This window comes from Paraburkholderia sp. RL17-368-BIF-A (assembly GCF_046054045.1).
Lineage (GTDB): Bacteria > Pseudomonadota > Gammaproteobacteria > Burkholderiales > Burkholderiaceae > Paraburkholderia > Paraburkholderia graminis.
In genome coordinates, this window is record NZ_JARESN010000005.1 from 1 (window position 1) to 57,671 (window position 57,671).

Annotated in this window: 50 protein-coding genes (1 of these 50 running past the window's edge); 32 read left to right on the top strand and 18 right to left on the bottom strand. The window is 64.2% G+C overall.

Features of this window, described 5'->3' with window-relative positions; all coding sequences use genetic code 11:
• Positions 1–129 precede the first annotated feature (129 nt).
• From P0D87_RS10515 to P0D87_RS10530, 4 genes are all read right to left on the bottom strand, one after another.
• The gene (locus tag P0D87_RS10515; RefSeq protein ID WP_053857501.1) at positions 130–501 is read right to left on the bottom strand and encodes a hypothetical protein; all 372 of its coding nucleotides are present in this window, start codon (positions 499–501) and stop codon (positions 130–132) included.
• Between the two features lie 44 nt (positions 502–545).
• Positions 546–722 (bottom strand): hypothetical protein, encoded by a 177-nt coding sequence (locus tag P0D87_RS10520; protein ID WP_006047980.1) that lies wholly within the window; start codon positions 720–722, stop codon positions 546–548.
• Between the two features lie 58 nt (positions 723–780).
• Complete coding sequence (locus P0D87_RS10525) at positions 781–984, bottom strand: hypothetical protein (protein ID WP_006047979.1); 204 nt, start codon at positions 982–984, stop codon at positions 781–783.
• Positions 985–1,087: 103 nt separating this feature from the next.
• Positions 1,088–1,630, bottom strand: coding sequence for a hypothetical protein (locus tag P0D87_RS10530; protein WP_053857502.1), 543 nt, complete (start codon positions 1,628–1,630; stop codon positions 1,088–1,090).
• Here P0D87_RS10530 and P0D87_RS10535 point away from each other — a divergent pair.
• The 21 genes from P0D87_RS10535 to P0D87_RS10635 all read left to right on the top strand — a co-directional run bounded on the left by P0D87_RS10535 (position 1,629) and on the right by P0D87_RS10635 (position 28,207).
• Positions 1,629–2,996, top strand: coding sequence for an SDR family oxidoreductase (locus tag P0D87_RS10535; RefSeq protein ID WP_053857503.1), 1,368 nt, complete (start codon positions 1,629–1,631; stop codon positions 2,994–2,996). The genes P0D87_RS10530 and P0D87_RS10535 overlap by 2 nt on opposite strands.
• Before the next feature lie 7 nt (positions 2,997–3,003).
• Complete coding sequence (locus P0D87_RS10540; RefSeq protein ID WP_006047976.1) at positions 3,004–3,468, top strand: DUF2269 family protein; 465 nt, start codon at positions 3,004–3,006, stop codon at positions 3,466–3,468.
• 380 nt (positions 3,469–3,848) lie between these two features.
• Positions 3,849–7,943: a DUF3683 domain-containing protein gene (locus P0D87_RS10545; protein WP_006047975.1), complete on the top strand. Its 4,095-nt coding sequence runs from the start codon at positions 3,849–3,851 to the stop codon at positions 7,941–7,943.
• A 34-nt stretch (positions 7,944–7,977) separates the two neighbouring features.
• Positions 7,978–8,406 (top strand): HIT family protein, encoded by a 429-nt coding sequence (locus tag P0D87_RS10550; RefSeq protein WP_006047974.1) that lies wholly within the window; start codon positions 7,978–7,980, stop codon positions 8,404–8,406.
• An 84-nt stretch (positions 8,407–8,490) separates the two neighbouring features.
• Entirely contained in the window at positions 8,491–8,904 is a 414-nt protein-coding gene (locus tag P0D87_RS10555; RefSeq protein WP_029970488.1) for a gamma-butyrobetaine hydroxylase family protein, read from the top strand.
• A gap of 67 nt (positions 8,905–8,971) precedes the next feature.
• Positions 8,972–9,703: a bifunctional demethylmenaquinone methyltransferase/2-methoxy-6-polyprenyl-1,4-benzoquinol methylase UbiE gene (gene ubiE / locus P0D87_RS10560; protein ID WP_006047972.1), complete on the top strand. Its 732-nt coding sequence runs from the start codon at positions 8,972–8,974 to the stop codon at positions 9,701–9,703.
• A gap of 38 nt (positions 9,704–9,741) precedes the next feature.
• Positions 9,742–10,740, top strand: a complete 999-nt coding sequence (locus tag P0D87_RS10565) for a Tim44 domain-containing protein (RefSeq protein WP_006047971.1) — start codon at positions 9,742–9,744, stop codon at positions 10,738–10,740.
• Between the two features lie 193 nt (positions 10,741–10,933).
• Positions 10,934–11,578 (top strand): ubiquinone biosynthesis accessory factor UbiJ, encoded by a 645-nt coding sequence (locus tag P0D87_RS10570; RefSeq protein WP_006047970.1) that lies wholly within the window; start codon positions 10,934–10,936, stop codon positions 11,576–11,578.
• Between the two features lie 15 nt (positions 11,579–11,593).
• Positions 11,594–13,171: a ubiquinone biosynthesis regulatory protein kinase UbiB gene (ubiB, locus tag P0D87_RS10575; RefSeq protein WP_006047969.1), complete on the top strand. Its 1,578-nt coding sequence runs from the start codon at positions 11,594–11,596 to the stop codon at positions 13,169–13,171.
• Between the two features lie 39 nt (positions 13,172–13,210).
• On the top strand, positions 13,211–13,846 hold the full coding sequence (locus P0D87_RS10580; RefSeq protein WP_053857504.1) for a methyltransferase domain-containing protein: 636 nt from the start codon (positions 13,211–13,213) through the stop codon (positions 13,844–13,846).
• A gap of 227 nt (positions 13,847–14,073) precedes the next feature.
• Complete coding sequence (locus tag P0D87_RS10585) at positions 14,074–14,472, top strand: FmdB family zinc ribbon protein (RefSeq protein WP_053857505.1); 399 nt, start codon at positions 14,074–14,076, stop codon at positions 14,470–14,472.
• Positions 14,473–14,545: 73 nt separating this feature from the next.
• Entirely contained in the window at positions 14,546–15,199 is a 654-nt protein-coding gene (locus P0D87_RS10590) for a DUF502 domain-containing protein (RefSeq protein WP_006047966.1), read from the top strand.
• A gap of 76 nt (positions 15,200–15,275) precedes the next feature.
• A complete protein-coding gene (aspS, locus tag P0D87_RS10595) occupies positions 15,276–17,075 on the top strand; it encodes an aspartate--tRNA ligase (RefSeq protein ID WP_006047965.1) in 1,800 nt (599 codons plus the stop codon).
• 175 nt (positions 17,076–17,250) lie between these two features.
• Entirely contained in the window at positions 17,251–17,736 is a 486-nt protein-coding gene (gene nudB / locus P0D87_RS10600) for a dihydroneopterin triphosphate diphosphatase (RefSeq protein WP_053857506.1), read from the top strand.
• Positions 17,733–18,992, top strand: a complete 1,260-nt coding sequence (gene clsB / locus P0D87_RS10605; RefSeq protein WP_029970479.1) for a cardiolipin synthase ClsB — start codon at positions 17,733–17,735, stop codon at positions 18,990–18,992. The genes nudB and clsB overlap by 4 nt, the downstream gene beginning before the upstream one ends.
• 252 nt (positions 18,993–19,244) lie before the next feature.
• Positions 19,245–20,810: a tetratricopeptide repeat protein gene (locus P0D87_RS10610; protein ID WP_053857507.1), complete on the top strand. Its 1,566-nt coding sequence runs from the start codon at positions 19,245–19,247 to the stop codon at positions 20,808–20,810.
• Between the two features lie 254 nt (positions 20,811–21,064).
• Complete coding sequence (locus P0D87_RS10615) at positions 21,065–21,664, top strand: TetR/AcrR family transcriptional regulator (protein WP_006047961.1); 600 nt, start codon at positions 21,065–21,067, stop codon at positions 21,662–21,664.
• Positions 21,665–21,732: 68 nt separating this feature from the next.
• A complete protein-coding gene (locus P0D87_RS10620; RefSeq protein ID WP_006047960.1) occupies positions 21,733–23,520 on the top strand; it encodes an acyl-CoA dehydrogenase C-terminal domain-containing protein in 1,788 nt (595 codons plus the stop codon).
• Between the two features lie 127 nt (positions 23,521–23,647).
• Entirely contained in the window at positions 23,648–26,083 is a 2,436-nt protein-coding gene (locus P0D87_RS10625) for a 3-hydroxyacyl-CoA dehydrogenase/enoyl-CoA hydratase family protein (protein ID WP_006047959.1), read from the top strand.
• 30 nt (positions 26,084–26,113) lie between these two features.
• The gene (locus P0D87_RS10630; RefSeq protein ID WP_029970476.1) at positions 26,114–27,313 is read left to right on the top strand and encodes an acetyl-CoA C-acyltransferase; all 1,200 of its coding nucleotides are present in this window, start codon (positions 26,114–26,116) and stop codon (positions 27,311–27,313) included.
• Positions 27,314–27,436: 123 nt separating this feature from the next.
• Positions 27,437–28,207 carry an enoyl-CoA hydratase gene (locus P0D87_RS10635; RefSeq protein WP_006047957.1) on the top strand — a complete coding sequence of 257 codons (771 nt, stop codon included), beginning with the start codon at positions 27,437–27,439 and terminating at the stop codon, positions 28,205–28,207.
• Positions 28,208–28,258: 51 nt separating this feature from the next.
• On the opposite strand, the gene fdhD is transcribed toward P0D87_RS10635, so the two are convergent.
• The gene (fdhD, locus tag P0D87_RS10640) at positions 28,259–29,086 is read right to left on the bottom strand and encodes a formate dehydrogenase accessory sulfurtransferase FdhD (RefSeq protein ID WP_053857508.1); all 828 of its coding nucleotides are present in this window, start codon (positions 29,084–29,086) and stop codon (positions 28,259–28,261) included.
• Between the two features lie 123 nt (positions 29,087–29,209).
• On the opposite strand from fdhD, the gene P0D87_RS10645 reads away from it, so the two are divergent.
• Complete coding sequence (locus P0D87_RS10645) at positions 29,210–29,686, top strand: nitrate reductase associated protein (protein ID WP_029970472.1); 477 nt, start codon at positions 29,210–29,212, stop codon at positions 29,684–29,686.
• Positions 29,687–29,858: 172 nt separating this feature from the next.
• Positions 29,859–32,969 carry a sensor domain-containing protein gene (locus tag P0D87_RS10650; protein ID WP_053858951.1) on the top strand — a complete coding sequence of 1,037 codons (3,111 nt, stop codon included), beginning with the start codon at positions 29,859–29,861 and terminating at the stop codon, positions 32,967–32,969.
• 25 nt (positions 32,970–32,994) lie between these two features.
• Here the strand turns inward: P0D87_RS10650 and P0D87_RS10655 are convergent, their stop codons facing one another.
• On the bottom strand, positions 32,995–33,609 hold the full coding sequence (locus P0D87_RS10655; RefSeq protein ID WP_053857509.1) for a glutathione S-transferase: 615 nt from the start codon (positions 33,607–33,609) through the stop codon (positions 32,995–32,997).
• A 168-nt stretch (positions 33,610–33,777) separates the two neighbouring features.
• Here P0D87_RS10655 and P0D87_RS10660 point away from each other — a divergent pair, with 168 nt between their 5' ends.
• A complete protein-coding gene (locus P0D87_RS10660) occupies positions 33,778–34,698 on the top strand; it encodes a LysR substrate-binding domain-containing protein (protein WP_006047952.1) in 921 nt (306 codons plus the stop codon).
• Positions 34,699–34,750: 52 nt separating this feature from the next.
• On the opposite strand, the gene P0D87_RS10665 is transcribed toward P0D87_RS10660, so the two are convergent.
• Positions 34,751–35,146 carry an acyl-CoA thioesterase gene (locus P0D87_RS10665; RefSeq protein WP_006047951.1) on the bottom strand — a complete coding sequence of 132 codons (396 nt, stop codon included), beginning with the start codon at positions 35,144–35,146 and terminating at the stop codon, positions 34,751–34,753.
• A 269-nt stretch (positions 35,147–35,415) separates the two neighbouring features.
• Between P0D87_RS10665 and P0D87_RS10670 the strand changes: the two genes are divergently transcribed.
• Complete coding sequence (locus P0D87_RS10670; RefSeq protein WP_029970467.1) at positions 35,416–37,326, top strand: ABCB family ABC transporter ATP-binding protein/permease; 1,911 nt, start codon at positions 35,416–35,418, stop codon at positions 37,324–37,326.
• A gap of 30 nt (positions 37,327–37,356) precedes the next feature.
• Here P0D87_RS10670 and murU read toward each other — a convergent pair whose 3' ends face one another.
• Positions 37,357–38,064 (bottom strand): N-acetylmuramate alpha-1-phosphate uridylyltransferase MurU, encoded by a 708-nt coding sequence (gene murU, locus P0D87_RS10675; RefSeq protein ID WP_149029163.1) that lies wholly within the window; start codon positions 38,062–38,064, stop codon positions 37,357–37,359.
• 9 nt (positions 38,065–38,073) lie between these two features.
• Complete coding sequence (locus tag P0D87_RS10680) at positions 38,074–39,186, bottom strand: aminoglycoside phosphotransferase family protein (RefSeq protein ID WP_053857510.1); 1,113 nt, start codon at positions 39,184–39,186, stop codon at positions 38,074–38,076.
• 220 nt (positions 39,187–39,406) lie between these two features.
• On the opposite strand from P0D87_RS10680, the gene P0D87_RS10685 reads away from it, so the two are divergent.
• The 4 genes from P0D87_RS10685 to rsmA all read left to right on the top strand — a co-directional run bounded on the left by P0D87_RS10685 (position 39,407) and on the right by rsmA (position 45,119).
• Positions 39,407–41,773, top strand: coding sequence for an LPS-assembly protein LptD (locus P0D87_RS10685; RefSeq protein WP_029970463.1), 2,367 nt, complete (start codon positions 39,407–39,409; stop codon positions 41,771–41,773).
• Positions 41,774–41,840: 67 nt separating this feature from the next.
• Complete coding sequence (locus tag P0D87_RS10690; protein ID WP_082366936.1) at positions 41,841–43,202, top strand: peptidylprolyl isomerase; 1,362 nt, start codon at positions 41,841–41,843, stop codon at positions 43,200–43,202.
• A gap of 5 nt (positions 43,203–43,207) precedes the next feature.
• Positions 43,208–44,218, top strand: a complete 1,011-nt coding sequence (gene pdxA / locus P0D87_RS10695; RefSeq protein WP_053857512.1) for a 4-hydroxythreonine-4-phosphate dehydrogenase PdxA — start codon at positions 43,208–43,210, stop codon at positions 44,216–44,218.
• A 70-nt stretch (positions 44,219–44,288) separates the two neighbouring features.
• A complete protein-coding gene (rsmA, locus tag P0D87_RS10700) occupies positions 44,289–45,119 on the top strand; it encodes a 16S rRNA (adenine(1518)-N(6)/adenine(1519)-N(6))-dimethyltransferase RsmA (RefSeq protein WP_053857513.1) in 831 nt (276 codons plus the stop codon).
• A gap of 76 nt (positions 45,120–45,195) precedes the next feature.
• Here the strand turns inward: rsmA and P0D87_RS10705 are convergent, their stop codons facing one another.
• The gene (locus tag P0D87_RS10705) at positions 45,196–46,131 is read right to left on the bottom strand and encodes a DMT family transporter (RefSeq protein WP_029970460.1); all 936 of its coding nucleotides are present in this window, start codon (positions 46,129–46,131) and stop codon (positions 45,196–45,198) included.
• 354 nt (positions 46,132–46,485) lie between these two features.
• Here P0D87_RS10705 and P0D87_RS10710 point away from each other — a divergent pair, with 354 nt between their 5' ends.
• Both P0D87_RS10710 and gloA read left to right on the top strand, forming a co-directional pair.
• On the top strand, positions 46,486–47,598 hold the full coding sequence (locus P0D87_RS10710; protein ID WP_053857514.1) for a porin: 1,113 nt from the start codon (positions 46,486–46,488) through the stop codon (positions 47,596–47,598).
• 111 nt (positions 47,599–47,709) lie between these two features.
• Complete coding sequence (gene gloA, locus P0D87_RS10715; RefSeq protein WP_006047941.1) at positions 47,710–48,096, top strand: lactoylglutathione lyase; 387 nt, start codon at positions 47,710–47,712, stop codon at positions 48,094–48,096.
• A gap of 15 nt (positions 48,097–48,111) precedes the next feature.
• On the opposite strand, the gene P0D87_RS10720 is transcribed toward gloA, so the two are convergent.
• From P0D87_RS10720 to P0D87_RS10755, 8 genes are all read right to left on the bottom strand, one after another.
• Positions 48,112–48,999 carry a M48 family metallopeptidase gene (locus tag P0D87_RS10720; RefSeq protein WP_006047940.1) on the bottom strand — a complete coding sequence of 296 codons (888 nt, stop codon included), beginning with the start codon at positions 48,997–48,999 and terminating at the stop codon, positions 48,112–48,114.
• A gap of 44 nt (positions 49,000–49,043) precedes the next feature.
• Complete coding sequence (locus tag P0D87_RS10725) at positions 49,044–49,802, bottom strand: lysophospholipid acyltransferase family protein (protein WP_053857515.1); 759 nt, start codon at positions 49,800–49,802, stop codon at positions 49,044–49,046.
• 40 nt (positions 49,803–49,842) lie between these two features.
• Complete coding sequence (gene gmhB / locus P0D87_RS10730; protein ID WP_006047938.1) at positions 49,843–50,397, bottom strand: D-glycero-beta-D-manno-heptose 1,7-bisphosphate 7-phosphatase; 555 nt, start codon at positions 50,395–50,397, stop codon at positions 49,843–49,845.
• A gap of 10 nt (positions 50,398–50,407) precedes the next feature.
• Positions 50,408–52,510 (bottom strand): glycine--tRNA ligase subunit beta, encoded by a 2,103-nt coding sequence (gene glyS / locus P0D87_RS10735; RefSeq protein ID WP_053857516.1) that lies wholly within the window; start codon positions 52,508–52,510, stop codon positions 50,408–50,410.
• A gap of 15 nt (positions 52,511–52,525) precedes the next feature.
• On the bottom strand, positions 52,526–53,533 hold the full coding sequence (gene glyQ, locus P0D87_RS10740; protein WP_082366938.1) for a glycine--tRNA ligase subunit alpha: 1,008 nt from the start codon (positions 53,531–53,533) through the stop codon (positions 52,526–52,528).
• A gap of 150 nt (positions 53,534–53,683) precedes the next feature.
• Positions 53,684–55,294 carry an FMN-binding glutamate synthase family protein gene (locus tag P0D87_RS10745; protein WP_053857517.1) on the bottom strand — a complete coding sequence of 537 codons (1,611 nt, stop codon included), beginning with the start codon at positions 55,292–55,294 and terminating at the stop codon, positions 53,684–53,686.
• 176 nt (positions 55,295–55,470) lie between these two features.
• A complete protein-coding gene (gene mnmA / locus P0D87_RS10750; RefSeq protein WP_053857518.1) occupies positions 55,471–56,616 on the bottom strand; it encodes a tRNA 2-thiouridine(34) synthase MnmA in 1,146 nt (381 codons plus the stop codon).
• Positions 56,617–56,686: 70 nt separating this feature from the next.
• Complete coding sequence (locus P0D87_RS10755; protein WP_006047933.1) at positions 56,687–57,166, bottom strand: NUDIX hydrolase; 480 nt, start codon at positions 57,164–57,166, stop codon at positions 56,687–56,689.
• Between the two features lie 307 nt (positions 57,167–57,473).
• Here P0D87_RS10755 and P0D87_RS10760 point away from each other — a divergent pair, with 307 nt between their 5' ends.
• Positions 57,474–57,671 carry the beginning of a Re/Si-specific NAD(P)(+) transhydrogenase subunit alpha gene (locus tag P0D87_RS10760; protein ID WP_053857519.1) on the top strand. It continues 945 nt past the right edge of the window, so the window shows 198 of its 1,143 coding nt (coding positions 1–198); it begins with the start codon at positions 57,474–57,476; its stop codon lies off the right edge, out of view.

Here is a 57,671-nt window from a genome sequence, read left to right on the forward strand (position 1 = left end):
GGAGGCCATGCGAGGGGCGCGATGCGCTCTGGAAGGCGGAAAAGCATCAATGATAGCGCCAACGGTGCGAGCACTGGCCGGCCGGGGTTGGCGCCGCGAAGGCCCAACCCCGCGCGTACTGCAAGCGGACTAGAAAATATGCGGCGGCTTGCCGTCGGTGAGTTCGCGCGGCAACGGTTCGTCGAGCTGCCATTCGACGTGCGGCAACGCAAACAGGTCGCCGTGAAAGTCGATCGGTCCTTCGCTCGTGAAAAGCCCGTCCAGGTAGTCGAAGTTCAATTGCGAAGAGACCGCGCGCAGCGCCGCTTCGACCGAATGCGACGGTTCGAGCGCGGGCGGGTCGACGTCGAGCCGCACGATGTAGCGATCGCCTTTCGTTTCCAGCGCGCCGATGTCGATGACTTTGCCGTCGACGTTCTGCGCAAGGACGCGATCGCCGTCCGCGAACAGCCTGAAAGTGGCCTTTAGCGCCGCGGACGCGGCGGGTTGCTTGCTTGCCATCGCGATTCTCCTTGTACCTTGTAGTCTGGCGTTGTCGATGCGGCCTAGCCGTCCTCGCCGACTTCGTTTGGATCGGGCAGGTCGGCGCCGCGGCCCGGTTCGGGCGGCGCGGGTTCGTTCCTCGCCGACTGCTTCTGTTCGTCGGACAGACGGCGGTCGCCGGCCGTCGGATCGTTCGGCGACTGGCGCGGCGGCGTCGGGCTGGCGGATTCGCTTGTCATGGGAAGTCCTTGTCGTGTGGATTGCGGTGTCGATTGGTGCGTCGGTTGCGGTATCGGCTCAGTCCGGCGAGCGCGTGCGGTCGGCGTCGCTTTGTGAGCCAGGCGGGTTGCCGGGTTTCGTGTCGGGGCTGGCCGTCGGTGCGGCGGTTTCCTGACGGTGGTCATCGCGTCGGTTGTCCGAGCCGTCGGTTGGAATGTTCTCGGTGTGGCCGGGCACCGGTTGCTGCTCGATGTGCCCGGTTTTCGATTCGGGATCTGCCATGCTGAGCCTCCGTGAGTTGGTGGTTCGTCGTTTGGGTCAGCATGCCGCGTGCCGGGCGGTTTGCGGTTCGTGAAGGCGCGGGCAGTGCCGCGCGATCGCGCCGTTATTGCCTGGTTATCGCCTCGTTAGCGGGCAAGGCCGCGACCCGCCTTCTCCGGCAAAAATCCTCGACGACAAACGGCGCAACCAGCCCCGCGCCGAATGCGACGTACACCGCCGCGATGTGCGGCACCCGCAAATGAAACTCGAAGCCCGGCGTGAAGCGCTTCGGCGCGATCACGTAGTCGCTGAAGGCGGCGACGACCGTCAACGCGCTCGCGAGCGCGACGCGTCGACCGTGTTCTGGGCGCGAGTCGCCGCATAACCCGGCGGACTCCTGAACGGCTGCAAGCGTGTACGCATTGACGGCCGCCCATCCCACCGACATCAGATGATGAATCGCCAGCCCCGTCACCAGGTGGCGCGGGCGCGGGCGGGCGGTCTGGTTCACTTCTTGCGGCCAGACCCAGTGGCTTACGGCGCTGACAGGCGCGGTCGCGCGCTTGCCGATGAGGCGCGCGCACGCGCCGAGCGCCAGCGTCGAAAGCGCGCCGGCAACGAGGCCGGGCAGCACGATGTCTTCTAACGGTCGAACGTCCAGAGTCATGGTGATTTTCCTTGCAGGTGCTACCGGCATGATTGGCGCGCGAGTCGCGAACGCGCTGGTGGCGGCGGGCCACTCGGTCGTGTGCGGCGTGCGCGATCCCGTCCGTGCCGCGCAGCGCTTGCGCGGCTGCCGGCTGGTCCATCTGGACTTCGCGGGCCTCGGCGATGCAGCAAAGTTGATGCCGCTGCTCGCGGGCGTCGACGTCGTGATCAACGCGGTCGGCATTTTTAGCGACGCGACCGGCAACGACTTCCGGCGCCTGCACACCGAGGCGCCGATCACGCTGTTCAAGGCCGCGGTCGCCGCGGGCGTGCGGCGCATCGTGCAGATTTCCGCGCTCGGCGCCGATGCGCTCGCGCAAAGCCCGTATCACCGCAGCAAGCTCGCCGCCGACGAAGCGCTGCTCGCGCTGCCGGTTTCGTCGTTGATCGTGCAGCCGTCGCTGGTGTTCGCACCCGAGGGCCGCAGCACGCGCTTTTTCGCCGCCTGGGCGACGCTGCCGGTCGTGCCGCTGCCCGGAGCGGGCGCGCAGCGCATTCAGCCGGTTCATATCGACGATGTCGTCGAGCTGGTCGTGGCAGGCGCGCTGGCCCCGCCGGCCGGCGACACGCCCAACGCAGCCGCACCGACGACGCCGACGACGCGACGCGTCGCGGCCGTCGGCCGGGAGCCGATGACGCTGAGGGAATACCTGGCCGTCTTGCGACGGGTAGCCGGCAGCCCGCGTGGCTGGTTCCTGCCGGTGCCGATGCCGCTCGTCAGGCTGGCAACGCGGCTGGGCGCGCTGCTGCCGGGCTCGCTGATGAGCGCCGACGCTCTCGCGATGCTCGAGCGCGGCAACGTCGCGCCGACCGACCGTTTCGAGCGGCTGCTCGGAAGGGCGCCGCGCGCGCTGTCGGAGATGCCCGTCGAGCGCGAAAGCTTTGGGACGCCCGCGCGTTTGATGTGGCTGTTGCCGTTGCTGCGCGTATCGATCGCGGCGGTGTGGATCTGGACGGCGATCGTGTCGGCGTGGCTGTACCCGCGTGCGTCGAGCCTGGAACTTCTGGCGCGGGTCGGGGCGCCGGCGGCGCTCGCGCCGTTGCTGCTCTACGGCGCGGCGTTACTCGACCTTGCGTTCGGCGTGCTCTCGCTGGTTTGGCCGCGGCGCCTGGGTCCGCGCGCTCGGCTTTGGACATTGCAGATCGTGCTGATCGTGCTTTATACGGCGCTGATCAGTTGGCGCTTGCCCGAATTCTGGCTGCATCCGTATGGGCCGCTCTCGAAGAATCTGCCGATGATCGCGCTGCTGATTCTGCTGATCCAGTTCGACGGCGGCGGCGGTGAGCGATCCGCCTGCGCCGGTAAAGCTGTCGCTAACCCCTGAATTACCCATGACCTACCTCGTCATCAAATGGCTGCACGTGCTTTCATCGACGATTCTGTTCGGCACCGGCATCGGCTCCGCCTTTTACATGCTGCTGACCAGCCTCGGCCGCGATGCGAGGACCGTCGCGCGCGTCACCCGGCTCGTGGTGATCGCCGACTGGCTGTTCACCACGCCCACCGCGATCCTGCAGCCGGCCACCGGGCTTTACCTCGCGCATCTGGCGAACATGCAGTTGGCAAGCGGCTGGCTCGCGTGGTCGATTGGGCTGTATGTGCTGGCCATCGGCTGCTGGCTGCCCGTGGTGTTCCTGCAGATGCGCCTCGCCGCGTCGGCCCGCGTGAGCGCTGAAACCGGGCGTCCGCTGAGCGCCGCCTACTGGCGAATGCTGTGGATCTGGGTCGCGCTCGGCGCAATCGCATTCTTTGCCTTTGTCGGCATCTTCTGGCTGATGGTGACGAAGGGCGCCTGAGTGCGGAATGGGGCGGCTCATAGCGCGGACTGCGGTGCACTGCCTGGCCCTCAGCCCCGCCGCCGCCTCCTTTTCCGCCCTCAACGCGGCGTTGGCCGATGCGGTAGAATTCCATTTTGGAATAAGGATCGGAAGATGCACTGGCAGCCTCGGATCGCCCATTTGATGCCCGTCCCGCGTGAGTCTCGCCCCGCGGCGGAGCGTCACGTCCGCCAGGCACGATCGTGTAGCAGTATCTGAGCGCCGCGAAGCGTCCGACGTGAGTAGACCGTCGGTGGCGCTTCGCTCCCAAGAAGATTTCCAAGCATTGCGCCCCACGCGCACAGTCAGCCGGCGCCTCGCCACGAGAGCGTCGGGCTGATCCACCGAGTCGTCCACACATGAACGCACCTCAAGTATTCGATCCGCACGGAGCCGCCACTGCGGTCGCCGCCGATCCCGAAGCGCGCCTGCGCGAAATTCCCTACAACTACACGTCGTTTTCCGACCGGGAAATCGTCATTCGTCTGCTAGGCGACGACGCCTGGGCCGCGTTGGCCGAACTGCGCGCGGAGCGCCGCACCGGCCGCTCGGCGCGCATGCTCTATGAAGTGCTCGGCGACATCTGGGTGGTGCGCCGTAACCCGTATCTGCAGGACGACTTGCTCGACAACCCCAAGCGCCGCGCGATGCTGATCGAGGCGCTGCATCACCGGCTGTCGGAGATCGAGAAGCGCCGCCGCGCCGATCTCACCGAGCATGGCGACGAAGCGGGCGTCGACCGCGCCGCGCGCGTGGAAACGCTGGTGCAGGCCGCGCGCCGCGCCGTCGACGAATTCGAAAGCGAATTTCAGAAGACCTACGATCTGCGCCGCCGCGCGACGAAGGTGCTCGGCCGCGTCACCGAAAAGGACAACATCAAGTTCGACGGTTTGTCGCGCGTCTCGCATGTGACCGACGCGACCGACTGGCGCGTCGAGTATCCGTTCGTCGTGCTGACGCCGGATACCGAAGCCGAGATCGCCGGCATGATCAAGGCTTGCTTCGAGCTCGGGCTGACGGTGATTCCGCGCGGCGGCGGCACCGGCTACACGGGCGGCGCGGTGCCGCTCACGCCGTTCTCGGCCGTCATCAATACCGAAAAGCTCGAACAGCTCGGCGCAGTGGAAATGACCGAACTGCCGGGCGTCGATCGCAAAGTGCCGACCATTTTCTCCGGCGCGGGCGTCGTCACGCGCCGCGTGACCGAGGCGGCCGAGCAGGCGGGCTTCGTGTTCGCCGTCGATCCGACTTCGCTCGACGCATCGTGCGTCGGCGGCAATGTCGCGATGAACGCGGGCGGCAAGAAAGCGGTGCTGTGGGGCACGGCGCTCGACAACCTCGCCTGGTGGCGCATGGTCGATCCTGAAGGCAACTGGCTCGAAGTCACGCGTCTGGATCACAACCTCGGCAAGATTCACGATATCGAAGTCGCGCGTTTCGAGCTGAAATGGTTCGACGGCAACTATGCGCCGGGCGAGAAGCTGCTGCGCACGGAAGCGCTCGACATCAAGGGCCGCGTGTTCCGCAAGGAAGGTCTGGGTAAAGACGTCACCGACAAATTCCTCGCCGGTTTGCCTGGCGTGCAGAAGGAAGGCTGCGACGGACTCATCACGTCCGCGCGCTGGGTGCTGCACAAGATGCCCGCGCATACGCGCACTGTGTGCCTCGAATTCTTCGGCCAGGCGCGCGAAGCGATTCCGAGCATCGTCGAAATCAAGGACTATCTGTTCGAAACGTCGAAGCAGGGCGGCGCGATTCTGGCTGGTCTCGAACATCTCGACGAGCGCTATCTCCGCGCGGTCGGCTACGCGACCAAGAGCAAGCGCAACGGCTTTCCGAAGATGGTGCTGATCGGCGACATCGTCGGTAACGATGCGGATGCGGTTGCACAGGCGACGTCGGAAGTCGTGCGCATGGCCAACGGCAAGAGCGGCGAAGGTTTCGTCGCGGTCAGCGCCGAGGCGCGCAAGCGCTTCTGGCTCGACCGCAGCCGCACCGCCGCGATCGCGAAGCACACCAACGCGTTCAAGATCAACGAAGACGTGGTGATTCCGCTCGACCGCATGGGCGAGTACACGGACGGCATCGAACGGATCAACATCGAGCTGTCGATCAAGAACAAGCTGCAACTTGTCGACGCGCTCGAAGCGTTCTTCAAGGCAGGCAAGCTGCCGCTCGGCAAGAGCGACGACGCCAACGAAATTCCGAGCGCCGAACTGCTCGAAGACCGCGTGCAGCAGGCGCTGGATCTGCTCAAGCGCGTGCGCACGCGTTGGGAGTTTTTGCGCGACAAGCTCGACCTGTCGTTGCGCGAGGCGCAGCATTATCTCGTCGGACTCGGCTACGAAGCGCTCGCCGAAAAATTCGCCGATCGCGTCGACGCACAAGCTGATGCGACCGTGTTCCATGTCACGCAGGACCGAACGATCCGCGTGTCGTGGAAGCAGGAAATCCGCGCTGAATTGCGGCAGATTTTCAACGGCGGCGAGTTCAAGCCGATCCTCGACGAGGCGCAGGCGATCCACAAGCAGGTGCTGCGCGGCCGCGTGTTCGTCGCGCTGCACATGCACGCGGGCGACGGCAATGTGCACACGAACTTGCCGGTGAACTCCGACAACTACGAGATGCTGCAAGACGCCCACACGGCGGTTGCCCGCATCATGAAGCTCGCGCGTTCGCTCGACGGCGTGATTTCCGGCGAGCACGGCATCGGCATCACGAAGCTCGAATTTCTCACCGACGACGAGATCGGCGAATTCCGCGCGTATAAGCAGCGCGTCGATCCGCATGGCCGCTTCAACGCGGGCAAGCTGCTCGAAGGCGCCGACTTGCGTAACGCCTACACGCCGAGCTTCGGCCTGATGGGCTATGAATCGCTGATCATGCAGCAGTCGGATATCGGCGCGATTTCGGAGTCGATCAAGGACTGTTTGCGCTGCGGCAAGTGCAAGCCGGTGTGCGCGACCCACGTGCCGCGCGCGAACCTGCTGTACAGCCCGCGCAACAAGATTCTCGCGACGTCGCTGCTGGTCGAGGCGTTCCTGTACGAAGAGCAGACGCGCCGCGGCGTGTCGATCAAGCATTGGGACGAGTTCGGCGATGTCGCCGATCACTGCACGGTGTGCCACAAATGCGTGACGCCGTGCCCGGTGAAGATCGACTTCGGCGACGTGACCATGAACATGCGCAACCTGCTGCGCAAAATGGGCAAGAAGAAGTTCAATCCGGGCAACGCAGCCGGCATGTTCTTCCTCAACGCGACGAATCCGCAGACCATCAACCTCGCGCGCACGGCGATGATGGGCATCGGCTACAAGGCGCAGCGCCTCGGCAACGAAGTGCTGAAGAAGTTCGCGAAGAAGCAGACGGCGCACCCGCCGGCAACGGTCGGCAAGCCGCCGGTCACGCAGCAGGTGATCCACTTCATGAACAAGAAGATGCCGGGCAATCTGCCGAAGAAAACCGCGCGCGCATTGCTCGATATCGAGGACAACAAGATCGTCCCGATCATCCGCAATCCGAAGACGACCACGGCCGATACGGAAGCGGTGTTCTACTTCCCCGGCTGCGGTTCCGAGCGGCTTTTCTCGCAGGTCGGCCTAGCGACTCAGGCGATGCTGTGGGAAGCGGGCGTGCAAACGGTGCTGCCGCCGGGCTATCTGTGCTGCGGCTATCCGCAGCGCGGCTCGGGTCAGTTCGACAAGGCCGAGCAGATCGTCACCGACAACCGCGTGCTGTTCCATCGCGTCGCGAATACGCTGAACTATCTCGACATCAAAACGGTGGTGGTGTCGTGCGGCACCTGCTACGACCAGCTCGCCGGTTATGAATTCGACAAGATTTTCCCGGGCTGCCGGATCATCGACATTCACGAGTTTCTGCTTGAAAAAGGCATGAAGCTCGACGGCGTCACAGGCACGCGCTACATGTACCACGACCCGTGCCACACGCCGATCAAGACGATGGACCCGGTCAAGCTGGTGAACGCGCTGATGGGTTCCGAGAAGGACGGCTACAAGATCGAAAAGAACGATCGTTGCTGCGGCGAATCGGGCACGCTCGCGGTCACGCGTCCCGACATTTCGACGCAGGTGCGCTTTCGCAAGGAAGAAGAAATCCGCAAGGGCGCGGCCAAGCTGCGCGGTATTCCGCTCGTCGCCGAAGCCGGCGCGAACGCGATCAATCCGGCCAATGCATCGGCCGGCACCGCGGGTGCGGCGAATGGCTCCGTGCTGAAGGCCGGCGACGGTCCGCAGCCGAAGGGCGCCACCGACGTCAAGATTCTCACGAGCTGCCCGTCTTGCCTGCAAGGCCTGTCGCGCTACAACGAAGACGCGGGCATCGAGGCGGATTACATCGTCGTCGAAATGGCGCGTCATGTGCTCGGTGAAGACTGGATGGTCGACTACGTGCAGCGTGCGAACAATGGCGGAATCGAGCGCGTGCTGGTTTAATGGCACGACTGACGATTTTTGCCTGAGGACGACGATGGATTGCGTTTTTTGCCGTGAAGATGGCGGCGATGTGCTGTGGCAGGACGACACGTTGCGCGTCGTCCTCGCCGACGAACACGATTACCCGGGCTTTTGCCGCGTGATCTGGAACGAGCACGTAGCGGAGTTTTCGGATCTCGACGCGGCGGGCCGCGATCGCGTGATGAAGGCGGTGTATGCGGTCGAGCGCGCGATGCGGCGCATTCTTCAGCCGGCGAAGGTGAACCTCGCGAGCCTCGGCAACCAGGTGCCGCATGTGCATTGGCACGTCATTCCGCGTTTCTCGAACGACGCTCATTTCCCGCTGCCCATCTGGGCGCCGCGCCAGCGCACGGTGTCCGAAGCGATGCTGTCGTCGCGCCGCGCGCAGGCCACGCTGCTGCGCGAAGCGGTGCGGCAGGAAATCGAACACGCTCTCGCCTGAGCGCCATTCACCCGCCGCTTCGCGCCGCGCTCATGGGGCGCATCGGGCGCGGCGGCGCTTTCATATCGACCTATCGAGGCCATCATGAGCGGACTGACTCCCGATACTCCGGTGCCGACCGGCGTCGTCGTGCATTCGAAGTCGCGCGTGCTCGAATTGCAGTACGCGAGCGGCGAATCGTATCGGCTGCCGTTCGAGCTGCTGCGCGTGTATTCGCCGTCGGCGGAAGTGCAGGGCCACGGTCCCGGCCAGGAAACGCTGCAAACCGGCAAGCGCGACGTCACGATCACGATGATCGAAGGCGTCGGCAACTACGCCATTCAGCCGACGTTCTCCGACGGGCACTCCACCGGCATCTATTCGTGGGACCTGCTCTACGATCTGGCACGGCGCCAGGATGAACTGTGGCGCGCGTATCTCGACAAGCTGGCTGCGGCCGGCGTCGACCGCGATACGCCGATGGCCGCGCCGGGCGCTGCGCACGGCCACCGTCACTGATACGATTCGCCAGAACTGCCGCACCTGCGGCGCAATATTTTCAGAATACGCGGAAAGGACAAGCGCGATGAGCAAAACCCACTTCGGCTTTCAATCGGTCGACGAACAGGAAAAGGCGCAGAAGGTGGCGGGCGTGTTCCACTCGGTGGCCGCCAACTACGACTTGATGAACGACCTGATGTCGGGCGGGTTGCACCGTGCGTGGAAGATGTTCACGATCGCGCAGGCCCACGTGCGGCCGGGCTACAAGGTGCTCGACATCGCGGGCGGCACGGGCGATCTGTCGAAGGCGTTCGCGAAGCAGGCAGGCGAAACCGGTGAGGTCTGGCACACGGACATCAACGAGTCGATGCTGCGTGTCGGCCGCGACCGTCTGCTCGACAAGGGCGTGATTACGCCGGCGCTGCTCTGCGACGCCGAGAAGATTCCCTTCCCGGACAACTACTTCGATGTGGTCACCGTGGCATTCGGCTTGCGCAACATGACGCATAAGGACATCGCGCTGGCGGAAATGCGCCGCGTGCTGAAGCCGGGCGGGCGTCTGCTGGTGCTGGAATTCTCGAAGGTCTGGGACCCGCTGAAAAAGGCCTACGACGTCTATTCGTTCAAGGTCTTGCCGTGGCTCGGCGAGCGTTTTGCGAAAGACGCGGAGAGCTACCGCTACCTGGCCGAATCGATCCGCATGCACCCGGACCAGGAAACTTTAAAAACAATGATGGAACAAGCGGGCCTCGACAGCGTCAAATATTACAATTTGTCAGCCGGCGTGGTAGCTTTGCATGTGGGGACCAAATACTAGGGTTCCTAACCCGTCGATTTTTAAAGGAATGCACCGAAATGTCCGATTCAATGCTGTTATCTCCCCGTAAGGTCAAGCGGTCGCTGGCGAGAAGAATCGGACTGATCGCAATGGTCGGTCTGATCGTGGCCGGCTCCGTCGCCTCGCTCGACGCCGAAGCGCGCCGCATGGGCGGCGGCCGCAGCATCGGCCGTCAGTCGAACACCGTTCAGCAGCAGGCTGCGCCGCAACCTTCGCCGACCAACCCGGCCATGCAGCAGCGCGCGCAACCCGCGCCTGCGCCTACACCGGCGCCGGCCGCGCAGCCTAACCGCTCGCGCTGGCTTGGGCCGATCGCCGGTCTGGCGGCCGGTCTCGGCATCGCCGCGTTGCTGTCGCACTTCGGTCTGGGCGGCGCGTTCGCGGGCGCCATGGCCAACATCATCGTGATCGCATTGCTCGCGATGATCGGCATCTGGCTGATCCGCCGCTTCCTGGGCCGCAAGCGCGATACGTCGCAACCGGCTTACGCCGGGCATTCGCCGTCGCTGAATTCCGGCGCCACGGGCTATACGCAGGAGCCGCAAGAGCCGCGCTACACGGCGCCGCCTACCGGTTCGTATCTTGAGCCGCAAGGCAATCCGCTGACCACGCCGTCCGTGAACGCAACGCCGAGCGTGCCGGCCGGCTTCGATTCCGAAGCGTTCCTGCGCAACGCGAAGGTGTATTTCGTGCGACTGCAAGCCGCATGGGACGTCGGCAATATCGACGACATCCGCGAGTTCACCACGCCGGAAATGTTCGCCGAGGTTCGCGTCGACCTGTCTTCGCGCGGCGCCGGAACGAATCAGACGGATGTCGTGCAGTTGAACGCCGATTTGCTCGGCGTCGAAGAACGCGCGAACGAATACTTCGCGAGCGTGCGCTTCTCCGGGCTGATCCGCGAGGCGCCGGGTGCGGCGGCCGAGCCGTTCGTCGAAGTGTGGAATCTGTCCAAGGCGAACCGTCCGGGCGAAGGCTGGCTGCTCGCCGGCATCCAGCAGGTCGCGCAGCACTGAGACGCGAGAGCGTCGCGGCCGTCCGTCCGGTGGTTCGCTTGCAACGTGCGCACATGTCGCCCGACGCTGATCCGCGGTTGATCATCAAGGCCCACGATTAGCCGTTCAGCCAGGCAGGCCGCGAAGCGAACGGACGTTACAATAGGAACCCGCGCGAGCAGTCGCTCCCGCGGGTTTTTTCTTGCCACCTTCAATGACCCTCGCCGCCAAGCCCTTTGTCGCTGCCGTCAATCATCTGCTCGCCCGCGAATCGTGGGCTCGCGAGCGCCTCGCCCCTTACGCGGGCAAGACCGCGCGACTGTCGTCGCCGCCGGTCGTGCTGGCGCTCGTCGTGCAGCCGGACGGCTATCTGGGCGCGCTCGGCGAAACCGACGCGCAACAGTTCGACGTGACGCTTTCGGTGCCGTCGGATGCGTTGCCGGCGTTCGTCCAGGGTGGCCAGGCCGCGGTCATGAAGCACGTGAAGATCGACGGCGACGCCGAGTTCGCGACCGTCATCGCCAAACTGGCGGAGCATTTGCGCTGGGAGCCGGAAGAAGATCTGGCGAAGCTGATCGGCGACGGCCCCGCGTGGCGGGTCGCGTCGATTGCGCGCACGGTCGGCGAACATGTGCAGCGCACCGGCCGCAATCTGCTCGACACGGCCGCCGAATATCTGCTGGACGAAAATCCGCAACTCGTGCGCCGCACCGCGCTCGACGACTTCAACGTCGAGCTGGCGCAAGCACGCGATGCGCTCGCGCGAGTCGAAAAACGCATCCAGCGTCTTGAACAGAAGGTCGAAGCCCGCGGCGCCGTCGCGCCGGGCAGCGCCGCCACGTTGCGCGGCACGCGCTAGTCACCGGGCACCACTATGCGTTTTCTGCGTTTCCTCAAGATCTTTTTCACGGTTATCCGCTTCGGTCTCGACGAGATGATGCTCGGCCGCATCAACGACCGGCGCGTGCGCATGCTGCTGCGTATCACCACGCTCGGACGGAATTTCGACGCGCCGCCTGGCGTGCGCTTGCGGCTCGCGCTGGAAAGCCTCGGGCCGATCTTCGTCAAGTTCGGGCAGGTGCTGTCGACGCGGCGCGATCTGTTGCCCGTCGACATCGCCAACGAACTCGCGAAGCTCCAGGACCAGGTGCCGCCGTTCGATTCGACGGTGGCCATCGGGCTCGTCGAGAAGTCGCTTGGCGCGCCGGTCGATGTGCTGTTCGACGATTTCGAGCGCGTGCCGGTGGCGAGCGCTTCCATCGCGCAGGTGCACTTCGCGACCGTGAAGGCCGGGCAGCACGCGGGCAAGGCTGTCGCCGTGAAAGTGCTGCGCCCGAACATGCTGCCGGTGATTGATTCAGACCTCGCGTTGCTGCGCGACATCGCCGTATGGGCCGAGCGCTTGTGGGCCGACGGCAAGCGCCTGAAGCCGCGCGAGGTGGTCGCCGAGTTCGACAAGTATCTGCACGACGAACTCGATCTGATGCGCGAGGCCGCCAACGGCAGCCAGTTGCGCCGCAATTTTGCCGGGCTCGACTTGCTGCTCGTGCCCGAAATGTATTGGGAATTTTGCACGCCCACCGTGCTCGTGATGGAGCGCATGGTCGGCGTGCCGATCAGCCAGGTCGATACGCTGCGCGCGGCGGGCGTGGATATTCCGAAGCTCGCGCGCGAAGGTGTGGAGATTTTCTTCACGCAGGTGTTCCGCGACGGCTTTTTCCACGCGGACATGCACCCCGGCAACATCCAGGTGAGCCTCGATCCGGCGCACTTCGGCCGCTATATCGCGCTGGATTTCGGCATCATCGGGGCGCTGTCGGACTTCGACAAAAATTACCTCGCGCAGAACTTCCTCGCCTTTTTCAAGCGCGACTACCATCGCGTCGCGACGCTGCATCTGGAGTCGGGCTGGGTGCCGCCGACCACGCGCGTCGAGGAACTGGAAAGCGCGATTCGCGCGGTATGCGAGCCGTATTTCGACCGCGCGCTGAAGGACATTTCGCTCGGTCAGGTGCTGATGCGCCTGTTCTCGACGTCGCGCCGCTTCAACGTCGAAATTCAGCCGCAGCTCGTGCTCCTGCAAAAAACCATGCTCAACGTCGAGGGGCTCGGCCGCTCGCTCGATCCCGAACTCGATTTGTGGAAGACGGCCAAGCCCTATCTCGAACGCTGGATGAACGAGCAGATCGGGCTGCGCGGCTGGTACGAGCGGTTGAAGATCGAGGCGCCGCAGTGGAGCAAGACGCTGCCGCAATTGCCGCGGCTGATCCATCATGTATTGGCCGAGCGGCACGATCATGGGCGCGTCGGCAACGACGACATGATCCGGCAGATCCTGCTCGAGCAGAAACGCACGAACCGGCTGCTGCAAGGCTTGCTGCTGTTCGGCGTGGCCGTCGGTGTCGGCGCGGCGCTTGCGCGAGTGTTCCTCGCGCTGGCGTACGGCGCCTGATCCAAGCGAAGCCTAAGCGGCCCGAATGCGAGGCGAACGATGAGCGATCCGACCCAAGATCCGACCCAATCCCCGATGCCCGATTTCGAAAGCCGCGATCCGAATTCGCCGGCGTTCTGGGACGAGCGTTTCGAGCGTCATTTCACGCCGTGGGACCAGGCGGGCGTGCCGTCGGCGTTTCAGTCGTTTGCTGGGCGTCATGCCCGCGAGGCGGTGCTGATTCCCGGCTGTGGCAGCGCCTACGAAGCGGCCTGGCTGGCCGCGCACGGCAGTCCGGTGCGCGCCATCGACTTTTCGCACGCAGCCGTCGCGGCGGCGCGCGCGCAGTTGGGCGAACAGCATGCACAGCTCGTCGAACAGGCGGATTTCTTCAGCTACGAGCCGCCGTTTGCGCCCGCATGGATCTACGAGCGCGCGTTTCTGTGCGCGTTGCCGCCTGCGCGCCGCGACGACTATGCGCGCCGCATGGCCGAACTGTTGCCGGCAGGCGCGCTGCTCGCCGGCTTCTTTTTTATCGGAGCGACGCCGAAAGGGCCGCCGTTCGGCATCGAGCGCGCTGAACTCGAGACGCTGCTCACGCCGCATTTCGAATTGATCGAAGACGAGGCGGTCAGCGATTCGATCGCGGTGTTTGCGGGACGCGAGCGTTGGCTGACGTGGCGCCGCCGAGGCTGAACGTCGAGCATCGCCCACCGAGGCCGGGGCCGCCGCCGCTGCCGGTTCGAGCGCCGCCGCGCCTGGCCATCGCTCGCGCGGCCCTTGATTTTTCATGCAAGCGCCCCCATCTGGCGCGACGGCGGCTGCGCCGGACGCTCATCCCCAAAATGCCGGGGAGCGTTACGGTTTGCGGCTATAATTCAAGGCTTTGCAAGCGTTTACAAGATTTCAGTAGGGAACAGGTCATGCCGATCTACGCTTATCGTTGCGAGTCATGCGGCTTTGGGAAGGACGTCCTTCAGAAGATGAGCGACCCCCAGTTGACGCAATGTCCCGAGTGCGGGAAAGACACTTTTCGCAAACAGGTCACGGCCGCGGGCTTCCAGTTGAAGGGCTCCGGCTGGTACGTGACCGACTTCCGCGGCGGCAACAGCGGCGCGCCCGCGAAGGCCGACGCCAATGGCGCGTCGAACGGCGCTGCTAATGGCGCTGCCAACGGCGCCTCGGGCGAGAACGCCGCGGCTGCCAGCAACGGCGCCGCCAAATCCGACACAGCCGCAGCCAGCAGTTCAGCCGCGGCGCCGGCAGCACCGGCTGCAACGCCGGCGGCCAGCACGCCCGCAAGCGGCTCCAGCAGCGTCTAGTAGCACTGCCGCCCTCGCGGGCGGCGCACACGCCGCGCATTGCTTCGGCGGCGCGGCTTTTCTGGCGGTACACATGACGACGAAAAAAACGACGCTCAAATCGGTGTTTCTGACTGGCCTCCTGGTGCTGGTGCCTTTGGCCATCACGCTGTGGGTGCTCGGTCTGATCATCGGCACGATGGATCAGACGCTGTTGCTGCTGCCGCGCGCATGGCAGCCCGAGCGCGTGTTCGGTTTCCGCCTGCCCGGCCTCGGCGCGGTGCTGACACTGGCATTCATCTTTGTCGTCGGGCTGTTGACTCAGAACTTCGTCGGGCAGAAGCTCGTGAAGTGGTGGGAAGTCGTGGTCGCGCACATTCCCGTGGTCGGGCCGATCTACACGAGCGTCAAGCAGGTGTCCGACACGCTGCTGTCGAGCAGCGGCAACGCGTTTCGCAAGGCGCTGCTCATCGAATACCCGCGCCGCGGCTGCTATACGATTGCGTTTCTGACCGGCATTCCGGGCGGCGACGTGATCAATCACCTGAAAGAAGATCACGTCAGCGTTTATGTGCCGACCACGCCGAATCCAACGTCCGGCTTCTTCCTGATGGTGCCCAAGAGCGAAGTGATCGAACTCGACATGACGGTCGACGCCGCGCTCAAGTACATCGTCTCGATGGGCGTCGTGGCGCCGTCCGCGCCTCCGGCGCCGGTGCGCCGCACGACAGTCGAGCCTCCGCTGTAATGCCGGCGCGCAACGTTTCACGCAGTGTCGAACTGCGGCGCGCCGATCAACCAATGCAAAACGAAAGTCAAACATCATGTCGATGAGATCTGAATACTGCGGTCTGGTGACCGAAGAACTACTGGGCCAAACCGTCTCGCTGTGCGGCTGGGTCAGCCGCCGCCGCGACCACGGCGGCGTTATCTTCATCGACCTGCGTGACCGCGAAGGCCTCGTTCAGGTCGTCTGCGACCCGGATCGCGCGGAGATGTTCAAGGCGGCCGAAGACGTGCGCAACGAGTTCTGTCTGCAGATCAAGGGCGTGGTGCGCGCGCGTCCCGAAGGCACGACGAACGCCGCGCTCAAGAGCGGCAAGATCGAAGTGCTGTGCCACGAGCTGATCGTGCTGAATGCGTCGGTCACGCCGCCGTTCCAGCTCGACGACGACAACCTGTCGGAAACCACGCGCCTCACGCATCGCGTGCTCGATCTGCGCCGTCCGCAGATGCAGCACAACCTGCGTCTGCGCTACCGCGTCGCGATCGAAGTGCGCAAGTACCTCGACACGCTCGGTTTCATCGACATCGAAACGCCGATGCTGACCAAGAGCACGCCGGAAGGCGCGCGCGACTACCTGGTGCCGTCGCGTACGAACCCCGGTCAGTTCTTCGCGCTGCCGCAGTCGCCGCAGCTCTTCAAGCAGCTCTTGATGGTGGCGAACTTCGACCGCTACTACCAGATCACCAAGTGCTTCCGCGACGAAGACCTGCGCGCCGACCGTCAGCCGGAATTCACGCAGATCGACTGCGAAACCTCGTTCCTGTCGGAACAGGAAATTCGCGATCTCTTCGAGGCGATGATCCGTCATGTGTTCAAGGAAACGATCGGCGTTTCGCTCGACGAGAAATTCCCGGTCATGGAGTATTCGGAAGCCATGCGCCGCTTCGGTTCGGACAAGCCGGACCTGCGCGTGAAGCTCGAATTCACCGACCTGACCGACGCGGTTAAAGACGTCGAATTCAAGGTGTTCAGCACGCCGGCCAACTCGAAAGACGGCCGCGTTGCCGCCATCCGCGTGCCGAAGGGCGGCGAGCTTTCGCGTGGCGACATCGACAGCTACACGGAATTCGTGCGCATTTACGGCGCGAAGGGCCTCGCGTGGATCAAGGTCAACGAAGTGGCGAAGGGCCGCGATGGTCTGCAAAGCCCGATCGTCAAGAACCTGCATGACGAAGCGGTCAAGGCGATTATCGAGCGCACCGGCGCGCAAGACGGCGACATCATTTTCTTCGCGGCGGATCGCGCGAAGGTGGTGAACGACAGCCTGGGCGCGCTGCGTCTGAAGATCGGCCATTCGGAATTCGGCAAGGCCAATGGCCTCGTCGAGTCCGGCTGGAAGCCGCTGTGGGTGGTCGACTTCCCGATGTTCGAATACGACGAGGAAGACAACCGCTACGTCGCCGCGCATCATCCGTTCACGAGCCCGAAAGACGAGCACCTCGAGTACCTGGAATCGGACCCGGCGCGCTGCCTCGCGAAGGCCTACGACATGGTGCTGAACGGCTGGGAAATCGGCGGCGGCTCGGTGCGTATCCATCGCGAGGAAGTGCAGAGCAAGGTGTTCCGCGCGCTCAAGATCAACGCCGAAGAAGCGCAAGCCAAGTTCGGCTTCCTGCTCGACGCGTTGCAGTACGGCGCGCCTCCGCATGGCGGCATCGCGTTCGGTCTGGACCGCATCGTCACGATGATGGCCGGCGCCGATTCGATCCGCGACGTGATCGCGTTCCCGAAGACGCAGCGCGCGCAAGATCTGCTCACGCAGGCGCCGAGCGAAGTGGACGAGCGCCAGTTGCGCGAGTTGCACATCCGTCTGCGCACGCCGGAACCGAAGGCATGACGATTTGATGCCGGGTGCTGTCTGAAAACGACAGCAGAAGCAAAACGAAAAGGCGCGGGAGCAAACTCCGGCGCCTTTTTCGTTTTTTGCGTTACAGTCGATGCAACAGCTTTCGACTGTTCATTGGACCACTCGCCGACATGTATCGCGCAGCATTGCGCCCAGTCTTCACATCATGCCGAAACCGCCGAAGATCCCGCAGTCCGTACTCGTCGTCATTCATACGCCCTCGCTCGATGTGCTGTTGATCGAGCGCGCCGATATGCCGGGCTTCTGGCAGTCGGTCACGGGTTCGAAAGACCGGCTCGACGAGCCGCTCGCCGAAACGGCCATGCGCGAAGTGGCCGAGGAAACCGGCATCGTGATCGGCAGCGCTGCTGTGCCGCAAAGCGCGCTGTTCGACTGGCAATACTCGATCGAATACGAGATCTATCCGCAGTTCCTGCATCGCTATGCCGAAGGCGTGATCCACAACACCGAGCACTGGTTCAGCGTGGAAGTGCCCGAGCGCCTCGAAGTCACGCTCGCGCCGCGCGAGCACACTGCGTTTCTTTGGCTGCCGTATGAAGAGGCGGCGTCGCGCTGCTTTTCGTCGTCGAATGCGGATGCGATCCTGCAGTTGCCGAACAGGTTGCGCAAGCGTTCGGAGTCTCGCCGATGAGCGTCGGCGGCGCACGCCGTTTCGCCCGTCTGCGGCAATCGCTGCTCGGCCGCCGCTATTGGCAGCGCTACCGCTTCACGAGCGGCAACGACGTCAAGCTGCTGCGCTCCGGCGACGAGTTCTTCAGCGCGCTCGTGCAGCGCGTGGATGCCGCCGAGCGCGACGTGGTTCTCGAAACCTATATCTTTTGCTACGACGAGGCCGGGCAGATGGTCAACGCGGCGCTGCTGCGCGCTGCGGCGCGCGGCGTGCGTGTGCGCGTGATCACCGACGGCGTCGGCACCGCGCGCCTGCCGATGTTCGACGAGTGGACCGGCGCGGGCATCGAGCATCGCATCTACAACCCGCACATTTTCGGGCGCTTCGGTTTCTCGCGCACGCACCGCAAGCTCGCCGTGATCGACGACGCGTTTGCGTATTGTGGCGGCATCAACATCGTCGACGATTACGAAAACAACGGCGAGACGCTGCCGTACCGGCGCTGGGATTTCGCGGTCGAATTGCATGGGCCTGTGGTGAGCGACGTGCGCCAGGCGTTCGAAGTGCAATGGCGGCGGATTCGCGTCGGGCATCGGCCGGTGGAGTCGCTCGAGCCCGATCTCAGTCCGAAGACGTCCGCGTCGCTCGGCAGTCTGCGCCGGCGCCGCCGGCGCCGCAACGAAGAACTGTGGGCGGGCGGCGAACCGTGCGTGGCGTTCGTCGCGCGCGACAACCTGATCAATCGGCGCGCCATCGAAAAGGCGTATCTGACGGCGATCGGCCAGGCGCGCAACGAGGTGCTGCTCGCGAATCCGTACTTCATGCCTGGCCGCAAGCTGCGTCGCGCGCTCGTGTATGCGGCGCGGCGCGGCGTCGTGGTGAAGCTGATTATCGGCCGCAAGGAGTTCAAGGCGCTCGACTACGCGGTGCCTTTTCTCTATCGCGCGTTGCTGCGGGCGGGCGTGCAGATCGCGGAGTACGAGAAGACCATGCTGCACGGCAAGGTCGCGGTGGTCGACTCGAACTGGGCGACCGTGGGTTCGTCCAATCTCGACGCGCTCAGCCTCATGCTGAATAACGAGGCCAACGTCGTGCTGGTGAACGATCCGTCGATCGACGCGCTTCGCGAAGCGATCCTCGTCGCGTTCAAGGACTCGCGGCGCATCGACGAAGCGCACTACGACGCGCGTCCGGCCGGCGAACGGCTGCTTAACTGGCTCGCCTACACGACGTACCGGCTGGCGATGAAGGTGCTGACGGTGGGCGGCTACGATTAGCGGATAAGGCCGACGCTTCACAAGCACGCTCAACCATTTCCCGATGTCTTTCAGACGTTTCGCGCAGCCCCTTCGCGGACCCCGAAACCATAATCGCCGCTCACCAGCGGTCAAGCGCCCGACGCGAGAAGATGCGAGCCCATGCGTCGGCGTCAAAGACCTCTGCCATCAAGCAGCGTGCGCCGATGGCACCGCACCGCGCACCGTGAGCGGCGCGAAGCCACCGGCCAGTCATCGAGGTCCGTCCGTCCCATGTCAGCGCATTCCGAAGCCGCATCCGATAACAGCAACATATCAAGCCTGCATGACCAGGCACTGGCAGCGTACCGGGCCGGTCGCCACGACACCGTCCACGCGCTCGCCGCGCAAATCCTGACGCTGGACGGCGAGCACACCGGCGCCATGCATCTCGAGGGCCTGCTCGCGCTTGCCGCCGGCCAGCCTGAAGTGGCGCAACACTGGATCGAGCGGGCGATCGAGCTCGGCCCGGAAGCGAACCTCTACAACACGCTGTACGCGATTCAGCTCAGACTGGGCGATCACGACGGAGCCGTCGACAGTTTGCGCAAGGGCCTCGCACTGCAGCCGGAGTTCACTGCGCTTCACTACAACCTGGCGTTGACGCTGCAACATCTCGACCGTCCGGAAGACGCGGCAGTCAGTTACCGTCGGACGATCAAGATTGAACCTGGCCACTCCGCGGCGCACAACAACCTCGGCCGCATCTTCGCGGACCTGGGCGCTCTACAGGAAGCCGAGCATCACTACCGGCGCGCGCTCGAACTCGCGCCGGCCAATCTCGTCGCACGCAATAACCTGTCGATGCTGCTGCTCGCCACCGGCCGCTATCAGGAAGCGTGGCCCTATTTCGAAGACCGCTGGGTCAGCTTCCGTCACGCCGACGGAAGCCCCGCGCGAGTGCCCATTCAGGCGCCGTTGCCGCGCTGGTGGGGCGAAAGCCCCGCCGTAGTCGGCGCAGCGGAGCCGAAACGTATGCGCAGCGAACGTCTGCTCGTGCTCGACGAGCAAGGCTACGGCGACAGTCTGCAATTCGTGCGCTATCTGCCAATGGCGCTGGAGCGCTTCGCGCAGGTCGGCTATGTATGCCCGGCGCCGCTGCGTCGCCTGTACGAAGAATCGCTGTGTTCGCGCTGGCCGGGGCTCGTGCTGCTCGACGAGCCGGCGTCCGATTTTGCGAGCTGGGATCGCTATTGCCCGCTGATGTCGTTGCCGATGGCGTTCGGCACGCAAGTCGCGACCATCCCGGCGGACACGCCGTATCTCCACGCCGATACGACGCGTGCCGCCGCCTGGCGCGCGCGGCTCGACGCGTTGCCGGACGCGCATTTGCCGCGCATCGGCGTGGTATGGGCGGGCGGCCATTCGGGCATCGCCGTGGATCGCCGGCGCAGCGTCAGCGCAGCTCAGCTCGCGCCGCTCTTCGCGCTGGATCAAATCCGCTGGATCAGTCTGCAAAAGACCGACGATCCCGCCAAGCTGGCCGATCCGGCCAGCCAGGCGCGCCTAACGGACTGGACCGCCGATCTCACGGACTTCGCGGATACCGCCGCGCTGATCGCCAACCTCGATCTGGTGATTTCCGTCGATACCTCGGTCGCGCATCTCGCCGCGGCCCTGGGCAAGCCGGTATGGCTGTTGAACCGTTTCGCGGGTTGCTGGCGTTGGCTGCGCGGACGGGACGACAGCCCGTGGTATCCGGGCTTGCGTCTTTTCACGCAAACTCAGCGCGACGACTGGGACGACGTGCTCGCGCGGACATGCGAGGCACTCAAGCAGCGCTACGCAATCGGAGCTTAAACGTGTTCTAGATTCGCTTGCGCTGCTGCATCATGTCAGCCGGCTGCGCAGTTCGAGGAAGCGGATGGGTCAATGCAAAACTGCCTGACGACAAACCCCTCTAAAAAATCCGATTCCTCTGATTGCTACATGCCCCAAAATTGAAGCCAGGTTAGAAACCGGTTTCTAATAAAGTCCTTGTTTCGCGGACGGCGCCACTCAATAATAGTACGGCCGTTCGATTTTCTTTCGGTCACATTAGAACGGTAAAAGCTATGCGAAAAGGCGAACAAACGCGAGCCGCAATTCTCGATGCAGCACTTGATCTTGCAAGCCGCGACGGACTCGAAGGTCTGACGATTGGCCTCCTGGCCGAGCGCATGCAGATGAGCAAAAGCGGTGTGTTCGCGCATTTCGGGTCGCGCGAGGACTTGCAGGTGGAAGTCGTGCGCGAATATCACCGTCGTTTCGAAGACGAGGTGTTTTTCCCGAGCCTGCGCGAGCCTCGCGGATTGCCGCGTTTGCGCGCGATGATCTCGCGCTGGATCGAGAAACGCATTCAGGAAGTGACCACCGGGTGCATCTACATCAGCGGCGCCGTTGAATACGACGACCGCGCGGACAGCCAGGTGCGCGAACAACTGGTGTCGAGCGTGACGATGTGGCGCGCGGCGCTCACTCGCGCGATTTCGCAGGCAATGGAAGAAGGGCATCTGCGCGCGGACACCGATCCGCAATTGATGCTGTTCGAACTGTACAGCTTCACGCTGGGTCTGCATCACGACGCGCGTTTCCTGCATCTGCCGGATGCGGTGCGTCTGACGTGGGCCGCGTTGGAAAAACTGATTGTTTCGTATCAAAGCGAAAGCCGTTAGCAGAGAGCCGATCCGCGTCGCGCGTGCAGCTAACGGCCTGGCTTCATGTTTAAACTTTGGAGAGACTCATGGGACAGTACGCCGCGCCGCTGCGCGACATGCAATTCGTGTTGCACGAGCTGCTTAACGTCGAAGCCGAGATCAAGCAGATGCCGAAGCACGCGGATCTCGACGCCGGGACGATCAACGCCGTGCTCGAAGAGGCCGGCAAGTTCTGCTCCGAAGTGCTGTTTCCGCTGAATCACAGTGGCGACCAGGAAGGCTGCACGTACGTCGGCGACGGCGTCGTGACCACGCCGAAGGGTTTCAAGGAAGCCTATCAACAGTACGTTGAAGCCGGCTGGCCCGCGCTCGGTTGCGATCCCGAGTACGGCGGCCAGGGGCTGCCCGCGTTCGTCAACAACGCGCTCTACGAAATGCTGAATTCGGCGAACCAGGCATGGACGATGTACCCCGGCCTCTCGCACGGCGCATACGAATGCCTGCACGCGCACGGCACGCCGGAACTGCAAAAGGTGTATCTGCCGAAGCTGGTGTCGGGCGTATGGACCGGCACCATGTGTCTGACCGAGCCGCATTGCGGCACCGACCTCGGCATTCTGCGCACCAAGGCCGAGCCGAATAGCGACGGCTCGTATGCGATCAGCGGCACGAAGATTTTCATCTCCAGCGGCGAGCATGATCTTGCGGAGAACATCGTTCACCTCGTGCTCGCGCGTCTGCCGGACGCGCCCAAGGGCACCAAGGGCATTTCGCTTTTCATCGTGCCGAAGTTCGTGCCGAACGATGCGGGCGAGCCCGGCGAACGCAATGGCGTGAAGTGCGGTTCCATCGAACACAAGATGGGCATTCACGGCAACGCGACCTGCGTGATCAATCTCGACAACGCGAAGGGCTGGCTCGTCGGCGAGCCGAACAAAGGCTTGAACGCGATGTTCGTGATGATGAACGCTGCGCGTCTGGGCGTCGGCATGCAGAGTTTGGGCTTGACCGAAGTCGCGTACCAGAACTCGCTGACGTATGCGAAAGAACGTCTGCAGATGCGCTCGCTGACCGGCCCCAAGGCGCCGGACAAAGCCGCTGATCCGATCATCGTGCATCCCGACGTGCGCCGCATGCTGCTCACGCAAAAGGCCTATGCGGAAGGCGCGCGCGCATTCTCGTACTGGTCCGCTTTGCACATCGACAAGGAACTGTCGCACGCCGACGAATCCGTGCGCAAGGAAGCCGCCGATCTCGTCGCGCTGCTCACGCCGATCCTGAAAGCGTTCCTGTCGGACAACGCGTTCGAAGGCACGAATCACGCGATGCAGATTTACGGCGGCCACGGCTTTATCGCCGAGTGGGGCATGGAGCAGTACGTGCGCGACGCGCGCATCAACATGATCTACGAAGGCACGAACGCGATTCAGGCGCTCGACCTGCTCGGCCGCAAGATTCTCGGCGACATGGGCGCGAAGATGAAGAAGTTCGGCAAGCTCGTGACCGAGTTTGTCGAAGCCGAAGGCATCAAGCCGGAGATGCAGGAGTTCATCAACCCGCTCGCCGACATCGGCGAAAAGGTGCAGAAGCTGACGATGGAAATCGGCATGAAGGCCATGCAGAATCCGGACGAAGTGGGCGCTGCGGCCGTGCCGTATCTGCGCACCGTCGGGCACCTCGTGTTCTCGTACTTCTGGGCGCGCATGGCGCGCGTCGCGCTGGATAACGAAGCATCGGGCGATCCGTTCTACAAGGCCAAGCTCGCCACCGCGCGTTTTTACTTCGCGAAGCTGCTGCCCGAAACGGCGATGACGATTCGCCAGGCGCGCGCCGGTTCCAAGCCGCTGATGGACTACGAAGAAGCGCTGTTCTAAATCAACTCACGGAAAGTCGCCGCGCGGGTTCCAACGACGCGGCGACTTTGCCGGCCACATCCATCGCGAAGTAGTCGACAAACTCGCGACACATTCGCGACACCGCATAACTCCCCGGAGGAACAACGTGAGCAATCTGATCATTCGCAAGGTAGCCGTGCTCGGCGCCGGCGTGATGGGCGCGCAGATCGCCGCGCACCTGATCAACGCCAAGGTGCCGGTGCTGCTGTTCGACCTGCCCGCAAAGGAAGGTCCGAAGAACGCCATCGCGTTGAAGGCGATCGAGAATCTGAAGAAGCTGTCGCCCGCGCCGTTCGGCGTGAAGGACGACGCGCAGTACATCCAGCCCGCCAATTACGACGACGACATCGAGAAGCTCGCCGAATGCGACCTCGTGATCGAAGCGATCGCCGAGCGCATGGACTGGAAGCACGACCTGTACAAGAAGGTGTCGCCGCACATCGCGCCGAACGCGATCTTCGCGACCAACACGTCGGGCCTGTCGATCACCGAGTTGTCGCAAGGTTTCGCGGACGAACTCAAGGCGCGCTTTTGCGGCGTGCATTTCTTCAATCCGCCGCGCTACATGCATCTGGTCGAACTGATTCCGACCGCGACCACGCGCCCGGAAATTCTCGATCAACTCGAAACGTTTCTGACGAGCGTGGTCGGCAAGGGCGTCGTGCGCGCGAAAGACACGCCGAACTTCATCGCGAATCGCGTCGGCATTTTCTCGATTCTCGCCGTGATTACCGAGGCCGCAAAATTCGGCCTGCGTTTCGACGAAGTGGACGACCTGACCGGCTCGCGTCTCGGCCGTGCGAAGTCGGCCACGTTCCGTACTGCTGATGTCGTCGGTCTCGACACGATGGCGCACGTCATCAAGACGATGCAGGACAACCTGAAGGACGATCCGTTCTTCCCGGTCTACGAAACGCCGGCCGTGCTCGCCGAACTCGTGAAGAAGGGTGCGCTCGGTCAGAAGACGGGCGGCGGCTTCTACAAGAAAGAAGGCAAGGCGATCAAGGTGCTCGACCCGAAAACGGGCGAGTACGTGGATGGCGGCGCGAAGGCCGACGAACTGGTCGGCCGCATTCTGAAGCGTCCGCCGGCCGAGCGGCTGAAACTGCTGCGCGAATCGGAGCATCCGCAAGCCCAATTCCTGTGGTCCATTTTCCGCGACGTGTTCCACTACATCGGCGTGCATCTGGAATCCATCGCCGATAACGCGCGCGACGTCGACCTCGCCATCCGCTGGGGTTTCGGCTGGAACGAAGGTCCGTTCGAAGGCTGGCAGACGGCCGGCTGGAAGCAGGTCGCCGAATGGGTGCAGGAAGACATCGCGGCGGGCAAGGCGCTTTCGACTGTGCCATTGCCTTCGTGGGTGCTCGACGGTCCCGTCGCCGAAAAGGGCGGCGTGCATACGAACGAAGGTTCGTGGTCGCCGGCTTCGAAGACGTTCGTGCCGCGCTCGTCGCTTGGCGTGTATGAGCGGCAGGTGTTCCGCGCGCCGCTCGTCGGTGAAACGGCTGCGGACCCGAAGACCTACGGCAAGACATTGTTCGAAACCGACGCGGTGCGCGCATGGGTCGACGACCGCGCTGGCGAGAACGATGTTCTGATCGTGTCGTTCAAGAGCAAGATGAACACGATCGGACCGTCGGTGATCGACGGTTTGACGCAGGCGATCGAACTGGCCGAGAAGGACTACAAGGGCCTCGTGATCTGGCAGCCGACGTCGCTCAAACTCGGCGCGCCGGGCGGCCCGTTCTCGGCGGGCGCCAACCTCGAAGAAGCGATGCCCGCGTTCATGATGGGCGGCGCCAAAGGCATCGAGCCGTTCGTGAAGAAGTTCCAGCAAGGCATGCTGCGCGTGAAGTACGCGAGCGTGCCGGTTGTGGCCGCAGTGTCGGGCATTGCGCTCGGCGGCGGCTGCGAGTTGCTGCTCCATAGCGCGAAGCGCGTTGCGCACATCGAAAGCTATATCGGCCTCGTGGAAGTCGGCGTGGGTCTCGTGCCCGCAGGCGGCGGTCTGAAGGAAGCGGCGTTGCGCGCGGCCGAAGCCGCGACGCAAGTCGGCGCGACCAATGACCTGCTGAAGTTCGTGCAGAAGTCGTTCGAAAACGCGGCGATGGCGAAGGTGTCGGCGTCCGCGCTCGACGCCCGCGCGATGGGTTATCTGAAGCCGTCGGACACGATTGTGTTCAACGTGTTCGAGTTGCTCGACGTCGCGAAGAAGGAAGCGCGCGCGCTCGCCGGCGCGGGCTATCGTCCGCCGCTGCGCGTCACGCAGGTGCCGGTTGCCGGACGCTCGGCGATCTCGACCATCAAGGCATCGCTCGTGAACATGCGCGACGGCCGCTTCATCAGCGAGCACGATTTCCTGATCGCGAGCCGCATCGCCGAAGCCGTGTGCGGCGGCGACGTGGAAGGCGGCAGTCTCGTCGATGAAGAATGGCTGCTGCAACTCGAGCGCCGCGCGTTCGTCGATCTGCTCGGCACGCAGAAGACGCAGGAGCGGATCATGGGCATGCTGCAAACCGGCAAGCCGGTGCGGAACTAACAGCGACGCGCGCAAATTTCGGAGAAACAAATGAGCAAGCAATTGCAAGACGCATATATCGTCGCCGCGAGCCGCACGCCGATCGGCAAGGCGCCGCGCGGCGTGTTCAAGAACACGCGCCCCGACGAACTGCTGGTGCATGCAATCCGATCCGCCGTGGCGCAAGTGCCCGGCCTCGACACGAAGGTGATCGAAGACGCGATTGTCGGCTGCGCGATTCCCGAGGCGGAACAAGGCCTGAACGTGGCCCGCATGGGCGCGCTGCTCGCGGGCCTGCCGCAGTCGGTCGGCGGCGTGACGGTGAACCGCTTCTGCGCGTCGGGCCTGACCGCGTTGGCGATGGCCGCGGACCGCATCCGTGTCGGCGAATCGGACGCGCTGATCGCGGGCGGCTGCGAGTCGATGAGCATGGTGCCGATGATGGGCAACAAGCCGTCGCTGTCGCCGCATATCTTCGATCGCAATGAAGATGTTGGCATTGCGTACGGCATGGGCCTGACCGCCGAGAAAGTCGCCGAGCGCTGGAAGATCAGCCGCGAAGCGCAAGACGCGTTCTCGGTCGAATCGCATCGCCGCGCAATCGCCGCGCAGCAGTCCGGCGAATTCAACGACGAGATCGCCGCGTACACGGTCACTGAGCGCTTCCCCGATCTCGCCACGGGCGAAGTGCGCGTTAAAACGCGCGAAGTCTCGCTCGACGAAGGCCCACGCGCCGACACGTCGCTCGAAGGTCTCGCGAAACTGCGCACGGTGTTCGCGAACAAGGGCTCGGTGACGGCCGGCAACAGCTCGCAGACCTCGGACGGCGCGGGCGCACTGATCGTCGTGTCGGAGAAGATCCTCAAGCAGTTCAACCTGACGCCGCTCGCGCGCTTCGTCAGCTTCGCGGTGCGCGGCGTGCCGCCGGAAATCATGGGCATCGGGCCGAAGGAAGCGATTCCGGCAGCGCTGAAGGCCGCGGGTCTGACACAGGACGACCTCGACTGGATCGAGTTGAACGAAGCGTTCGCCGCGCAATCGCTCGCGGTGATTCAGGACCTGGGCCTCGATCCGTCGAAGATCAACCCGCTCGGCGGCGCGATCGCGCTTGGCCATCCGCTGGGCGCGACGGGTGCGATTCGTGCGTCGACGGTCGTGCACGGCTTGCGCCGCCGCAACTACAAGTACGGCATGGTGACGATGTGCGTTGGCACGGGGATGGGCGCGGCGGGCATCATCGAGCGGCTGTGATACGGCTCGCTTCGGTGCACGCGGCATGCCGTTAAGGCGCTCGCAACGGTTCGCAGGCCTCGCGCTTGCGAACCGTTTTTGCTTTTACTACAGCAGATTCTGTAGCACATGAAGGAGACGAACATGACGACGGACATTCTGGTCGAGCGCGCCAACGGTGTGCTGACGATTGCCTTCAACCGGCCGGACAAGAAGAACGCGATCACGGCCGCGATGTATCAGACGATGGCCGACACGTTGGTCGACGCGCAAGCCGATGCGTCCGTGCGCGCCATTCTGTTTCGCGGCAGCGCGGGCATTTTCAGCGCGGGCAACGATCTCGAAGACTTCATGAAGGCGCCGCCGATGGGCGAAAACGCGCCGGTGTTCCAGTTCCTGCGCGCGATCAGTTCGGCGGAAAAGCCGGTGGTGGCGTCGGTCGCAGGGCCGGCGGTGGGCATCGGCACGACGCTGCTGCTGCATTGCGATCTGGTTTATGCCGCGGATTCGGCGAGCTTCTCGTTGCCGTTCGCGCAACTCGGGCTGTGTCCCGAAGCGGCGTCGAGTTTGCTGCTGCAACGCGTCGCGGGCTATCAGGCCGCGGCGGAAAAGCTGCTGCTCGGCGAGGCGTTCGACGCCGCCGAAGCGCAGCGCATGGGCTTCGTGAATCGCGTGTTGCCGGCTGCGGAAGTCGACGCGTTCGCGGCATCGCAAGCCGCGAAGCTCGCCGCGTTGCCGGCGTCGTCATTGCGCGTGACCAAGAGCCTGATGAAGCGCGCGAGCCACCAGGAACTGCAAACGCAGATGTCGGAGGAAGCGCTGCACTTCGGCAAGATGCTGATCGCGCCCGAAGCGCGTGAGGCGTTCAAGGCGTTCTTCGAGAAGCGCAAGCCGGACTTCCGGCAATTCGACTGAACGAGCGGGGCGGCTGCAAAGCGCCCACTTGGCGATGCTCGCAGGAGCCGCTCAGGGCTGCGCCGTGTCGTAATCGACGTAGCTGGTTTCGCGGCAGAAGCTGACGAGCCGCACGCCGGCCTTGCGGGCAATCGCAATCGCCAGCGACGACGGCGCCGAAATCGTCGCGAGCATCGGCACGTCGACGCGCGCGGCTTTGCGCACGAGTTCATAGCTCGCGCGGCTCGACAGAAACACGAAGCCTTCTTTGGTATCCGCGCGATCGAGCACGAGCTGGCCGATCAGTTTGTCGAGCGCGTTGTGGCGGCCGACGTCTTCGAACGCGTAGCGGATCGCGCCCGCCGCGTCGCACCACGCAGCCGCGTGCAGGCCGCCTGTGAGGCGCGTCAACGCCTGATGCGCGGGCAATTCGCGGGCCGCGCGCGCGATCGCGTCGGGCGCGAGCCGTTGCAAAAAGCCGGTGTCGGGCACGCGTTCCGGCTTCAGATCGAGCAGATCGATGCTTTCGATGCCGCACACGCCGCAGCCGGTGCGGCCGGCCAACGCGCGGCGCTTTTCCTTCAGTGCGACGAACGCCTGCTGCACGACCTGCAATTGCACCTCGGCGTGCGGCAATTCGCCGTCGTCATGCAGTTCGACCTCGATGTCCTGAATGTCGCTGCCGCGCTCGACAATCCCTTCCGAAATCGCAAAGCCGACGGCGAATGCTTCGAGATCGCGTGGCGTGCACATCATCACCGCATGCGAGATGCCGTTGAAGACGAGCGCGACTGGCCACTCCTGACCGACGTGGTCGGTGACCGTTTCCACCGCCGCGCCGCGATGGCGGTGCACCTGACGCTCCACCGCGCCGGGCTGGCCTGTTTGCAGTTCGTTCACGCTGATTCACTCCGTTGATGCCGTGCGTGCGCCCGGCCATGCCGCGCCGCCGACGCACGAATAAGGTTCTAAAATACCTCAAGCTGGCCTTGTGCGTTGCCCGTCATCCAAGAGGAAACTGTCATGGGACTCAACGAAGCACCGCTGCTGTTCAACTTCGAGGTGGAGTCGTCGGAGAATTTCACCTACATCCCGATGTCGGTTCGCTTCAATCTCGATCGTTTCGGGCTGCGCATTTCGCTCGCGCAATGGCAAATGCTGCCGCTGGAGGACCGCAAGCTGCTCGCGCGTTTTCCCGTCGAAGACGATGCGGAGATCGAGCCCAACTTCGATCACGCACTGTTCGAGATGCTGCGCACGCACGCGAACGTCGAACCGGAGTGGTTCACGCCGGACGAAGCGCCCGCGTGGCGCGACACGGCGAGCGTGCCTGAAAGCGTCGAGCGTCAGGCGAAGCTGGCGGGCCTCGCGGGTCCGAGCGCCGCGCGGTGGGCGGAGCTGGAACCGTTCAAGCGCTACGTGCTGGCGAAGTTGTCGCGCAAGCAGGAGATCAACCACGACTTCATCCCGGCGATGAAGGAATTTGGTGCGGCCGGCTAGGTGCGGCCGGCTAGGCGCACCCCACCAACTTTTTTTCACCTCCCACCCTCAACCTGTTCCGAACGCTGCCGTTATCCAAAGGTTAGCGCGTAAAAGACTCGCATCGATGCCGCCGGACGCATCGCAAGCGGCCTCGCGCTCCCGCCCGAAGAACGATCGACGTTCGGAACCCATGACTCCTTTCATCTCGAAGCGGCTGCTGATCAACATAGCGGTCGTGGCCGTCGCGCTCGGCGCAAACGTGTTCGCCGCATGCTTGCAGATCGCCGGCCAGCGTGAGGCCGACGCGCGCATGCTGCATTCGACGCACGTTCGCCAGAGCCTCGACGCGTACCAGTCGGCGCTCGACGGCGGTCTCGCCGCGCTCGGCCGCCTCGAGGCCGCGGGCGATCCGCCGCCCGTCGACGCGGCCGCGACGATGAACGCGACGCTCGCGAGTCTCGAAAGCAAGTTGCAGGGCGAACTGGCCGACGAGCCCGCGATGCTCGCCACGCTCGCCCAGGTCGGCGCGGACCGGCGCGCGCTGCAACGCGACATCGGCGATGCACTGCTCACGCGCGACGCCGACGAGCCGGCCGCCTCGCGCGCATGGACGGCGGCGTCGTACATGCACGCCGGGCTCGGGTTGCAGCGTGTCGAAGCGGGCCTCGCCGCGCTGCGGGCAGCCGAGAGCCGCGCGTTGCAGGCGTCGCTCGCGGCGTCGTCGAAGGAGCGGCGGCACGCGGCGCTGTTTCTGATCGCGACCATGCTGGCGGGCGCGGCGCTCCTGATCTTCACCTTCGGCGCACGCGAAAGCAGCGCGCGCAAGAAGCTGCACAGCGTGCGCGCGCTCGGCCGCAACGACGAGCGCTTTCGCAGCCTGTTCGACGATCATCCGGTGCCGATGTATATCTTCGAGCGCGAGACGCTGCGCTTTCTCGCCGTCAATTCGGCCGCGATCAAGCAGTACGGCTATTCGGAGAGCGAGTTTCTCGACATGACGATTCGCGCGATCCGGCCCAATAGCGAGATCGGGCGGCTCGAGTCGCATTTGCAGCGCGCCGACAGCGCCGAACGCGGCCGCACGATGGCGGGCATCTGGCATCACCGGCGCAAGGACGGCTCGGTGATCAGCGCGGACATCTCCTATCACGCGCTGAACTTCATGGGCCGCGCCGCGTTCTTCGTTCTCGCCGACGACGTCACCGAGCAGATCAACGCCGAAGCCGAGGCGCAGCGCTCGAACCAGATGCTCGAAGCGGTGATCGACAACATCCCGCAGCGCATTTTCTGGAAGGACCTGGAGTCGCGCTATCTCGGCTGCAACATGGCGTTCGCGCGCGACGCGGGTCTGTCGTATCCCGAGCAGGTGGTCGGCAAGAGCGACGCCGACATGCCGTGGCGGGCGTTCGCCGAATTGCTGAACGCGCACGACAGGGAAGTGGTCGGCACGGGCGTGCCGAAGATGAACTTCGAAGTCGACGTGGTGATAGACGGCGTGCACCGCACGACCGTCACGAGCAAGCTGCCGTTCACCGACGGCGACGGCCGCGTGATCGGCGTGCTCGGTTCCTACACGGACATCACCGAGCGCAAGCGCGCCGATCTCGCGCTGCGTCTGCAAAGCCGCGCGCTCGATGCGAGCGTCAACGCGATTCTGATCACGGCGCCTTCGCCGGCGGGCAATCTCATCGAATACGTGAATCCGGCCTTCATGCGCATCACGGGCTACGATCCCGCCGAGGTGATCGGCCATGATTGCCGCGTGCTGCAACGCGACGATCGCGAGCAGGAAGGCGTCGCGCTGATCCGCGAGGCGCTCGCCGCGAATCGCGAAGTGAGCGCGGTGGTGCGCAACTATCGCAAGGACGGCGCGCTGTTCTGGAATCAGCTCTTCATCGCGCCGGTGCCGGATGCCGAAGGCATCATCACGCATCACATCGGCGTGATCAACGATGTCACCGACTTGATGCGCTATCAGGAACAGCTCGAATATCAGGCCAACTATGACAGCCTCACGCGCCTGCCGAATCGCAACCTGCTGCGCGACCGCTTGCAGCATGCGTTGATCGTCGCGCAGCGGCAGCACAAGGGCGTGGCTGTCGTGTTCATGGATCTCGACGGCTTCAAGAACGTCAACGACAGCCTGGGTCACAGCGTCGGCGACCGGCTGCTCGGTGTCGTCGCGGAGCGGCTCGCGCGCTGCACGCGCACGAGCGATACGGTCGCGCGTCACGGCGGCGACGAGTTCGTGGTCGTGATGACCGATACCGTCGACGAACAATCGCTGATTGCGTGGATGGAGCGCGTGCGCGCGTCGATCTCGGAACCGGTGTGGCTCGACGGAACGGAACTATACGTGGGCTGCAGCCTGGGCGCGAGCCTGTTCCCGCAAGACGGCGACGACGCGGAAACGCTGATGAAAAAGGCCGATCTCGCGATGTATCGCGCGAAGGACATGGGCCGCAACACGTTCCAGTTCTATCAGCCCGAGATGAACGCGAGCGCGGGCGCGCGCCTTAACCTCGAGCGGCGCCTGCGGCGCGCGCTGCGCGACAACCAGTTCTTGCTGCACTACCAGCCGCAAGTCGATATTCACACTGGGCGGATTGTCGGCACCGAGGCGCTGGTGCGCTGGCGCGATCCCGAAGTCGGGCTCGTGCCGCCGTCGTCGTTCATTCCCGTTGCCGAAGAAAGCGGGTTGATCGGCCCGTTGTCGGAATGGGTGCTGCGCGAAGCGTGCCGTCAGAACAAGGCGTGGCAGGATCTCGGTTTGCCGCCGGCGCGCGTTTCCGTGAACCTGTCGGCGCGCGTGTTCCAGCAGCGCGATATTGCCAAGCTCGTGATGCAGGTGCTCGACGAAACCGGGCTCGAGCCGCGATACCTGGAACTGGAGCTGACCGAAAGCGCGATCATGCGCAATGCCGAAGAAGCCGTGTCGATGCTCAACGAACTGAGCGCGCTGGGCATCGGCCTCGCAATCGACGACTTCGGCACCGGCTATTCGAGCCTCAGCTATCTGAAGCGCTTTCCGGTGGACCGGCTGAAGATCGACCGCTCGTTCGTGTCCGACATCGGCATCTCGGGCGACGACGAGACCATCACGTCGGCGATCATCGCACTCGCGCATTCGTTGAAGCTGCAAGTGATCGCCGAAGGCGTCGAGACCTCGGCGCAACTCGACTTTCTGAAGGAGCGCGCGTGCGACGAGATGCAAGGCTTCTACTTCGCGAAGCCTTTGTCGACCGATGCGATCTCCGCGCTGATGAAAGGCGGCACCGCGCACGAACCGGCGATGGCCTGAAGCCTGGCTAACGCCTGCGCCGCGCTCACACCGCCGGCGTGCTCACGAAAACCGGCAACTGTTCCGCTGCCGCCGAAAACGCCTGTAAATGCGGATGCGCGCTCGCGCTGACGATCTGCGGCAGCATCATCTGCGTGAAATTCCACGCGACCGCGACCGTGACTTCCGCCGCGCCGAAGCGCTCGGCCTCGGTCGGCAAGGGCGCCGCCGCAGCTTCCTGTTCGAGCTCGGCGTAGGCGGCGAGCACTTGCGCACGCACACGGTCCATCCACGGTTCATGCTGCTTGTCGGCCGGCCGCAGGTTGCGTTCGTAGACGATCTGCACGCTCTTGTCGCATGCGGCGAGCGAGAGGCCGGTCAGGCGCGCGGCGCGCAGGCAGTCGTCTGGATGCGACGGAAATAGCCGCTGCTTCGGACCGGCCAGCGACGCGAGATATTGCAGGATCACCGTCGAGTCCATCACCGCCTTGCCGTTGTCGGCGACGAGCGTCGGCGCCTTGACGACCGGGTTGATGGCCGCGAACTGGTCGTAGGTGCTGAACACCGAGATGGGCGCGTGCTCGAACTGGAGCCCGAGCAGCTTCATGCAGATAGCGACCCGGCGCACGTAAGGCGAGTCGAGCATTCCGATCAGTTTCATGTCTGTCCCGTTAGACGTTCTATCATCATGCGCCGTGGGGTCGCGGCGCTCGTTGCGTGTCGCCGCGTCCCGCCGTGTCGATGCGGCGCGCTTCACCGCAATAGATTAAGCATCCCGGCGCGGCAGAAAAAGCGAAATTATTCGACGGTTTACGTCAGAATCTCTTACATGAAACGCATTCCGCCCTTGACCGCTCTGCGCTGCTTCGAGGCCGTCGCGCGCCTCGGCGGCGTCACGCAGGCGGCCCGCGAGTTGCACGTCACGCATTCGGCGGTGAGCCAGCAGATCAAGGTACTCGAAGAGGCGATGGGCGTCGCGCTTTTCGTGCGCGAAGCGCGCGGTCTGCGTCCAACCGACGAAGGCCGTCTCTACGCGCTCGAAATCCGCGCGGCGCTGCGCGACATCACGCAGGCCACGCGCCGCGTGCTCGCGCGTCCGCACGACAGCGAACTGGTGATCGCAACATTGCCGTCGTTCGCGCAACATTGGCTCGTGCCGCGTCTGCCCGACTTTCGCGACGCGCATCCGTATTACCGCGTTCGTCTCGTCACGAGTTTGCAACTCGAAGATTTGCGCCACGGTGCGAGCGATGTCGGCATTCGCATGGGCCAGGGCCATTGGCCCGACGTCGCGCATCAAAAGCTATTCGACGATGAAATGATCGTGGTCGCCGCGCCGCATTTTGCGCTCGCGCCAGGTGGCCGCTTGCCGGTCACGGCCGAAGAGGTGATCGCGTGTCCGCTGATTTCGAGTCCCGACGCGCCGTGGGCCGACTGGTGCGAAGCCGCGAAGGTCGCGCAACCGGATGCCGCGCGCGTGGTGTTGTCCGCGAACGATTCGAACGTGGTGATCGGCGCGGTATTGCTCGGCCAGGGCGTTGCGCTCGAGCGGCGCAGCCTGGTCGCGCACGCGCTTGCGCGCGGCGAGCTGGTGCAGATCACGCGGGTTCGCGTGCCTTATCGCTATCCGTACTGGCTTGTGTGGCAGCAGCGCGAAACGCTCACTGCGCAGCAGGCGCATTTCGCGCAGTGGATCGAAGGACAGGTCGACGCGTATCTGCGCGCGAATGCGGCGCTTGGGGATCAATAGCGCCGCGCTGCGGTCGGGTGGGTTCGGCGCGTTGGGGCGGGTCCGGCGCGTTTCAGTCGAGCGCGGGCAGTGCGCGCGGACGGCGGTCGCTGTCGGTGGCGACGTAGGTCAGCGTGGCCTCCGTCACTTTGACGATGTCTTCCGCGAGGCTCATACGTTGCGCGTAGACCTCGACGGAAACGGTGATGGACGTATTGCCCGTCTTCACGATGTCCGCATAAAAGCTCAGCAGATCGCCGACGAACACCGGCTGCTTGAAGAGGAACGAATTGACCGCGATGGTCGCGACTCGCCCGTTCGCGCGGCGGCTTGCCGGGATCGAGCCGGCAATGTCCACCTGCGCCATGATCCAGCCGCCGAACACGTCGCCGTGGATATTGGCGTCCGCCGGCTGCGGCATGACGCGCAGCGCGCAAGGCTTTTGCGGGAGTTGGAGAATATCGGTCATCAGTTACCCTGGAAACGCGTGTTGGTTTGATTCGCCTGGCCGGCGCGGCTCGCGACGCAAGCCGCGCCCAACGTCCAGCCATAACGAGCCGTCTCGCCGATGAAAAGCGGCGCCAGCCGGCTTCTGCGACAATAGAACGATCAGGAATTGTACGGGAAAGCGCCCAGTCGGGTCGCGACGAGGCCCCGTGCGCCGGCAGTTGGCGGCGCGCGCGTGGCGGTCGCGGCCGCTGCGAACTCCGGCATTTCCATATCTCCCCAGCCCAATCCATGCGCCGCTCGCTTCCGTCCGAACCCTCGCCGATTTCCACCCAGCCGCGCAACGACTGGCAGACGATCCTGTCTCTGCTGCCGTATCTCGCCACGTACAAATGGCGTGTCGCGTTCGCGCTGAGCTGCCTGATCGGCGCGAAGATCGCCAACCTCGGCGTGCCGATCGTGATGAAGCGGATCGTCGACAGTCTCGCGTCCGTGCAGCATCTCACGGCGCTTGGCCGCGCGCACGATTCGCCGGGCATCGTGCTGCTCGGCGGCGTCGGCTTGCTGGTGGTCGCCTATGCGGTGGTGCGGCTCTCCACGTCGCTCTTCACCGAGTTGCGCGAAATCCTCTTTTCGAAAGTCACCGAAAGCGCCGTGCGGCAACTCGCGCTCAAGGTGTTCCGGCATCTGCATGGCCTGTCGTTGCGCTTTCATCTCGAGCGGCAAACGGGCGGCATGTCGCGCGACATCGAACGCGGCACGCGCGGCATCACGCAACTCATTTCGTATTCGCTGTACAGCATTCTGCCGACGCTCGTCGAAGTCGGCCTCGTGCTTGGCTTTTTCGTCGTCAAGTACGAGGCGTATTACGCCGCGGTCACGTTCGTGGCGCTGGCCGTGTACATCGTCTTCACGGTGAAGGTGACCGAGTGGCGCACGCATTTTCGCCGCACGATGAACGAGCTCGATTCGAAGGCGAACTCGCGCGCCATCGACTCGCTGCTCAACTATGAAACCGTCAAGTACTTCGGCAACGAAGAGTGGGAAGCGAGCCGTTACGACGAGAACCTGAAGCGCTATCGCACCGCGGCGATCAAGTCGCAGCGCTCGCTGTCGGCGCTGAACTTCGGGCAGCAGGCGATCATCGGCACGGGGCTCGTGTTCATTCTGTGGCGCGCGACCGAAGGCGTGATGGCCGGGCGCCTCACGCTCGGCGATCTCGTGCTGATCAACACGTTCATGCTGCAGCTTTATATTCCGCTGAATTTCTTGGGCGTCGTGTATCGCGAGCTGAAGCAAAGTCTCACCGACATGGACCGCATGTTCACGCTGCTCGGCGCCGCGCAGGAAGTGCCCGATGTGCCGGGCGCGCCCGCGCTGCGAGTGAGCGGCGGGCAAGTGCGTTTCGAGCACGTCAACTTTTCATACGAGCCGGCGCGGCAGATTCTGCACGACGTGAGCTTTACGATTGCGGCTGGCACCACGACGGCCGTGGTCGGGCATAGCGGCTCGGGCAAGTCGACGCTCGCGCGGCTGATGTTCCGCTTCTACGATCTGGACCGCGCGACGGGCGGCGCGATCACCATCGACGGTCAGGATATTCGCGACGTCGCGCAGGCGTCGTTGCGCGCGTCGATCGGCACGGTGCCGCAGGACACGGTGCTGTTCAACGATTCGATCTACTACAACATCGCTTATGGACGGCCTTCGGCGACGCGCGACGAAGTGATCGCGGCGGCGCGCGCGGCGCATATCCACGAGTTCATCGAAGGACTGCCGAAAGGCTATGACACGCCGGTCGGCGAGCGCGGCCTGAAGCTCTCGGGCGGCGAGAAGCAGCGCGTCGCGATTGCGCGGACCATCCTGAAGAATCCGCCGATTCTACTGTTCGACGAGGCCACGTCCGCACTCGATTCACGTTCGGAACGCGCGATCCAGCACGAGCTCGATCAGATCGCGCGCGAACGCACGACGCTGATCATCGCGCACCGGCTGTCGACGGTGGTGCACGCTCAGCAGATCATCGTGATGGACAAGGGGCGCATCGTCGAGCGCGGCACGCATGCCGAACTGTTGCGCGCAAACGGCCTGTTCGCGCAGATGTGGGCGTTGCAGCAGCAACGCGCGGCCGAGACGTCGGAAGTGGTGGAGAGTGCCGGCGCTGCGGCGATGCCTGACAGCGCGGAACTGCCGGCGCGTTGAACGCAAACTCAGCGCGACCGCACCGCGATCTCAGCGCAACCGCAACCTCTCATCGAGTTGCTGAAGCTGCGCCGGCGTGCCGACGTTTTCCCACAAGCCTTCGTATAACTCGCCGGTCGCAAGACCGCGTGCGATCGTTTCGCGGTAATACGGCGTGAGCGCGCGTCGCGTGCCACGCGGAAGATCGCGGAACATGCGCGTGTCATAGAGTCCGATATTGCCGAACGTGAAGCGCGGCGCGCCGTCGAGCGACAACACATCGTCCTTGAGCGCAAAGTCTCCGTTCGGATGAAACGGGGGATTCGGCACCATGACGAGATGCATGCCCGGCTCGGGCAAAGCCTTCAATGCGTCGGCGCGCGCGCTCAACCTGCTGTAATCGAAGTCCGCGTACACGTCGCCGCTCACCGCGACGAACACTTCGCTTGCCCCGTTATCTTCGATCAGCGTAAGCGCCTGCACGATGCCGCCCGCGGTCTCGAGTGCTTCACGCTCGGGCGAATAGCGCAGTTCGACGTGCCAGCGTGAACCGTCGCCGAGCGCGGCTTCGATCTGCTCGCCGAGCCACGCGTGATTGATCACGATGGTTTCAAAGCCCGCCCGCGCGAGCCGTTCGATCTGCCAGACAATCAGCGGCTTGCCGCCCGCTTCGAGTAGAGGCTTCGGACACGCGTCGGTCAACGGACGCATGCGCTCGCCGCGGCCCGCGGCGAAAATCATCGCTTTCTTCAGAGGCATTGTGATTGTTCAGAACGTGTAGCCGATTTCATTCGCGCGGCCTTCCAGATCGTCGAGCAGCTTGCCGAACTGACGCAGCGGTGCATAACGTTCGGCCACCTTGCGCGCGTAGCCGATGAAGCGCGGCAAGTCGTTCATGTAATGCGCCTTGCCGTCGCGGTAATTGATGCGGCAGAAGAGACCCAGCACCTTGATATGCCGTTGCAGACCCATCCATTCGATCTGCCGATAGAACTCGCCGAAATCGGGATCGACGGGCAGGCCGGCTTTCTTCGCGCGTTCCCAGTAGTAGACGAAGCAATCGAGCTCGAACTCCTCGTCCCAACTGAGGAAGGCGTCGCGCAGCAACGACGCGACGTCGTAAGTGATTGGGCCGTATACCGCGTCCTGGAAGTCGAGCACGCCGGGGTTGGCCGCGCGGCTTGCTTCGCCGGCCGCACCTGGCGCTGCGCACACCATCAGATTGCGCGGCATGAAATCGCGCAGCATGAACACTTGCGGCTGCGCCCGCGCGCTCGCGATCAGCAGCGCGAACGTGCGGTCGAGCAGGCCGCGCGTATTGTCGTCGACCTCGCGCCCCAGGTGCCTGCCGATGAACCACTCCGGCATCAGCTCCATCTCGCGGCGCAGGAACGCTTCGTCGAACGGCGGCAGCACGTCTTCGCGCGATGTCAGTTGCCAGCGGATCAGCGCGTCGAGCGCGTCGCGCATCAGCGTGCGTGCGCGGCGCGGCTCGCTATCGTTTTGCGCGGCCGTGAGCGCGCCGAGGTACGACGCGGTGCCGAGATCGGTGACGAGCATCAAGCCCGCGTCGAAATCCACTTCGAGGATGCGCGGCACATGCACGTTGGCCGCTTCGAGCAACTGCGCGACCTGCACGAACTCGCGGCATTTTTCGGGCGGCGGCGCGTCGACCGCGATCAGCGTGCCGGCGTTTTCGCCTTCCGCCGCCTTACCGGCGAGCCGGAAATAGCGGCGAAAGCTCGCGTCGGACGAAGCGGGCGCGAGCGTGCTGATGTCGAGTGCATAACGGGCCGCGTGGCCTTGCAGCCAGACCTTGAGCAGTTCGAGGCGGCTGTCGGCGGGATGGTGTGTGAAGTCTTGGGAAGGGGGCAGCGTCATGAAAACCGGCGGCAAATTCAGAGGGACAACGTCTTGCCATATAATACCCCACGACTTTTTTGACGCGACTCACGCCAGCTTTCGCGTATTCCGCTTTACCGCCCGCCTCACCGTTCGGAGATTGTAAATATTGTGTGCAGCCGACTGTCACGGTCGTGGTGTGCAGGCGGTGGATCGTGACTGCAAAAGCTGACGGACGGGCCGATTCGCCAAACGATACATGCCGCCTAGACAGCTTTCCCAAACGAATCCCTCTTGTGCCGCGATGCCGCGCAAAAGGCGGCTCGTCGCGGCGTTGATCGCCGTACCGGGCCTCGTGCCCGCGCTTGCTCACGCCCAATTGGTCGGTGAGGCGGCGCAGCCGCAGCCAATCGATCCACCGTGGGGCATGCAGCTCGCTCCGCAACTCGAAGACCATGTGCTGCAGCCGGGACAGAAGCCGGCCACGTTCGTGCTCGGCGATTCGACCAACGGCACGACGGACCAGGACATGGCCGTCAAGGGCGCGGCCGAAGTGCGCCGCGGTACGGTCGTCATCAAGTCCGACGCGCTGCATTACGATCAGGACTCGGACATGGCCGATGCATACGGCCAGGTTCACATCAGCAACAACGGTACGACCTTCGCGGGGCCCGAGGCGCACATGCGGGTGGATTCGAGCGAAGGCTTCATGACCGCGCCCAAGTATCACTTCAACGTGACGGGCGGTTCGGGCAGCGCGGAGCGCGTCGATCTGCTCGACAACGAGCGCTCGGTGTTCACGAAGGGCACCTACACGGCGTGCGCGTGCGCGGATAATCCGGCGTGGTACATCAAGGGCAGCGAGTTCGATTTCGATACCGGCGCCGACGAAGGCGTGGCCTACAACAGCGTGCTGTTTTTCCAGGGCGTGCCGGTGTTCGCGTCGCCGTGGCTGTCGTTTCCGCTGTCGGGCGAGCGGCGCAGCGGTATCTTGCCGCCCACCTTCTCGCTCAGTTCGACGAACGGTTTCGAACTGTCGGTGCCGTATTACTTCAACATCGCGCCGAATCGCGATCTGACGGTCACGCCGCGGATCATTTCGAAGCGCGGCGTGCAGTTGCAGAGCACCTTCCGCTATCTGTCGCCCACGTATTCGGGCTCGATTACCGGCGAGTACCTGCCGAACGACCGGCTGACGAAGACCAACCGCTACGCGCTGTATATCCAGCACAACCAGAACTTCGGCAACGGGTTCGGCGGCTACATCTACTACAACAAGGTTTCGGACAATACGTATCCGGAAGACCTGTCGTCGTCGTCGAATCAGTTCATGAACGGCACCCAGCTCCTGTATCAGCAGGAAGCCGGGTTGACCTACAACAACGGCCCGTGGTCCGTGCTCGCGCGCGAACAGCACTGGCAGACGCTCACGCCGTCGGTCGCGCCGTATGGCCGCGAGCCGCAGTTGAACGTGAGGTACGCGAAGTACAACGTGGGCGGCTTCGACTTCGGCGCCGAAGCGGACTACACGAATTTCCGCATCACGACCGCGGACATGACCCAGGGTCAACGGGTGATGTTCAACCCGTATATTTCGTACTCCGTGGTGGGGCCGGGTTATTTCGTCACGCCGAAGGTGCAGTGGCACTTCGCGTCGTACAACCTGAACAACATCAGCAACGATGTGCCCGCCGGCACGCCGAAGAATTTCACCGAATCGATCCCCACGCTGACGTTCGACACCGGTCTGATTTTCGACCGCTCGGTCCGGCTCTTCGGCGAGGATTACATCCAGACGCTGGAACCGCGCCTGTACTACGTGTACACGCCGTATCGCAACCAGCAGTCAGCGCCGCTCTTCGATACCGCGGAATCCGACTTCGGGCTCGCCGAAATCTTCACGCCGAACACGTTCGTCGGCAACGACCGTATCGCGGATGCAAACCGCCTGACCGCGGCCCTCACCACGCGCTTCATCAACCCCGCAACGGGCGACGAACGCGCGCGCTTCGTGATCGCGCAGCAGTACTATTTCCGCGATCAGCGCGTCACGCTGACGCCGACGCAGACGAGCACGCAGGCCACGCATTCCGACCTGATCGTGGGCGCGTCGCTCAAGCTCGGGGCCGGTTTCGCGTCGGAAACTGCGTTCCAATATAATGCCGACAACAACCAGCTGGTCAAGACGAGCGTCGGCTTCGGATTCAGTCCGGCAACCGGCAAGGTGCTCAACGTCGCGTATCGGTACACGCGCGCGAACACCACGCTCGACAACGAGCCTATCAACCAGGTGCTGGTGTCGGGGCAATGGCCGCTGGCGCATCGGGTGTTCGGTGTCGGGCGCTTCAATTACGATCTGGGCGGACATCGCATCGTCGACGGACTCGTTGGTCTGCAGTACGACGCAGATTGCTGGACGCTCGGCGCGGGTCTTCAGCGCTACGCAAACGGGCTGAATACGTCGGGGCAGCACCAGTCGAGCACGCGCTTTCTCGCGCAGTTGACGTTCAAGGGCTTGTCGAGCGTCGACAACGGGCTGATTGCCGCGTTCCGCAGCAGCGTGGCGGGCTATACGCCGCTGCCGCCACCGCCGCCGCCGGAGTCGCGGTTCATCAATTACGAATGACGCTCGCCCGGTCGTTCATCGAATGCGAAAAGACGGGCCAGGCGTGCCCGACATCATTGGAGTATCTGTGGCAATCATGAAAAAGCTTCGCTTGGCAACGCTCGCGGCAGGTCTCGCCGCCGCGGCGTCTTTCCTGTCGGTGGCGCCGGTGCACGCGCAGGCGCTCGCCGGCAACCGCGGCCAGACGGTCGACACGATCGCCGCAGTGGTCAACAACGGTGTCATCACGCGGCGTGAACTCGAAGAACGCGTGAGCCTCATCACGCGCCGCCTGAACCAGCAAAACGCGCCGATTCCGCCGGCCGACCAGTTGCGTCAGCAGGTGCTCAACCAGATGGTGCTGGAACGCATCCAGTTGCAGAAGGCGAAGGAAGACGGCATCAATATCGACGACGCAGCCGTGCAGAAAACGCTGGAGCGGCTCGCGCAGGCGAACAACCTGTCGCTCGACGTCTACCGCGCGCGTATCGAGGCGCAAGGCGTGCCCTGGACCACGTTCACGAGCGACGCGCGTACCGAACTGACGCTCTCGCGTCTGCGTGAGAAGGAAGTGGACAGCAAGGTCACGGTATCGGACGCGGAAGTCGCGAACTACATCGCAAGTCAGCGCGGCCCGAACGCGGGCGCGACGAGCGACCTGCACCTGGAGCACATTCTGCTAAAGGCGCCGCTGAACGCGCCGCAACCCGACATCGAGGCGGCTCAGAAGAAGGCCGAGGCATTGCTCGCCGAGGCGAAGGGCGGTGCCAACTTCGAAAAGCTCGCGAAGTCGAATTCGCAGGCGCCGGATGCGTCGAAGGGCGGCGACATGGGCTACGCGGCGCCGTCGAAGCTGCCGCCGGAGTTCGTCAAGGCGGCGTCGGCACTGCGTCCGGGCCAGGTCAATCCGGAAGTGATCCGCACCAGCGACGGCTTCGAGGTCGTGCGTCTCGTCGATCGCCGTGCCGGTCAGGGCACGAGTTCCGATGCGCCGAAGCTCGTGCAAACGCATGTGCGCCACATTCTGCTGCGCGTCGGCGACGGCATGTCGGAGCCGCAAGCGCGTCAGAAGCTGCTCGAAATCAGGAAGGAAATCGCCGCGGGCGGCGACTTCTCGAAGTTCGCCAGCACCTATTCGCAAGACGGTTCGTCGTCGCAAGGCGGCGACCTGGGCTGGATCAGCCCCGGCGAGACGGTGCCCGAATTCGAGCGCGCGATGAACTCGCTGCAGGACGGCCAGATCAGCGACCCGGTGCGCAGCGAATACGGCTATCACCTGATTCAGGTGCTGGAGCGCCGCGAAGCGCAAGGCTCGATTGCACAGCAAATGGATCTTGCGCGCCAGGCGATCGGTCAGCGCAAGGCCGAACAGGCTTACGCCGACTGGCTGCGCGAACTGCGCGATACTGCGTACGTCGAAGTCAAGCCTGATCTGTCGAGCATTCGGTAATCGTCATGAACACCGCCGCCCAGTCCGCCAGCTTGCCGTTGCAGATCGCGATCACGACCGGCGAGCCGGCCGGCGTCGGTCCCGAACTGACGGCGCAGGCGCTCGCGGGCGCGGCGACGCATTGGCCCGGCGCACAGTTCACGGTGCTGGGCGATTCGGCGCTGCTCGCCGAACGGGCGCGCGCAGTGGGTGTCGACTGGAGCGCGCTCGCCGCGCAGGCGGGGCGCATTCGCATGCAGCATCGGCCGCTCGGCGCACCGGCGGTCGCGGGCAAACTGAACGCGGCCAATGGGCGCTACGTGCTCGATCTGCTGGACAGCGCAATCGACGGCGCAATGGCCGGCACCTTCGAAGCGATCGTCACCGCGCCGCTGCAAAAGAGCACGATTAACGACGCCGGCGTGCCCTTTACCGGCCATACCGAATATCTCGCCGAGCGCACGCACACGCCGCGCGTGGTGATGATGCTGGCGGGCACCGGCAAGCGTCCGTTGCGGGTCGCGCTCGCGACCACGCATCTGCCGCTGAAAGATGTTTCCGCCGCGTTGACGCAGCAAGGTCTCGTCGAAACGTTGCGCATTGTCGATCACGACTTGCGGCATCACTTCGGCTTGCCCGCGCCGCGCATTCTCGTGACCGGGCTCAACCCGCACGCGGGCGAAAACGGCTATCTCGGGCGCGAGGAAATCGACGTGATCTCGCCCGCGCTGAAACTCGCGAACGGTGAAGGCATCGACGCGCGCGGTCCTTATCCGGCCGACACGCTGTTTCAGCCGCGTTATCTGGACGAAGCCGACTGCGTGCTTGCCATGTTCCACGATCAGGGCTTGCCGGTGCTGAAGTACGCGACGTTCGGCGAAGGCATCAACATCACGCTCGGCTTGCCGATCATCCGCACGTCGGTCGATCACGGCACCGCGCTCGATCTGGCCGGCACCGGCCGCGCCGACGCGGGCAGCCTGATCGCCGCCATCGACACAGCAGTGTCCATGGCGCAACATCGCCGCGCGGGCTGATTCAACGCTGCCGCGGCAGCCTCGCGCGTCGTCTCTTTTCAAGCAGTGTTCTTTCTTTAGCGTTTCTTCGATGTCCACCAGCAGACAGCAGCAGGGCCGCCACCAAGGTCATATCGCGCGCAAGCGTTTCGGGCAGAACTTTCTGGTCGACATGGGCGTGATCGATTCGATCGTCGACGTGATCCGGCCGCAACGCGGCGAGCGCATGGTCGAAATCGGGCCGGGACTCGGCGCGCTGACCGAGCCGCTGATCGAGCGTCTCGCCACGCCCGAGGCGCCGCTGCATGCCGTCGAGCTGGACCGCGATCTGATCGGGCGTCTGAAGAACAAGTTCGGCGAGCTGCTCGAACTGCATGCGGGCGATGCGCTCGCGTTCGACTTCGGCTCGCTGGCCGCGCCTGGCGACGCGCCGTCGCTGCGCATTGTCGGCAATCTGCCGTACAACATTTCGAGCCCGCTGCTGTTTCATCTCGTGTCGTTCGCGCCTCGCGTGATCGATCAGCACTTCATGCTGCAAAACGAGGTGGTGGAGCGGATGGTGGCCGAGCCGGGCACGAAGGCGTTCAGCCGTCTTTCAGTGATGCTGCAATATCGCTATGTGATCGACAAGCAGCTCGACGTGCCGCCCGAGGCGTTCCAGCCACCGCCGAAAGTCGATTCCGCGATCGTGCGAATGATTCCGTATGCGCCGCACGAACTGACGCCCGTGGACGAGCGCGTGCTCGGCGAGGTGGTCACCGCGGCCTTCTCGCAGCGGCGCAAGATGCTGCGCAATACGCTGGCTGCATTCCGCGATCGCGTCGACTTCGAGGCGATCGGCTTCGACCTGCAACGCCGCGCCGAAGATGTGCCGGTCGCCGAATACGTGCGCGTCGCGCAGATCGTGGCGGCCAAGGCCTGATACGCGGCTCAGTGGCGGCGTGGCTTTGCGACGGACGCCTCGCCGCCTTATAGCGAGCGTATAGCGGAGCGTGCGGCTACGCTCCCGCCCGTTTCCCCGGCGCATTGACGAGCGCGATACCGGTCAGCACGAGCGCCGCCGCCATAAGAAAGCGCAAGCTGAACGACTCGCCGAGCAGCAGCACGCCGAAGGTCACGCCAAAGAGCGGTGTCAGAAACGAGAACACCGACAGCCGCGACGCGACATAGCGCGTGAGCAGCCAGAACCACACCAGATAGCTGACGAACGCGACTACCACCGCCTGATACGCGAGGCTCGCGACCGCGAGCGGCGTGACGGTGTCGACATGCGCCTCGCCGAGCGCCAGCGCCATCACGAGCAGAACCACGGCCGACACAGTCAGTTGATAGAAGAGCGTCTTGCTCGCGCTCGACTGCGCGAGCCGCGTGGCGCGCACCACGACGGTCGTCGCGGCCCACGCGACGCCTGCCAGCACGCCGAGCGCGTCGCCGGCCACCGCGGCCAGTGACGAGCCGCTCGCCGTGGCGCCATGCAGGAAGCCATCCGCGAAAGCCAGCGCGATGCCCGCAAACGCGACGACAATGCCGATCCATTGGATGCGCCGCATCCGCTCGCCGTCGACGAACCAGTGCAGCCCGAGCGCCGTAAAGCACGGCGCGGTGTACAGAAAGACCGCCATGCGCGACGCGCTGGTCAGCGTCAGCCCGAGGAAGATGCACACGAATTCGGCGGCGAACAGGACGCCCGCCAGCAGACCTGCGGCGAGCGTGCCGTCGTCGCGAAAGAGCGGCGTGCCGCGCGAGCGAGCCCAGCCCCACACGAGCAACGCCGCGATGGTCGAGCGCAAGCCTGCCTGAAATAGCGGCGGCAACGCGGCGTTGGTGCTTTTGATGGCGACTTGCTGGAAGCCCCAGATCGCGCACAAGCCGACCATCAGCAGGACGGCGAAGCCATCGGGGGCGCGGCGCGCGGGCAGGGCGGTGGTGCTCATGGGCGATGTCGTGAGAGGAAGGCAAGACGGTTGAACGGCGCAGCACGTACCATATCAAACCCGCCGGCCCGCCCGGCCGATGCCCCCACCGCCTACGCGTGCTTCCTATAACTCGCAAGTCCTTTTGCTGATTTTGCGCAACGCCCGCGCAACACCTCGCGCAACACCTATTTCTTACCGTCGTTATTTCGCGCTAAGGTTCGACGACAGCGCCGTGAGCACTGCCTGTCAGTACGTTAGTGCGCACTGTGTCGCCGATTCCGGGCTTCTGCAGGAAGCCGACCTCGCGGACGCTGCGCCGCGTCAGCAGTCAAACTCTATCCGCGCAAAGCGGAGCCGATACGAGGAAACGACATGATGACCCTCAGCAGAGGCGCGGCCGTTGTCACGTTGATGTCGCTCGGCTGTCCGGCCGCGCACGCCCAATCGAGCGTGACGCTGTACGGCGTGGTCGACGAGAGCGTGCGCTATCTGACGCATGCCAACAAGGCCGGCGATTCGTCGCTCGGACTCGGCACCGGCGGCATGACGCAAAGCCGCTGGGGGCTCAAGGGCGTCGAGGATCTGGGCGGCGGCTGGTCGACCTTCTTCAAGCTCGAGAACCGCATCTACATCAACAGCGGGCAGAGCGACCCGACCTTGCCGTTCTTCAACGAAGCGCAGATCGGTGTGCGCTCCACTTCCTACGGCCAGGTCATTTTCGGCCGTCAGTACAACGTGATGATCGAAGGCATCACGGTAGGCGGCTACGGCAGCAATCCGTGGATTCCGTACGATTTCAGCTTTCAGCCCGAAGTGACGATGACGGGCGGCATCTGGACCAGCAACCAGGTGCAGTATCAGGCGAAGTACAACGGACTCACCTTTGCAGCGGGCTACGCGTTCGGCGGCAATGCCGGCAACTCGTACGGCAGCCAGATCGGCGCAGCGGCGGCCTATGCGCCGGCGGGAGGACCGTTCACCATCGGCGGCGCGTATGAGGAGTCGAAAGACTCGGTCAACGGCGCGTCGGCGAAAGCGTGGACATTCGGCGGCTCGTACACGTGGGACAAGACGCGCTTTTCGCTCGGCTATATCGTCAATCGGGCCGACGCCGGTTTCTCCACGTTCGCCAACGGACCGTTTTCCGCGGCCTCGCTGACCGCGCTCAAGTACACCGACTTCTCGCGACGACGCATGTTCATGGGCGGCATCACGCAGCAGATCGGCAACGCGTGGCATGTGGCGGCGAATGTCTGGCGGACCTTGCAGGACGGCAAAACTCCCGCGAAAGACGGCTCGGCGTGGCAATACCAGCTCGTCGCCGACTACAACCTGTCGAAGCGCACGGATGTCTACGTCGAAGGCGATTATTCGCTGTATCGCGGCGACCTGATCGGCGCGCAATTGCAGGGCGTGAATGCCGTGGGCCTCGCGCAGAAAGGCTCCCAAATCGGCTTGATGGCGGGGCTGCGGCATCAGTTCTGAAGCGTTGCGAAGCGCGTTTCACACGTCGATTGCGAGCATTGCGTCCGCTGCAACGGCGGGCGATTCCGGGTACATTGACGGTCTCGACGTCAAAGCAACAGGGAGTACACGATGCGCCTGCTTCACACCATGCTCCGGGTCGGCGACCTGGATCGTTCAATCGCGTTTTACACCGAACTGCTCGGCATGAAGTTACTGCGCCGCGACGATTATCCGGATGGCAAGTTCACGCTGGCGTTCGTCGGCTACACGGATGAGCGCGACGGCACCGTCATCGAATTGACGCATAACTGGGACACGCCGTCCTATGACCTCGGCAACGGTTTCGGGCATCTCGCCGTGGAAGTGGAAGACGCCTACGCCGCCTGCGAAAAAATCAAGGCGCAAGGCGGCACGGTGGTGCGCGAAGCGGGCCCGATGAAACACGGCACGACCGTGATTGCATTCGTGACCGATCCGGACGGCTACAAGATCGAGTTCATCCAGAAGAAGAAGTAGCGCGGGCCACGGGCCTTAAAGCGTCGGCAGCAATTCAGGCGGATGCGACTTGAGCGTCTGCCGCGCTTCGCGAAATTCCGGGAAGATCGATTCGACCGTTTGCCAGAAGCGCGGGCTGTGGTTCATTTCCCGCAGATGCGCGAGTTCGTGCGCAACCACGTAATCGATAATCGAAAGCGGGAAGTGAATCAGCCGCCAGTTCAGGCGAATCTTGCCGTCGCTCGAACAACTGCCCCAGCGCGTGGCCGCTGACGAAAGCGCGTACGCGCGATAGTTGACGCCCAGCTTCTCCGCGTAAATTGCAAGGCGCTCGCCGAACACACGCTTCGCTTCGCCCTGCAACCAGCCTTGCACGCGGTCCTTGATCTGCTGCGGATCGGCTTGCAAAGGCAGCGGCACTTGCAGCGCGGAATCTTCCGCGCTGAACGCGAGCGTGCCTTGCGGCGAGCCGAGCCTCACATGCACCGGCTGACCGAGATAGGGCACTTGCGCGCCGTCTTTCCAGTCGACCTTCGGCAACGCGCGCTGTTCGACGCGCGTTTGCCATTCGATCAGCTTCGTGAAAATCCAGCGCTGCTTCTCGGTGATCGCGGTTTCGATATCGGCGAGCGTGACCCAGCGCGGCGCCGTGATCGTGAGGCCGGTGCTGTCGATGGCAAAGCCAATTGAGCGGCGCGCCGAACGCTTGAGCGCGTAATGCAGCGTGCGTGAGCCGATCACCAGTTTGCGCAGCTTGCTGCCGTCGGGTGCAAGCGGGACAGCGGGCTGCTGCCCGTGAGGCGTCGCGGTAGGTGCGGACGGCGAAGGAGACGACGACGTCGAACCCGGCTCGGCGAAGAGCGGGAGATCGAGTTGCCGGTTATCGAGCGCCGCGGCGGGCTGCGGCGTAGGAGACTTCTGCATCGGATTCGGCTTCGCGCAAGTACGCCTTCGAGGGCGTGGGCGCGTCAGATTGGTGCGGCGGCGGAACTGCTATCCGCCGCGCGATACGCAGTGGGATCGATGCGACGCATTTCAGCTTCGATCCACTGTTCGACGCGCGTGTTCACTTCATCGGGCGTGAGCCCCGTGGTGTCGATCGGCTTGCCGATTGACACTGTGACTATACCCGCATATTTGAGAAACGAGTTGCGAGGCCACACGCGTCCGGCGTTGTGCGCGATCGGCACGACTGGCGCGCCGGTGGCGATCGCGAAGCGCGCGCCGCCGGTCTTGTACTTGGCCTGCTTGCCAGTCGGCGTGCGCGTGCCTTCCGGAAACATGATGACCCATGCGCCTTCGGCCATGCGCGCCTTGCCTTGCCGGATGACCGACTCGAACGCGTACTTGCCTTCCTTGCGGTCGATGTGAACCATCTTCAGGAGACCGAGCGCCCAGCCGAAAAACGGCACGTACAGCAGCTCGCGCTTGAACACATAGCACAGCGGCCGCGGCATCAATGCGGGAAACGCGAGCGTCTCCCATGCCGATTGATGCTTCGACAGCAGCACGGCCGGACCGTTGGGCAGGTTCTCCATGCCTTCGAGCGTGTAGCGGATGCCGGTCAGCCAGCGAGCGACGATGACCGTGACGCGGCACCAGCCCGCCGCCATCCAGTAGCGCTTGTCGGCGCGCATGAACGGAAACGCGATGAAGCACGCGGTCGCGTAGGGCACCGTGAATACGACGAAGTAGATCAGCAGCAGCAAGGAACGAATGAAGCGCATCGGCGTGGTCTGTGAGGGTTGGGGACGCGCGACGTGCGCGTCACTCTTGAGCGTCGGCGAGGAAGTCGAGCACGAACGCGCGCAGATCGTCGTGGACCGTGGTGCCTTCCGGCAGTCCGCCGGCCGCGAGTGTTTTGCGGCCCTTGCCCGTCAGCACCAGATGAACCGGATGGCCGAGCGACGCGCCCGCTTGCAGATCGCGCATCGCGTCGCCGACTACCGGCGTGTTCTCGGGGGCGACCTCGAAACGCTCGTTGATCATCTTCAGCATGCCGGCCTTCGGCTTGCGGCATTCGCAGTGATCTTCCGCCGTGTGCGGGCAGAAGAACACCGCGTCGATGCGCCCGCCGACCGAAGCCGCCATGCGATGCATCTTCAGATGCATCGCGTTGAGCGCGTTCATGTCGAACAGACCCCGGCCGATGCCCGACTGGTTCGTCGCGATCGCCACGCGATAGCCCGCCTGGCTCAGACGCGCGATGGCTTCGAGCGAGCCCGGCAGCGCGACCCACTCGTCCGGCGACTTGATGAACGCGTCCGAATCGACGTTGATCACGCCGTCGCGGTCGAGAATGACTACTTTCTTGGTCGGCATGGCGTGCGGCTCAGGCGGCGAGCCGGGAAATGTCCGCGACGCAATTCATCTGCTGATGCAGCGCGCCGAGCAGGGCCAGGCGGTTTGCACGCAGCGACGGATCTTCCGCGTTGACCATCACGTCGTTAAAGAAAGTGTCGACCGGTTCGCGCAGTGCGGCGAGCGCGGTCAGCGCGCCCGTGTAGTCGCGTGCGGCGAGTTGCGACTGCACACGCGGCGCGACTTGTTCGAGCTGCGCATGCAGCGCTTTTTCCGCCGCTTCAACTAACAACGCCGGCTGCACGCCGCCGCTGACCGTCGCGCCTTCCGACTTCTTCAGAATGTTCGAGATGCGCTTGTTGGCTGCCGCGAGCGATGCCGCTTCGGGCAACGCCGCGAATTCGCGCACGGCATCGAGACGCGCGACGATGTCGTCGAGTCGCGTCGGATTGAGCGCGAGCACCGCGTCGATTTCGCCCGGCGCATGGCCGCGTTCGCGCAGCAAACCGCGCAGGCGATCCATGCTGAAGTCGTAAATGGCTTGCGTCGAATCGGCGACGTTCGGCACGGCGGCGAACTGCGCGTAAGCGGTGCGCAGCAGTTCGACGAAGTCCACGGCCAGTTGCTTTTCAACGAGAATGCGCAGCACGCCGAGCGCATGACGGCGCAGCGCGAACGGGTCTTTCTCGCCGGTGGGTTGCAGGCCGATGCCCCAGATGCCGACGAGCGTTTCCAGCTTGTCAGCGAGCGCGACGACCGTACCGGTCGCTGTGCTCGGCAACGCGTCGCCCGAAAAACGCGGCTGATAGTGTTCCGAGCACGCGAGCGCGACTTCTTCCGGCTCGCCGTCGTGGCGCGCGTAGTACGTGCCCATCGTGCCTTGCAGCTCGGGGAATTCGCCGACCATGTCGGTGATCAAATCCGCCTTCGCGAGACGCGCGGCACGTTTGGCGAGCGCGACGTCGGCGCCGATCAACGCGGCGATCGCGCCGGCCAGCGCTTCGACACGCTCCATGCGTTGCAGCGCCGAGCCGAGCTTGTTGTGATACACGACGTTCGCGAGCAACGGCACGCGATCGGCGAGCGGCTTCTTCTTGTCCTGCTCGAAGAAGAACTTCGCGTCGGCAAGACGCGGACGCACCACACGTTCATTGCCTTCGATAATGTCGCCCGGCGTGGCCGTTTCAATGTTCGACACGATCAGGAAACGCGAGCGCAGCTTGCCGTTTGCATCGGTCAGCGCGAAGTATTTCTGATTCGTCTGCATCGTGAGGATCAGACATTCCTGCGGCACTTGCAGGAATTCGTCCTCGAAACGGCATGCGTAGACCACCGGCCATTCGACCAGCGACGTCACTTCGTCCAGCAGCGATTCGGGCATCACGACCTGGTCGCCGTCAGCGTGCGCGAGCAGATGCGTGCGGATCGTTTCCTTGCGATCAGCGAAGTTCGGGACCACGCGGCCTTTGTGCATCAGCGTGTCCGCGTAGGAATCGGCGTGCTGGATCTGCACGAAACCTTCGGACAGGAAGCGATGGCCGAGCGTAGTGTCGTCGGCGTCGATGCCGAGCGCACTGACCGGCACCACCTGGTCGCCATGCAGCGCGGTCAGGCGATGCGCCGGACGCACGAACTGCACATTCGAGCCGTCGGGACGCTGATACGTCATCACCTTCGGAATGGGCAGCTTGCTGAGCGTTTCGTCGAGCGCGGCTTGCAAGCCTTCCGCGAGCGTCGCGCCCGGCGCGGCATAGCGCAGAAAGAAGGCTTCGGCCTTGCCGTCTTGCGCGCGTTCGAGGTCGCTGATGGAAAAATCGGGGAAGCCGAGCGCGGCCAGTTTCTTCGCGAGCGGCGCGGTGGGCTGGCCGTCTTTATCGAGCGCGACGGAAACCGGCAGCACTTTTTCGCGAACGTGTTTTTCCGGCGCGACCGTGCGCACGTTTTTCACCGTGACCGCGAGGCGGCGCGGCGTCGCATAACGTTCGAACGACAGTTGGCCTTCGATCAGATCGCGCCCGGCGAGGCGTTCCGCGATGCCTTCGGCAAAAGCGTCGCCGAGACGGGCGAGCGCCTTGGGCGGCAGTTCCTCGGTCAGCAGTTCGACCAGCAGGGTAGCTTGATGGGATTGAGTCATTTCTTGATGTTCTCGTCAGTCCTGGTCGATCTTGCGTTCGACTTTCAGCGGAGGCGCCCACGCCGGCATGGCGGCGTCCTGCTCGTCGGTCGTGAGGCCGGGCACGCCGTGCACCGGATTGCCGAGCATCGGGAAGCCGAGCTTCTCGCGCGAATCGTAATAAGCCTGCGCGACAAGACGCGACAGCGCGCGAATCCGGCCGATGTAGGCCGCGCGCTCCGTCACGGAAATCGCGCCGCGCGCGTCGAGCAGATTGAACGTGTGGCCGGCCTTCAGCACGAGTTCATAGGCGGGCAGCGCGATCTGCGCTTCGATCATGCGCTTCGCTTCCGCCTCGTAGCTGTTGAAGAACGTGAACAGCAGATCGACGTTCGCGTGCTCGAAGTTGTACGTGGACTGTTCGACTTCGTTCTGGTGGTACACGTCGCCGTAGGTCAGGCGCCGCGTTTCCGGGCCGTTCGGGCCTTGCTCTTCCCACTCGGTCCAGATGAGGTCGTAGACGTTCTCGACCTTTTGCAGATAGATCGCGAGACGCTCGAGGCCGTAGGTGATTTCGCCGAGCACCGGCTTGCAATCCAGACCGCCGACCTGCTGGAAGTACGTGAATTGCGTCACTTCCATGCCGTTTAGCCACACTTCCCAGCCGAGGCCCCAGGCGCCGAGCGTGGGATTTTCCCAGTCGTCTTCGACAAAGCGCACGTCGTTCTGCTTCAGATCGAAGCCGAGCGCTTCGAGCGAGCCGAGATACAGATCGAGGATATTTTCCGGCGCCGGCTTCAGCACGACCTGGTATTGGTAGTAATGCTGCAGACGGTTCGGATTCTCGCCGTAGCGGCCGTCTTTCGGGCGGCGCGACGGCTGCACGTACGCCGCGCGCCACGGCTCCGGGCCGATCGCGCGCAGGAAGGTGTGGACGTGCGAGGTGCCCGCGCCGACTTCCATGTCGATCGGCTGGAGCAACGCGCAACCCTGCTTATCCCAATAGGACTGCAGTGTCAGGATGATTTGCTGAAACGTGAGCATGAAGTGCCTTTCGGGCATGGGGCCGCGCCGCGGGCGCGTGAGCGCGCGGGGCGGCCGTGGAGCGAAGTGCTAAACCGGAGATTTTAACGGAAAGGCGGGGGGGGGGGTGTCCGTTTTGGGAGGGGGAGCGGCTCTCGTCAGCGGAGGCCTTCACGCCACCGCCAACTCCACCTTCGGCGAAAACGAATCGCTTTGCGCAACCGGCCACCATTTCTCATACAACGAGTAACGATAATTCCCGTTGAGAAGATCGTTCGGCTCGAGATACTTCAGCAGCTCGGACATCAACTGCACCTCATGCGACGACACACGTCGCACGATGTGATGCGCGCGCAGTTCCGCAGGATGCTTCAAGCCTGCAGCCTGAACGATCTCCTTCAGCGCATGCAGCGTGTTGTGATGGAAGCTGAAGACGCGGTCGGCCTTGTCCGGCACGACGAGCGCGCGCTGGCGCACCGGGTCTTGCGTCGCGACGCCGGTCGGGCAGCGTCCGGTGTGGCACGTCTGCGCCTGAATGCAGCCGACCGCGAACATGAAGCCGCGCGCCGCGTTGACCCAGTCCGCGCCGATCGCGAGCGTCTTCGTGATGTCGAACGCGGTGATCATCTTGCCGCTCGCGCCGATGCGAATCCGCTGCCGCAAGCCGATGCCGACCAGCGTGTTGTGCACGAGCAGCAAGCCTTCCTGCAACGGCACGCCGACGTGATCGGTGAACTCGAGCGGCGCTGCGCCGGTGCCGCCCTCGGCGCCGTCCACGACGATGAAGTCCGGCAGAATGCCCGTCTCGAGCATCGCCTTCGCAATGCCGAAGAATTCCCACGGATGCCCGATGCACAGCTTGAAGCCGGTCGGCTTGCCGCCCGACAGTGTGCGCAGCCGATCGACGAATTCGAGCAGCCCGCGCGGCGTCGAAAACTCCGAATGCGTGGCCGGCGAAATGCAATCGCGGCCCATCGGCACGCCGCGCGTTTCTGCGATCTCCGGCGTGATCTTCGCGGCGGGCAGCACGCCGCCGTGACCGGGCTTCGCACCTTGCGACAGCTTCACCTCGATCATTTTCACTTGCGGCTCGGCGGCCTGCTTCGCGAATTTTTCGGCGCTGAACGTGCCGTCGTCGTTTCGGCAGCCGAAGTAACCCGACGCGATTTCCCAGATGATGTCGCCGCCATGCTCGCGGTGATACTTCGACATCGAGCCTTCGCCGGTGTCGTGCGCGAAGTTGCCTTTCTTCGCGCCGAGATTCAGCGCCATGATCGCGTTCGCCGACAACGAGCCGAAGCTCATCGCCGAGACGTTGAAGATCGACATCGAATAAGGCTGCGCGCGGTCGGCGCCGACCACGATGCGAAAGTCGTGGCTATCGAGCGTGGTCGGCGCGAGCGAATGGCTGATCCATTCGTGCGCGACGGCCTTCACGTCGAGTTCGGTGCCGTAGGGCCGGCTGTCGACGTCGTTCTTCGCGCGCTGATAGACGATGCTGCGTTGAGCGCGCGAGAACGGCTTTTCGTCGGTATCGTTTTCGACGAAATACTGGCGGATTTCCGGCCGGATGAACTCGAACAGAAAACGGAAATGGCCCCACAGCGGATAGTTGCGCAGAATCGCGTGCCGTTGTTGCGTCAGATCGAAAATGCCGAGCGCGACGAGCGCGAGCGGCACGACGATCCACAACCACGAAACGTGTTGCGTCGCGGCGAGCGCCGTGGACAAACCGAGGAGCGCGATGGCGCTCCACATGGCCAGATAACGTCGAGAAAACATGAGGACTCCGGTGCAGTGAATCGTCACGGAGGGATTGCCGAGCGCGGAGCACAGGCAGATCCACCGTGGGAAAAACGAGCGACTGCCTGTCGGGAAGACGTGAGCGGGTCGTTGGTGAGGTTTAAACGTCGTGCAAAGGCTTGCTGAGTTGAAGTCGGCGAGCGAAACGCAGCAAGCTAGCGCGCGCTCAGCAGTGCCGCCTTTTGCGGCTCGCGCACGGCCGGCTGCCCGGTCGCCGCGTGTTCAATGATGCCGCCGCCGAGGCAAACATCGCCATCGTAAAGCACGGCCGATTGCCCCGGTGTGACAGCCCATTGCGCATCGTCGAAGGTGAGTTCGAACAGACCTTCGCGCTGATTCGCGCGGCTGAACGTGCAGCGCGCGTCCGCCTGCCGGTAGCGGGTCTTCGCGCCGCACGCGAAGCCTTCCGCCGGCGGCTCGCCCGCGACCCAGCTCGTGTTGCCCGCGCTCAGCGTATGGCTCAACAGCCACGGATGATCGTGGCCCTGCGCGACATACAGCGTGTTCGAAGGAATGTCCTTGCCCGCGACGAACCACGGCTCGCCGCTGCCGTCCTTGCTGCCGCCGAGGCCGATGCCCTTGCGCTGCCCGAACGTATAGAAGGCGAGGCCGATGTGCTCGCCGACCACTTTGCCGTCGGTGGTTTTCATCGGGCCGGGTTGGGTCGGCAGATAGCGGTTCAGGAAGTCGCGAAACGGCCGCTCGCCGATAAAGCAGATGCCGGTCGAATCCTTCTTCTTCGCATTGGGCAGCGCGATCTGTTCGGCGATTTCGCGCACTTTCGTTTTCGGAATTTCGCCGAGCGGAAACAGCGTTCTCGACAACTGCGCCTGATTCAGCCGATGCAGAAAGTACGATTGATCCTTCGTATGGTCGAACGCTTTCAGCAGTTCGAAGCGGCCATTGTTTTCGCGCACGCGCGCGTAGTGGCCGGTCGCGATGGTTTCAGCGCCGAGCGACATCGCGTGATCGAGGAAGGCCTTGAACTTGATTTCGGCGTTGCACAGCACGTCCGGATTCGGCGTGCGGCCCGCCGAATATTCGCGCAGGAATTCGGCGAACACGCGGTCCTTGTATTCGGCCGCGAAGTTGACCGCTTCGACGTCGATGCCGATCAGGTCCGCCACCGACACCACGTCGATCCAGTCCTGGCGCGTCGAGCAGTATTCGCTGTCGTCGTCGTCTTCCCAGTTCTTCATGAAGAGGCCGACCACGTCGTAGCCCTGTTCCTTCAGCAGCCACGCGGTGACCGACGAATCGACGCCGCCCGACATGCCTACTACGACTTTCTGCTTGCTCATAAGATGCTCACTGGGTACTGCGTGACTTCATGGATCGTGGAAGTGACCGCTCGCGGCTGCATGCGGACGGCTACCTCTTTGGCCCGACCGAATGCGTATGCACGAAATCGAGCGGAAAACGCCGGCCTGCCAGGTAATCGTCGATACATTGCATGACGAGCGGCGTGCGGTGCCTTTCGGGGCAGGCGCGCAGTTCGTCGGCGCTCATCCACAAGGTTCGAACGATGTCGGGATCGAGCGCGCGCTCTGCTTCCGGTTCGCCGCCGGCGCCGCAATACGTGAAGCGCAAATAGGTGACGCCGCCGTTGTCCGGCCGTTCGAAATGCGTCATGTACATGCCGACCAGCGCCTCGGGCGTGAACGGATGCGCGGTTTCCTCGAGCGTTTCGCGGATCACCGCTTCCAGCAGCGTTTCGCCGGCTTCCAGATGGCCGGCCGGCTGGTTCAGGCGCAGCCCGGCGGCCGTGTGTTCCTCGACCACGAGAAAGCGCCCGTCACGCTCGACGATGGCCGCGACGGTCACATGCGGCAGCCAGGTTTCCGGTTTCATGGGTGCGCATTTTACCGTTTATGGCCGCTCACTGCCGGGATGCGGGCGGGACGCGGCCGGGTCGTTGCCGGTTCATTGCGGCGGCCGGCGGTGACCGGTGACATGCGGCCGGCTGCGGCGACTTGCCGCATGCGACTGCCGCCGCCCACACGCCTCGGAGCCCCGTATCCGCGCGCACCCCCGGATTGTCCCCGATTTCTGCCGCCCCCCATGTTTCGGGTAAAGTGAGGCGTTAGCCGTTGCACTTGCAAGCCGGCGTGCCTCGTCGGCCGATCTGTCGTCAAACAGTAAGTCGAGGAGGAACACGATGCACATCGGAGTGCCAGCCGAGACGCGCGCGCACGAAACCCGCGTCGCCGCGACGCCCGAGACCGTCAAGAAGTACGTGGCGCAGGGCCATCGGGTCACCATCCAGAGCGGCGCCGGGGCCGGCGCGAGCTTTCCCGACGACGCTCTCGCGGCAGCCGGCGCGGAAATCGTCGATGCGGCCACCGCTTTTGGCGCC

Excerpts from the sequence above, each read along its gene's own strand:
- P0D87_RS10520 (WP_006047980.1), bottom strand. The coding sequence starts at position 722 with ATGACAAGCGAATCCGCCAGCCCGACGCCGCCGCGCCAGTCGCCGAAC.
- P0D87_RS10620 (WP_006047960.1), top strand. The coding sequence starts at position 21,733 with ATGGGACAGTACGCCGCGCCGCTGCGCGACATGCAATTCGTGTTGCAC.
- P0D87_RS10645 (WP_029970472.1), top strand. The coding sequence starts at position 29,210 with ATGGGACTCAACGAAGCACCGCTGCTGTTCAACTTCGAGGTGGAGTCG.
- P0D87_RS10610 (WP_053857507.1), top strand. The coding sequence starts at position 19,245 with ATGTCAGCGCATTCCGAAGCCGCATCCGATAACAGCAACATATCAAGC.
- ubiE (WP_006047972.1), top strand. The coding sequence starts at position 8,972 with ATGAGCAAAACCCACTTCGGCTTTCAATCGGTCGACGAACAGGAAAAG.
- P0D87_RS10710 (WP_053857514.1), top strand. The coding sequence starts at position 46,486 with ATGATGACCCTCAGCAGAGGCGCGGCCGTTGTCACGTTGATGTCGCTC.
- P0D87_RS10515 (WP_053857501.1), bottom strand. The coding sequence starts at position 501 with ATGGCAAGCAAGCAACCCGCCGCGTCCGCGGCGCTAAAGGCCACTTTC.
- P0D87_RS10670 (WP_029970467.1), top strand. The coding sequence starts at position 35,416 with ATGCGCCGCTCGCTTCCGTCCGAACCCTCGCCGATTTCCACCCAGCCG.
- P0D87_RS10565 (WP_006047971.1), top strand. The coding sequence starts at position 9,742 with ATGTCCGATTCAATGCTGTTATCTCCCCGTAAGGTCAAGCGGTCGCTG.
- P0D87_RS10635 (WP_006047957.1), top strand. The coding sequence starts at position 27,437 with ATGACGACGGACATTCTGGTCGAGCGCGCCAACGGTGTGCTGACGATT.
- nudB (WP_053857506.1), top strand. The coding sequence starts at position 17,251 with ATGCCGAAACCGCCGAAGATCCCGCAGTCCGTACTCGTCGTCATTCAT.
- P0D87_RS10570 (WP_006047970.1), top strand. The coding sequence starts at position 10,934 with ATGACCCTCGCCGCCAAGCCCTTTGTCGCTGCCGTCAATCATCTGCTC.
- murU (WP_149029163.1), bottom strand. The coding sequence starts at position 38,064 with ATGCCTCTGAAGAAAGCGATGATTTTCGCCGCGGGCCGCGGCGAGCGC.
- P0D87_RS10545 (WP_006047975.1), top strand. The coding sequence starts at position 3,849 with ATGAACGCACCTCAAGTATTCGATCCGCACGGAGCCGCCACTGCGGTC.
- P0D87_RS10590 (WP_006047966.1), top strand. The coding sequence starts at position 14,546 with ATGACGACGAAAAAAACGACGCTCAAATCGGTGTTTCTGACTGGCCTC.
- P0D87_RS10705 (WP_029970460.1), bottom strand. The coding sequence starts at position 46,131 with ATGAGCACCACCGCCCTGCCCGCGCGCCGCGCCCCCGATGGCTTCGCC.
- P0D87_RS10685 (WP_029970463.1), top strand. The coding sequence starts at position 39,407 with ATGCCGCCTAGACAGCTTTCCCAAACGAATCCCTCTTGTGCCGCGATG.
- gloA (WP_006047941.1), top strand. The coding sequence starts at position 47,710 with ATGCGCCTGCTTCACACCATGCTCCGGGTCGGCGACCTGGATCGTTCA.
- P0D87_RS10535 (WP_053857503.1), top strand. The coding sequence starts at position 1,629 with ATGGTGATTTTCCTTGCAGGTGCTACCGGCATGATTGGCGCGCGAGTC.
- ubiB (WP_006047969.1), top strand. The coding sequence starts at position 11,594 with ATGCGTTTTCTGCGTTTCCTCAAGATCTTTTTCACGGTTATCCGCTTC.
- P0D87_RS10580 (WP_053857504.1), top strand. The coding sequence starts at position 13,211 with ATGAGCGATCCGACCCAAGATCCGACCCAATCCCCGATGCCCGATTTC.
- P0D87_RS10680 (WP_053857510.1), bottom strand. The coding sequence starts at position 39,186 with ATGACGCTGCCCCCTTCCCAAGACTTCACACACCATCCCGCCGACAGC.
- P0D87_RS10615 (WP_006047961.1), top strand. The coding sequence starts at position 21,065 with ATGCGAAAAGGCGAACAAACGCGAGCCGCAATTCTCGATGCAGCACTT.
- P0D87_RS10755 (WP_006047933.1), bottom strand. The coding sequence starts at position 57,166 with ATGAAACCGGAAACCTGGCTGCCGCATGTGACCGTCGCGGCCATCGTC.
- P0D87_RS10720 (WP_006047940.1), bottom strand. The coding sequence starts at position 48,999 with ATGCAGAAGTCTCCTACGCCGCAGCCCGCCGCGGCGCTCGATAACCGG.
- P0D87_RS10745 (WP_053857517.1), bottom strand. The coding sequence starts at position 55,294 with ATGTTTTCTCGACGTTATCTGGCCATGTGGAGCGCCATCGCGCTCCTC.
- P0D87_RS10665 (WP_006047951.1), bottom strand. The coding sequence starts at position 35,146 with ATGACCGATATTCTCCAACTCCCGCAAAAGCCTTGCGCGCTGCGCGTC.
- glyS (WP_053857516.1), bottom strand. The coding sequence starts at position 52,510 with ATGACTCAATCCCATCAAGCTACCCTGCTGGTCGAACTGCTGACCGAG.
- P0D87_RS10555 (WP_029970488.1), top strand. The coding sequence starts at position 8,491 with ATGAGCGGACTGACTCCCGATACTCCGGTGCCGACCGGCGTCGTCGTG.
- P0D87_RS10540 (WP_006047976.1), top strand. The coding sequence starts at position 3,004 with ATGACCTACCTCGTCATCAAATGGCTGCACGTGCTTTCATCGACGATT.
- P0D87_RS10630 (WP_029970476.1), top strand. The coding sequence starts at position 26,114 with ATGAGCAAGCAATTGCAAGACGCATATATCGTCGCCGCGAGCCGCACG.
- P0D87_RS10655 (WP_053857509.1), bottom strand. The coding sequence starts at position 33,609 with ATGAAACTGATCGGAATGCTCGACTCGCCTTACGTGCGCCGGGTCGCT.
- P0D87_RS10525 (WP_006047979.1), bottom strand. The coding sequence starts at position 984 with ATGGCAGATCCCGAATCGAAAACCGGGCACATCGAGCAGCAACCGGTG.
- P0D87_RS10725 (WP_053857515.1), bottom strand. The coding sequence starts at position 49,802 with ATGCGCTTCATTCGTTCCTTGCTGCTGCTGATCTACTTCGTCGTATTC.
- rsmA (WP_053857513.1), top strand. The coding sequence starts at position 44,289 with ATGTCCACCAGCAGACAGCAGCAGGGCCGCCACCAAGGTCATATCGCG.
- mnmA (WP_053857518.1), bottom strand. The coding sequence starts at position 56,616 with ATGAGCAAGCAGAAAGTCGTAGTAGGCATGTCGGGCGGCGTCGATTCG.
- P0D87_RS10550 (WP_006047974.1), top strand. The coding sequence starts at position 7,978 with ATGGATTGCGTTTTTTGCCGTGAAGATGGCGGCGATGTGCTGTGGCAG.
- P0D87_RS10660 (WP_006047952.1), top strand. The coding sequence starts at position 33,778 with ATGAAACGCATTCCGCCCTTGACCGCTCTGCGCTGCTTCGAGGCCGTC.
- aspS (WP_006047965.1), top strand. The coding sequence starts at position 15,276 with ATGTCGATGAGATCTGAATACTGCGGTCTGGTGACCGAAGAACTACTG.
- P0D87_RS10650 (WP_053858951.1), top strand. The coding sequence starts at position 29,859 with ATGACTCCTTTCATCTCGAAGCGGCTGCTGATCAACATAGCGGTCGTG.
- gmhB (WP_006047938.1), bottom strand. The coding sequence starts at position 50,397 with ATGCCGACCAAGAAAGTAGTCATTCTCGACCGCGACGGCGTGATCAAC.
- clsB (WP_029970479.1), top strand. The coding sequence starts at position 17,733 with ATGAGCGTCGGCGGCGCACGCCGTTTCGCCCGTCTGCGGCAATCGCTG.
- pdxA (WP_053857512.1), top strand. The coding sequence starts at position 43,208 with ATGAACACCGCCGCCCAGTCCGCCAGCTTGCCGTTGCAGATCGCGATC.
- glyQ (WP_082366938.1), bottom strand. The coding sequence starts at position 53,533 with ATGCTCACGTTTCAGCAAATCATCCTGACACTGCAGTCCTATTGGGAT.
- P0D87_RS10585 (WP_053857505.1), top strand. The coding sequence starts at position 14,074 with ATGCCGATCTACGCTTATCGTTGCGAGTCATGCGGCTTTGGGAAGGAC.
- P0D87_RS10530 (WP_053857502.1), bottom strand. The coding sequence starts at position 1,630 with ATGACTCTGGACGTTCGACCGTTAGAAGACATCGTGCTGCCCGGCCTC.